We start from the raw sequence: 56881 nt of genomic DNA, 5'->3' as shown, positions 1-56881 counted from the left end.
CATTAAAACCCAAAAATACCCGCAGCTGATGGCAAAAGGCCAGTGCGCCAATTTAACCGCCATCCCTGCGGCATCCGCTACGTTTCATGTTCGTAACCAGCAGCTGCTGCTCAGTATTCCACAGCTGGCCCTGAGCCAGGTTCCGCGCGGCTATATTGACCCAAAAGAGTTCGACGAAGGGATCACCGCAGGGCTGCTCAATTACAGCGCCACCGCCAGCCAGAGCCATGCGCGCCAGCAGGGTGAACAGGATAACAGCAGCCAGTACGTCAACCTGCGCCCTGGCTTTAACATCGGCGCCTGGCGCGTGCGTAACTATTCCACATGGAACCGCAGCACGACGGGCACGGAAGAGCAGCAAAAATTATCCTCCGTTTATACCTATGCCCAGCGCGATATCGTGGCGATGAAAAGCGATCTCACCGTCGGGCAAAGCTCTTCGCCTTCCGATGTTTTTGACAGCGTGCCTTTTACCGGCGTGCAGCTTAACTCCGACAGCGACATGCTGCCGGACAGCGAAAAAGGCTTCGCGCCGATTATACGCGGCACCGCCCACAGCAACGCGTTGGTGATGGTCCGCCAGAACGGCTATGTCATATACCAGAACACGGTCGCGCCCGGCGCGTTTGAAATTAACGATCTCTACCCTACCGGCAGCAGCGGCGACCTGCAGGTCACCGTGAAAGAGACCGACGGCAGCGAAAGTCATTTCGTGGTGCCGTATGCTTCCGTACCGGTACTGCAGCGTGAAAAAAACCTGCGCTACAGCGTCACCGCCGGGCGGTACCGCTCTTACGACAAAGACGTCGAGAAGACGCCGTTCGCCCAGGGCAGTGCGATCTATGGCTTACCTTACGGCGTCACCGTTTACGGTGGCGTTCAGCAGAGCAGCCATTATCAGTCTCAGGCGCTCGGTGCCGGGAAAAACATGGGCGATTTAGGCGCGTTCTCCATCGACGTGACCCGCGCGAAAGCCCTGCTGAAGAAGCAGCAGTCCAGCAAAGGCCAGTCCTGGCGCGTGCGCTACAGCAAAGATTTTGCCTGTTCAGGCACCAACTTCTCGCTCGCGGGCTATCGCTACAACAGCAAAGGGTTTTACACCCTGGAAGACACCATGGAGTCCTATACCCGCTCTGACGACTGGTCTGCTCCCCAACAGCGCCGCGCCCGTACCGAAGCCACCATCGACCAGACGCTGCCCGAAGGCTGGGGATCCGTCACCCTGAGCCTGGTGAAAGAAACCTACTGGAGTCAGAGTCAGGACATGACCTCTATGGGCGTCAGCTACAACAACAGCTGGCGCGGCGTGAGCTACAGCCTGAGCTACAGCATGAACAAAAACACCAACGACAGCGATGAAAACGGTGAAGAGGTGACGAACGACAACCAGTTCTCGCTGAGCGTCTCCGTTCCGCTGGACCACTGGATGCATAACACCTGGGCCACCTACAACCTGAACAACACCAAAGACGGCACCACGCAGAATATCGGCCTGAACGGCACGGCGCTGAAGGAAGACAACCTGAACTGGAATATCCAGCAGGGGCTGAGCAGCACCGGCAGTGGTAACTCGACCAGTTTGAATGCCGATTACAAAGCGACCTATGGTGAAGTGAGCGCAGGCGTCAGTCAGGATAAATATCAGCAGACCGTCAACGTGGGTTTGCAGGGCGGCGTCATTGCCCATGCCAACGGTATCACCCTGAGCCAGCCGCTGGGTGAAACCATCGCGCTGGTAAAAGCGCCGGGGACGCACGGGACGCATATCGCTAACCAGACGGGCGTGGAGACCGATTTCCGCGGCTATACCGTCGTGCCGTTTGTGACTGCATATCGCCACAACACCATTGCGCTGGATACCGAAACGCTGCCGGACAACGCCGACGTGACGCACGCGGCGCAGGTGGTAACCCCAACGCGCGGCGCCGTGGTGCGCGCCAGCTTTAATACCCGCGTGGGCAGTCGCGTGCTGATGACGCTCACCCAGAACGGCAAACCGTTGCCCTTCGGCGCAACGGTGACCACGGACGATAAGGACAGCGAATTTATTGTCGGTAACGACGGCCAAACCTATCTCTCTGGTCTGCCGCAGCAAGGGCATCTCAGCGTTTCCTGGGGACAGGATGTGAGCGAGCACTGCGTCGCTGACTATGCGCTAACGGATGAGAAAGAGAAAACCAGCATCATTAACGCTGCCGCGCAGTGTCACTGATCCACCGTTCAGGCGAAACATTATGCAAATGATTAAACAGTGCTTTTTCTTACTGGTTCTGGGAACCGCGGCGTTGTTTATGCCGCACGCAAAGGCGAGTTGTACCACGCCTGATATGCCGAAAATGATTAACGTCGCCTCGATTTCGGTCCCGACAACGCTGGCTGTGGGCGCCACTATCCCCGGCTCGGAACAGACGGTGCATGTTGCAGGGAATTGCGATCATACCTATGAGAGCGGGATGGAAATCATCTCCTGCTACTACGGAAGCGGCTCGGAAATTCCTGGGTTAACCGGCGTTTATGATTCGGGCGTACCCGGCGTAGGCGTGGCGTTAATGAATGACAAAGGTCAGCGCATCACCGGTGGGGGGTTGGCCGCCTGCGATTCACGCAGCACCCCCATCGGTTACGTCTCAAATGATGGAATGCAGTCATTTGATTTTAACGTCACCCTTGAACTGGTGAAAACCAGCGAGGCAGTCCAGTCCGGTACCCTGATGCAGGCGCAAACCGAATTCGGCATTGGCGTGTATGGCAATGACGGCATCGGTAGCCCGAACGTTATCTCCTACGCTGGTAACGTCAATTTCCAGAATGTCACCTGCTCCGTCCTGCCGAAAAACCTGACGGTTAACCTGGGTGATTTCCCGGTCAGCGATTTTGTCAGCGTGGGGATGCTCTCCTCTCCGGCGCAGAATTTCGATGTCACGGTGAACTGCAACAGCACCGTGCAGCCAGAGGTAAAAGTCACCAGTTCAAACGGCTATGAAACGGCGTTCGAAGGCGTGCTGAAGCTGACTAAGCAGACCGGTGCGGCAACGGGCGTCGGGGTACAGATGGTGTTCGACGGCAATATCGCCGCGTTTGATACCTACGTTAGCACCCGCAGCGAGGCCATCGCCAACGAAACGCTGACCATACCGTTCGAAGTTCGCTACGAGCAGGTCAGCGACGTTGTCACCCCGGGTCCTGCCAATACCGTTGCCACTATCACTCTCGCCTATAAGTGACCGCCATGAAAAAAATCATTACTCTTCTGGCGCTTGGGCTTATTGCCCAGGCACATGCCGACGATATTCAGATCCAGATGACGGGGAATATTTACGCCAATACCTGCGTCATCGACAGCGCGAGCCGCAACCTGACGGTGGATTTAGGCCAGGCGGTGTCGGGCAATTTTAAAGACGTGGGGGATACCGGCGAGTGGAAAGACTTTTCCCTGTCGGTGTCGCACTGCCCGGCCACGCTGGCGCTTGCCACCGCCTTTTTCTACGGCCAGGCAGACAGCGTGCACCCGACAAAATTCGCCAACACCGGCAGCGCGAAAGGGCTGGCGCTGGAGCTGGCTGACCGTCAGGACAAGATACTTATCGCCCCTCAGGCTGCCTTTAACGTCGCCATCAACCCGAGTGACCACACGGCGACGTTTCCGCTCTCCGCGCGCTATTACGCCACCTCTATGCCCGTCAGCGCCGGGACGTTCAGCAGCGTGATTCAGGTGACCTTCACATACCAGTAGGACCGCGCCCCTTAGCACGGATGCTTTTCCGACGCCCGGCGGTCAGTTTTGCCGGGCGTTTTTTTACCTCCGGCACCTCCGGCTGTTCGATCGGGAAGATCGGCAGCGCGTTGAGCAGCCGCTGGCCGTAATTTTTGGTGAGCAGACGTTTGTCATAAATCACCACCTCCCCCCAGCAGCCGTGGCTACGAATCAGACGCCCCACCTGCTGAATCAGGTTAAACGACGCCGCAGGTAAACTCTGCACCTCAAACGGATAGCGGTTGAGGCTTTTCAGCCACTCCCCTTCGGTGATCACCACCGGGCTGTCGATGGGCGGGAAAGCGATTTTATGGATGTGCACCTGCGTCAGGTAGTCCCCTTTCAGATCCAGGCCTTCAGCAAACGACTGCAGCCCCACCAGCACGCTGCGCTCGCCGTTATCGATGCGCTTGCGGTGGGTTTCCACCAGCCGGTAGCGCGGCTGATCGCCCTGCACCAGCAGGAGTAAACGCAGATCGGTGACGTGTTCGAGGAAGCGCTGCATCGCCCGCCCGCTGGCAAACAGCACCAGCATGCCGGGGTATTTTTTGCTCTCAACCTGTTCGCGGAAGTAGGCCGCCATCTCCGCGATGTGCTGCTCCTCGTTGTCGATAAGCGGCTCGAATTTCATGCGCGGAATGACCAGCTTGCCCTGCTCGCAGTGGTTAAACGGCGAGTCCAGCGCCACGAAGCGGTCGCCCGCTTTCTCTTTTAGCCCGCTCATCTCCTGCAACCGAGAAAAACTGTTCAGGGAGCGCAGCGTGGCAGAGGTGACAACCACGTGCGGCACGCTGCGCCAGATCAGCTTTTCCAGCTGATCGGCCACACGGATGCCCACGCAGTGGAAAAAGAGGTGAGCCTGCCCGTCCCGCTCTTCTCGGGTGGCCCATTTGGTGACCGGCGCGCCGGACGCCTGCACCATCGAGGCCAGCCGCCAGAGCTTGCTCTGTGATTCGAACATCCCCAACGCGCGGTTCATCTGCAGCAGAATGCGGTGCAGTCGCACCACGTCGTGTGAGCCGGTTTTCTCGCTGAGATCGTTCAGGAACATCTCCGCCAGCCCGCGCAGCTTTTCCAGATGCTTCGCCAGCTGCTGGCAGATCTCCATCACCTCTTCCGGTAGCTCACCCATCGCAAAGCGGTGTTCGGCTTCCTGCGTTTGCGGAAGATAAAGATTCAGGATGTTGTTGAGCGAGGCAATCAGGCCGTAGACCTCTTCACAGTGGTCGCTCAGCCGCTCCGGCACCGCCAGCGGCGGCGTGGTTTTCGGGCGGAACTGCTCCATGCAGGTGGCAATCAGCTTGCAGAACAGATCCAGCTGCAGGCGGAACCACGGGGCGGTAATTTCGGCGCTCATCTCCAGCGCGTCCCGCGCCACGTCGGGCAGATGGTGGCCTTCATCAAGCACCAGCAGCAGGTTTTTAGGCTCCGGCAGCACCGCTTCGCTCTCCAGCGCGGCCATCACCAGCGCGTGGTTAGCCACAACCACCTCCGCTTCCTGAATTTCGCGTCGGGCAACGAAGAACGGGCACTCGCGGAAGTAGTGGCAGTTGCGGTTCAGGCAGCTCGCTTTATCGGTGCTGAGCCTGCGCCATAAATCGTCGCTGATGGCCTTATCGGTATGATCGCGCAGGCCGTCCCATTTATAGCCGTCCAGATCGACCTTGAGCGTGGCGCAGAGCTCCTGCTCGGCCTTGTTATTCGGCGTGAGATCGTCGTCGAGGAAGGCCAGCAGATCCTGCTGCGTCGCTTCGCTGCTGGCCAGCCCCGCCAGGTTTCGCGGACACACGTAGCGTCCGCGCCCAAAGGCAGCGGTAAAGCGCAGGTCGGGGATGATTTTGCGCAGCAGCGGTAAATCTTTGCTGAAGATCTGATCCTGCAACGCCACGTTGGCGGTGCTGACCACCAGCGTTTTGTCCTCTTCCCGCGCAATCGCGATGCCGGGAATGAGATACGACAAGGTTTTCCCGACGCCGGTTGGGGCTTCAATCGCCAGATGTCGCCCGTCGTCCCCGGCGAGCGTTTTAGCCACGTCGGCAATCATCTGCCGCTGCGGCGCTCGGGGGATAAAGTCGGGGATCTGCTGTTGTAGCGCCTTATACCATGCGCCAATTTGCGCCTTCAGCGCAGCGGTTAAAGCCATTGGAAAACCTGAAATACTGTATAAACAGCCACTATTGTGGCACTTTCTCTTCGCTGCCGCAAAAAGAAAAGCCCGGCTTTACGACCGGGCTTCCAGATTACTGCGGGTTAGCAGGCTTGCGCGGGCGGCGTCGACGCTGCCCTTCCCCTGCCGGTTTCCCTTCGCCGCTGCGCCACGGGTTTTCACCCGCCGGTTTGCTGTCGTTGTTGCGACGCGGCGGTTTGCCGGAGGATTTCGGTGCGCCACCTTCTGCACGACGCGGCTGCTGACCGCGACCGCCGCCGCCCTGACCGCGTCCACCGCCGCCCTGACGACCGTTCTGAATCGGCTCGGCTTTGATTGACGGGTCCACTTCGTAACCTGGGGTTTCGATGCGCGGGATCTCTTTCTTCAGCAGACGCTCGATGTCGCGCAAGAGCTTGTGCTCGTCCACACAGACCAGAGAAAGCGCTTCACCGGTTGCCGCCGCGCGGCCGGTACGACCGATACGGTGAACGTAATCTTCCGGCACGTTTGGCAGCTCGTAGTTCACCACGTGCGGCAGCTCTTCAATGTCGAGGCCACGAGCGGCAATGTCTGTCGCCACCAGCACGCGGATGTCGCCGGATTTGAAGTCCGCCAGCGCACGGGTACGCGCGCCCTGGCTCTTGTTACCGTGGATCGCCGCGCTGCGAATGCCGTCTTTATTCAGCTGCTCCGCCAGGTGGTTGGCGCCGTGCTTGGTGCGGGTAAAGACCAGCACCTGCTGCCAGTTGCCCTGACCGATCATCTGGGAAAGCAGTTCCCGCTTGCGCTTTTTATCAACAAAGTGAACGTGCTGCGTCACCTGCTCGGAGGCGGTGTTGCGACGCGCCACTTCCACTTCCAGCGGGTTATGCAGCAGCTTTTCCGCCAGCGCTTTGATCTCGTCGGAGAAAGTCGCGGAGAAGAGCAGGTTCTGACGACGCGCAGGCAGCTTGGCCAGCACGCGACGAATATCGTGGATGAAGCCCATGTCGAGCATGCGGTCGGCTTCGTCCAGTACCAGAATTTCAACGCTATCGAGCTTCACCGCGTTCTGGTGTTCCAGATCCAGCAGACGGCCCGGCGTTGCCACCAGCACGTCCACGCCGCCGCGCAGCTTCATCATCTGCGGGTTGATGCTGACGCCACCGAAAACCACCAGCGAGCGAATGTTGAGATAGCGGCTGTAATCACGCACGTTCTCACCAATCTGCGCCGCCAGCTCGCGGGTAGGAGTCAGGATCAGGGCACGAACCGGACGACGGCTTTTGGCGTGCGGCTGGTTTTTTACCAGCAGCTCTAACAGCGGCAGCGTAAAGCCCGCGGTTTTACCGGTGCCGGTCTGGGCGCTCGCCATCAGGTCACGGCCCTGCAGGACGGCAGGAATAGCCTGCTGCTGGATTGGGGTTGGCTCAACGTAGCCCTGCTCTGCGATCGCGCGCAGAATTTCCGGGTTCAGGCCAAGGGAATCAAAAGACATAAAAACTCCGAACCGCCCCGACCATCACAGGTGTAGTTTTCAGGGAGATATAACGAATAGGGGAGGACAAAAACCACAATGTCGCGAAGGGGCGGAGTGTAGCAGCTTTTGTGACGTGGCGCATAAAATATCCCTCAGCATTCCCTCGACGTAAGCGAGAATCAGGCATAATCTTAATCAATCGATTGATTAATTCTTAATGCCGCCATGAATACGACACCCACAACAACCAAAGGTGAACAGGCCAAAAATCAGCTTATCGCCGCCGCGCTGGCGCAGTTTGGCGAGTACGGGCTGCATGCGACCACGCGCGATATTGCCGCGCTGGCCGGGCAGAACATTGCGGCGATTACCTACTATTTTGGCTCAAAAGAGGATTTATACCTCGCCTGCGCCGAGTGGATCGCCGATTTTATCGGCACGCAGTTTCACCCGCACGTTGAGGAAGCCACCGCGCTGCTCGGCCAGCCGTCGCCCGATCGCGCCGCCGTTCGCCAGCTTATTCTCAACGCCTGCCATAATATGATCCGCCTGCTGACGCACGACGATACGTTGAACCTCAGCAAGTTTATCTCCCGGGAGCAGCTCTCTCCGACCGTCGCCTACCAGCGGGTACACGATCGGGTAATTGCCCCGATGCATACCCATCTGACCCGGCTTATCGCGGCCTACACCGGGCGGGATGCCAACGATACCGAGACAATTTTGCATACCCACGCCCTGCTGGGTGAAATCCTTGCCTTCCGTCTGGGCAGGGAAACTATCCTGTTACGCACCGGCTGGACACAATTTGATGAGGATAAAGCCGCGCAGATTAGCCAGGTCATCGCCTGTCATCTCGATCTGATCCTGCAAGGCTTAACGCAAAGGAGCCTGAAGTCATGAAAAAACCTGTCGCCATCATTCTGGTGGTTGTTGTGTTGCTTGCTGCCGGAGTCGGTGGCTGGCTGTGGTATCAGAGCCAGCAGGATAAAGGCCTGACGCTGTACGGTAACGTGGATATTCGCACGGTGAACATGAGCTTCCGCGTCGGCGGGCGTCTCGCCTCGCTGAGCGTTGACGAAGGCGATGCCATTAAAAGCGGACAGACGCTGGGGATGCTGGATAAAGCCCCCTACGAGAACGCGTTGATGCAGGCCAAAGCGGGGGTTTCCGTGGCTCAGGCGCAGTATGACCTGATGCTGGCAGGCTATCGCGACGAGGAGATCGCTCAGGCCGCCGCCGCCGTTAAGCAGGCGCAGGCAGCCTATGACTACGCGCAGAACTTTTACGCGCGCCAGCAGGGGCTGTGGAAAAGCCGCACCATTTCCGCTAACGATCTGGAAAATGCGCGCTCGTCCCGCGACCAGGCGCAGGCGACGCTAAAATCCGCGCAGGATAAATTAAGCCAGTACCGCACCGGTAACCGCGCGCAGGACATTGCCCAGGCGAAAGCCAGCCTTGAACAGGCGCAGGCGCAGCTGGCCCAGGCGGAGCTGGATCTGCGCGACACCACCTTAATCGCCCCGTCCGACGGCACGCTGATGACCCGCGCCGTGGAGCCGGGCAGCATGCTCAGCGCGGGCAGCACCGTCTTAACGCTCTCCCTGACCCGCCCGGTGTGGGTGCGCGCCTACATTGACGAGCCAAACCTCGGGCAGATGCAGCCGGGCCGCGAGCTGCTGCTCTATACCGACGGCCGCCCCGACAAGCCGTATCATGGCAAAGTGGGCTTTGTCTCCCCTACCGCCGAATTCACACCGAAAACCGTTGAAACACCGGACCTGCGTACCGACCTCGTGTATCGCCTGCGCATCATCGTCACCGATGCGGACGACGCGCTGCGTCAGGGCATGCCTGTCACCGTAAAAGTAGACAACGGGGAACGACATGAATGACGCGGTTATTCAGCTCAACAATCTGGTTAAACAATTTAAGGGTATGGACAAGCCTGCGGTCGCGCCGCTGAACTGCACCATACATAAAGGCTATGTGACCGGGCTGGTCGGCCCGGACGGCGCGGGGAAAACCACGCTGATGCGGATGCTGGCGGGGCTGCTGAAGCCGGATGAAGGCTCGGCCCGCGTGCTCGGTCTTGACCCGATAAATGACGACGGCGCACTCCACGCCATGCTCGGCTATATGCCGCAGAAGTTTGGCCTGTACGAAGACCTGACGGTGATGGAAAACCTGAACCTGTACGCCGATCTGCGCAGCGTCACCGGCGAAACGCGGCAGAAAACCTTCGCCCGCCTGCTGGAGTTTACCTCCCTCGGCCCGTTCACCGACCGGCTGGCGGGCAAGCTCTCCGGCGGGATGAAGCAGAAGCTGGGGCTGGCCTGCACGCTGGTCGGCGAGCCGAAAGTGCTGCTGCTGGATGAGCCCGGCGTTGGCGTAGACCCGATTTCGCGCCGTGAACTGTGGCAGATGGTGCACGAGCTGGCGGGCGACGGGATGCTGATCCTCTGGAGCACCTCCTACCTCGATGAAGCGGAACAGTGTCGGGACGTGCTGCTGATGAACGAAGGCGAACTGCTTTATCAGGGCGAGCCGACGACGCTGACGCAGAGCATGGCCGGACGCAGCTTCCTGCTGCACAGCCCGCAGGAGTCCAACCGCAGGCTGCTGCAGCGGGTGCTCAGGCTGCCGCAGGTCAGCGACGGGATGATCCAGGGCCGCTCGGTGCGCATTATTCTCAAAAAAGAGGCCTCCGCCGACGACGTTCGCCAGGCGCAGGGGATGCCTGAGATCGAGATAGAAGAGACTGCACCGCGCTTTGAGGACGCGTTTATCGACCTGCTGGGCGGCGCGGGTACGTCAGAGTCGCCGCTTGCCGCCATTCTGCATACGGTGGAAGGCACGCCGGGCGAAACGGTCATTGAAGCGAAATCGCTCACCAAGAAATTCGGGGATTTCGCCGCCACCGATAACGTCAATTTTGCGGTGAAACGCGGCGAGATTTTTGGCCTGCTCGGGCCGAACGGCGCGGGAAAATCAACCACCTTTAAGATGATGTGCGGCCTGCTGGTGCCGACGTCCGGCAAGGCGCTGGTGCTGGACATGGATCTGAAGGTCAGCTCCGGCAAGGCGCGCCAGCATCTGGGGTATATGGCGCAGAAGTTTTCCCTGTATGGCAACCTGACGGTCGAGCAGAATCTGCGCTTTTTCTCCGGCGTGTACGGCCTGCGCGGGCGCGCGCAGAACGAGAAGATCCGCCGCATGAGCGACGCCTTCGCCTTAACCAACATTGCCTCCCACGCCACCGACGAGCTGCCGCTCGGCTTTAAGCAGCGGCTGGCGCTGGCCTGCTCGCTGATGCACGAGCCGGATATTCTGTTTCTGGATGAGCCCACTTCGGGGGTTGATCCCATTACCCGCCGCGAGTTCTGGCTGCATATCAACAGCATGGTGGAAAAAGGGGTGACCGTGATGGTGACTACCCACTTCATGGACGAGGCGGAGTACTGCGACCGCATCGGGCTGGTCTATCGCGGCAAGCTGATTGCCCACGGCACGCCGGACGACCTGAAAAACCAGGCCGCCGACGATGAGGTCCCGGACCCGACCATGGAGCAGGCGTTTATCACCCTCATCCACGACTGGGATAAGGAGAATGCCCATGCGCAGTAATGCCCTTTCCTGGCGTCGGGTGCGCGCGCTATGCGTTAAAGAGACGCGGCAGATCGTGCGTGACCCCAGCAGCTGGCTGATTGCGGTGGTGATCCCCCTGCTGCTGCTGTTTATCTTTGGCTACGGCATTAACCTGGACTCCAGCAAGCTGCGGGTCGGGATTTTGCTGGAGCAACAGAGCGAAGAGGCGCTGGACTTCACTCACGCCATGACCGGATCGTCCTACATTGACGCCACCATCAGCGACAACCGACAGGAGTTGATCCAGAAAATGCAGGCCGGGAAAATTCGCGGTCTGATCGTCATTCCGGTGGATTTCGCCGCCAATATGGCGCGGGCAAATACCGATGCGCCGATCCAGGTGATTACCGACGGCAGCGAGCCGAACACCGCCAACTTCGTGCAGGGCTACGCGGAGGGGATCTGGCAGCTCTGGCAGATGCAGCGCGCCGAAGACCGGGGCGAGACGTTCGAACCGCTGATCGACGTGCAGACGCGCTACTGGTTTAACCCCGCCGCCATCAGCCAGCACTTTATTATTCCGGGCGCGGTGACGATTATCATGACGGTAATCGGCGCGATACTGACCTCGCTGGTCATCGCCCGCGAATGGGAGCGCGGCACCATGGAGGCGCTGCTCTCCACCGAAGTGACGCGCGTCGAGCTGCTGCTGTGCAAGCTCATCCCCTACTACTTCCTCGGCATGCTGGCGATGCTGCTCTGCATGCTGGTGTCAGTCTTTATCCTCGGCGTGCCCTATCGCGGCTCGCTGGTGGTGCTGTTCTTTATCACCAGCCTGTTTTTACTCAGCACGCTGGGTATGGGGCTACTCATCTCCACCATCACCCGCAACCAGTTTAACGCCGCGCAGGTGGCGCTCAATGCCGCTTTTCTGCCGTCGATAATGCTCTCCGGGTTTATTTTCCAGATAGACAGCATGCCTGCGGTGATCCGCGCCGTGACCTACATCATCCCGGCGCGCTACTTCGTGAGCACGCTGCAAAGCCTGTTCCTGGCGGGGAATATTCCGGTGGTGCTGATTATCAACACCCTGTTCTTGATGGCGTCGGCGGTGATGTTTATCGGGTTGACGTGGATGAAAACCAAACGGCGGTTAGATTAAGGAGCGCGCATGTTTCACCGTTTATGGACACTGATCCGCAAAGAGCTGCAATCCCTGCTGCGCGAGCCGCAAACCCGCGCCATTCTGGTCTTGCCGGTGCTGATCCAGGTACTGCTGTTCCCGTTTGCCGCCACCCTTGAGGTGACCAACGCCACCATCGCCATTTACAACGAAGACAACGGCAAACATTCCGTCGAGCTAACGCAGCGCTTTGCCCGCGCGAAAGCCTTTACCCACATCCTGCTGCTGAAAAGCCCGCAGGAGATCCAGCCCACCATCGACACGCAAAAAGCGCTGCTGCTGGTGCGGTTCCCGGCGGATTTCTCCCGCAATCTGGATACCTTCCAGACCGCGCCGATGCAGCTGATCCTCGACGGGCGTAACTCCAACAGCGCCCAGATAGCGGCCAACTATCTGCAGCAGGTGGTGAAGGATTATCAGCAGGAGCTGATGGAGGGCAAACCGAAGCCCAACAACAGCGAGCTGGTGGTGCGTAACTGGTACAACCCGAATCTGGACTATAAGTGGTTCGTGGTACCGTCGCTGATCGCCATGATCACCACTATTGGGGTGATGATCGTGACTTCTCTTTCCGTCGCCCGCGAGCGCGAACAGGGCACGCTGGATCAGCTGCTGGTCTCCCCGCTCGCCACCTGGCAAATTTTCGTCGGCAAAGCGGTGCCGGCGCTGATTGTTGCGACCTTCCAGGCCACCATCGTGCTGGGGGTGGGGATTTGGGCCTACGAGATCCCATTCGCCGGTTCGCTGGCGCTGTTTTACTTCACGATGGTGATTTACGGGCTGTCGCTGGTGGGGTTTGGACTGCTGATCTCGGCGCTCTGCTCGACACAGCAGCAAGCGTTTATCGGGGTATTCGTCTTTATGATGCCCGCGATTTTGCTTTCGGGCTATGTTTCGCCCGTCGAGAATATGCCGGTGTGGCTACAGGATCTGACGTGGGTAAACCCGATTCGACACTTTACGGATATCACCAAGCAAATCTATCTGAAGGATGCGAGTCTGGATATTGTCTGGGGAAGTTTGTGGCCGCTACTGGTGATTGCGGCCACGACGGGCTCAGTGGCGTACGCGATGTTTAGACGCAACATTGCGTAGCTTTTTCTCTTTGGTGAGCAACGAGACAACCGCAGGCCCTGCGAGGATGGCCAGACCCGCCAGGGCCAGCAGCAGGTTGTTTTGCAGCACGCGCGACAGCAGCCAAAGCACAATCATCGCGGCACCAAAATACCAGGTGGTGGTGAGTTCTTCGAGCACATCACCCACTTCGCGCCAACGCGCGTCATGGTGACGCTGTAAAAACAGCATCGACAGCACGGTGACGCCGTAAAGCATGCATAGCCCCAGGCCTACATGCACCAGGGTGCCGCTCATCCAGCCCATTACCAGTACGGCCACGACCAGTAAATGCAACATTATCTGCCAGCAACTTAAACCCGTTGCGACACGAACACGTTGTTGCCACTTCATGGCTTCTCTCCTGAAGGATTTTTCTCTGCTAGTTCAGACTACCGCACTTTACGGAAAATTCCGTAACGCCGCATCTTTTTGTGACGCCGACTACACTTTATTTTCATCGGGATAGTCACCCAGGAAGGTGTTTATGACCATTAAAACGCAGCATTTCTCGCTTAAGGTGCTGACGATAAACATTCATAAGGGCTTCACAGCATTTAACCGCCGCTTCATTTTACCGGAGCTGCGCGACGCCGTTCGCACCGTCAGCGCGGACATTGTTTGCCTGCAGGAGGTGATGGGCGCGCACGAAGTGCATCCAATGCATGTCGAAAACTGGCCGGATACTCCCCACTACGAGTTTCTGGCCGATACCATGTGGAGCGACTACGCCTACGGGCGCAACGCGGTTTACCCCGAAGGGCATCACGGTAATGCGGTGCTGTCGCGTTATCCGATTGAACACTATGAGAACCGCGACGTGTCGGTGGGCGAAAGTGAAAAGCGCGGCCTGCTTTACTGTCGTATCACGCCACCCGATCTGGAATTTCCCGTTCACGTTGGCTGTGTTCATCTTGGCCTGCGTGAAGCCCACCGTCAGGCACAGCTGCAGATGCTCGCCGAATGGAGCAATGCGCTGCCGGAAGGCGAGCCCGTGGTCATCGCCGGTGATTTCAACGACTGGCGGCAGCGCGCCAACCATCCGCTTAAGGTGAACGCCGGGCTGGAGGAGATTTTCACCCGCGCCAACGGACGCCCCGCGCGCACGTTCCCGGTGCGCTTCCCCCTGCTGCGCCTTGACCGCATCTACGTGAAAAACGCCCACGCCAGTAGCCCAACCGCGCTGGCGTTACTCAACTGGCGACATCTCTCCGACCATGCCCCACTCAGCGCGGAGATCCATTTATGAAATGTACATGGCAGGAAGGAAACCGCATTACGCTGCTGGAGAATGGCGATCAATATTATCCGGCCGTGTTTAAAGCGATTGATAACGCACAGCAGAAAGTGATCCTCGAAACCTTTATCTGGTTCGAAGATGAGGTTGGCAAGCAGTTGCACAGCGTGCTGCTGCGCGCCGCCCGGCGCGGGGTCAAAATTGAAGCGCTGCTCGACGGCTATGGCTCGCCGGATCTGAGCGATGAGTTCGTCAACGAACTGACCGCCGCCGGCGTGGTCTTCCGCTACTACGATCCCGGTCCCCGCTTATTTGGCATGCGCACGAACCTCTTTCGTCGGATGCACCGCAAAATTGTGGTGGTCGATGAGACGGTGGCGTTCGTCGGCGGCATTAACTACTCCGCCGAACATATGTCTGACTACGGCCCCGAAGCCAAGCAGGATTACGCGATCCGCATTGAAGGCCCGGTGGTTCAGGACATTTTACTGTTTGAGCTGGAGAACCTGCCCGGTAAAGAGGCCGTTCGCCACTGGTGGCGACGCCGCCATCGTCCGGAGGAAAACCGACAGCCAGGCGAAGCGCAGGCGCTGTTTATCTGGCGGGATAACGGCGAGCACCGGGACGACATTGAACGTCATTACCTGAAGATGCTGGCGAACGCGAAGCGCGAGGTGATTATCGCCAACGCTTACTTCTTCCCCGGCTACCGTATTCTGCATGCCATGCGCAATGCCGCCCGACGCGGCGTGCGGGTGAAGCTGATTGTGCAGGGCGAGCCGGATATGCCGATTGTCAAAGTGGGCGCACGCCTGCTGTATAACTATCTGGTGAAGGGCGGCGTGCAGATCTACGAATATCGCCGCCGGCCGCTGCACGGCAAAGTGGCGCTGATGGACGATCACTGGGCCACCGTCGGCTCCAGCAATCTCGATCCGCTGAGTCTGTCGCTGAATCTGGAAGCGAATCTGATCATTCACGATCGGCAGTTTAATCAAACCCTGCGGGATAACCTTCAGGGGCTGATCGTCAATGACTGCGTGCGCGTGGATGAGTCCATGGTGCCGAAACGCACCTGGTGGAACCTTGGCATCGGCGTGGTGGTGTTCCACTTCCTGCGCCATTTCCCGGCGATGGTCGGCTGGCTGCCCGCGCATACGCCAAAGCTTGCGCAGGTGGACCCGCCGGTTCAACCCGAAATGGAAACTCAGGACCGCATTGAGGCGGAAGACGGAGGGAAAACCTGATGTCGAAATCGCATCCTCGCTGGAAGCTGGCAAAGAAAATCCTCACCTGGCTGTTCTTTATCGCCGTCGCGGTACTGTTGGTGGTGTACGCGCAAAAGGTCGACTGGGAAGAGGTGTGGAAGGTCATCCGCAACTATAACCGGATGGTGCTGCTGGGCGCTGTGGGGCTGGTTATCGTGAGCTACCTGATGTACGGCTGCTATGACCTGCTGGGCCGCGCTTACTGCGGCCACAAGCTGGCAAAGCGCCAGGTAATGCTGGTGTCGTTTATCTGCTACGCCTTTAACCTGACGCTAAGCACCTGGGTCGGCGGCATTGGCATGCGCTATCGCCTTTATTCGCGGCTCGGCCTGCCGGGCGGGACCATCACGCGCATTTTCTCGTTAAGCATCACCACGAACTGGCTGGGCTATATTCTGCTCGGCGGCGTGATCTTCACCATCGGCGTGGTGCAGCTGCCCGCGCACTGGTATATCGACGAGGCCACGCTGCGCATTCTGGGCATCGTGCTGCTGCTGATCATCGCCGTGTATCTGTGGGCCTGCGCCTTTGCTAAACGCCGCCACATGACCATCAAGGGGCAAAAGCTGGTGTTGCCCTCATGGAAGTTCGCGGTACTTCAGATGGTGGTCTCCAGCGCCAACTGGATGGCGATGGGGGCGATTATTTGGCTGTTGATTGGTGAAGACGTGAATTACTTCTTCGTGCTGGGCGTGCTGCTGGTGAGCAGTATTGCAGGCGTGATTGTGCATATTCCGGCGGGGATCGGCGTGCTGGAGGCAGTGTTTATCGCCCTGCTCGCCGGAGAACATGTCTCTCAGGGAGCGATTATCGCCGCCCTGCTGGCGTACCGCATGATCTATTACTTCCTGCCGCTGGCGCTGGCAACGGTCTGCTATCTGGTGCTGGAGAGTCGGGCGAAGAAGCTGAGAGCGAAGAATGAGAAGGTAATGGCGAAATAAAAGCAAAACGGCAACCTTATTGCCGTTTTTAGTGTTTGTTCCCTCTCCCCGTGGGAGAGGGTCAGGGTGAGGGCACCAGACCGCACCCCCACCCGGCAAAACAACCTTAACGACGGTTGCCGAAAATACGCAGCAGCATCAGGAACAGGTTGATGAAGTCCAGATACAGCGTCAGCGCGCCCAGAATCGCGTATTTGCGCAGGTTAGAACTGTCGCGCACGTCGATCTGCTCGCCGATGTTTTTCAGCTTCTGGGTGTCATACGCCGTCAACCCAACGAAAACCACCACCCCAATGTAGGTCACGGCCCACATCAGCGCGTCGCTCTTCAGCCACAGGTTCACCAGCGACGCCAGCACAATCCCAATCAGCCCCATAAACAGCATGTTGCCCAGGCCGCTCAGATCGCGTTTCGTCGTGTAACCATACAGACTCATCACGCCGAACATTCCGCCTGTCACCACAAAGGTGCTGGCGATGGAGGAGTAAGTGTAGACGATGAAAATACTGGAAAGCGTCAGCCCGGTCAGCGCCGAATAGAGCATAAACAGCGTGGTCGCCATTCCGGCACTGAGTTTCTGCACCAGACCCGAAAGCACAAACACCAGCGCCAGCTGCGCGATAATCAGCCCAAAGAAGGTGATTTTGCTAGAGAAGATAAACATCATCAGTTCAGGCGTGTTTGCTGCATACCACGCGATAAACGCGGTAAGCAGCAGGCCGACCGTCATCCAGCCGTACACCTGAGCCATATACGTCTGCAGGCCGCTACGGGTCTGCTGTACTATTGAATCGGAACGCGGAAATCGGTCCATGATTCACTCCTGATTAAGATTAAGTAGACACACACGTTAAGAGTAACACATCCACGTAAACCGACTACCAGCGGCTGGCGGCGTGTTTATCGCTGTCGCGCGATTCCACCCAGCGGTCGCCTTCCGGCGTGGCTTCGCGCTTCCAGAACGGGGCTTTGGTTTTGAGATAATCCATAATGAACTCGCCTGCCGCAAAGGCGCTCCCGCGGTGCGCGCTGGTGACGCCGACGAAGACGATCTCTTCGCCAGGCCACATCTCGCCGATGCGGTGAATCACCGTGACGCGGCCAAGCGGCCAGCGGCTCCGAGCCTCGTCGACAATCTCCGCCAACGATTTCTCGGTCATCCCCGGATAGTGCTCCAGCGTCAGCGCCTTCACGCTGTCACCGAGGTTGTGGTTGCGCACTTTGCCTGTGAAGGTGACGACCGCGCCGTCTTCATCGCGTTCCGCCAGCCAGTCATATTCAGTGCCAACATTAAAACGCTCGTGACCGACCAGAATTCGGGTTTCAGCCATCTTAGCCCCCCGTTACCGGCGGGAAGAAGGCAACTTCATCGCCTTCCTTCAGCGGATGAGTGAACTCCACCAGCGTCTGGTTAACGGCGGCCAGCAGCTTGCCTTCGTCCAGCGCCAGCGCCCAGCGGTCGCTTTGTGCCGCCAGATGCGCGCGCAGGGCAGCGACGTTGTCGAAGGAGGCATCCAGCGTCAGGCTGTCGGTATTCACCAGCTCACGCACCTGGGCAAAAAAGAGCACCTTAATCATGGCTGTCCACCTTAAAATCACCGGATTTGCCGCCGCTTTTTGCCAGCAGGCGCACCGGGCCAATCACCATATCTTTCTGCACCGCTTTGCACATGTCGTAGATGGTCAGCGCGGCGACGGAGGCCGCGGTCAGCGCTTCCATCTCCACGCCGGTTTTGCCGGTTAAGCGGCAGAGTGACTCAATGCGCACGCGATTATGCTCCGGCTGCGCCTGCAGGTTCACTTCCACCTTGCTTAGCATCAGCGGATGGCACAGCGGAATGAGATCCCAGGTGCGCTTGGCGGCCTGAATCCCCGCGATGCGCGCGGTGGCAAAGACGTCGCCCTTATGGTGGCTGCCGTCGATAATCATCGCCAGGGTCTCCGGCAGCATAGTGACGAACGCTTCCGCGCGCGCCTCGCGCACCGTTTCGGCTTTGGCGGAAACATCCACCATATGCGCTTCACCGGCGGCGTTAATGTGGGTCAGTTGTGACATAGCTTATTTCTTTAAATGGGGATGGAAATTACACGGACGGGTACGGGCATCCAGCTGCGGGGCGATGATGTTTTCCCACGCGGTGCGGCAGGCTTTGGTCGAACCCGGCATGGCGAAAATCAGGGTTTTGTTCGCCACGCCCGCCACGGCGCGCGACTGGAGCGTGGAGGTACCAATCTCTTCAAAGGAGAGCATGCGGAACACCTCGCCGAAGCCTTCCACCTCGCGGTCAAACAGCGGGATAAGCGCTTCGGGGGCCTGATCGCCTGCGGTAAAGCCGGTGCCGCCGGTAATCAGCACCACCTGCACCTCATCGCTGGCAATCCACTGCGAAACCTGAGCGCGAATGGCGTAGCGGTTCTCCTTCACGATCGCTTTATCGACGATGTGATGACCCGCGTCATGGGCCGCATCGCGCAACCAGTGGCCGGAGGTATCATCCTCTTCGCCACGGCGGTCGGAAACGGTAAGGATAGCAATGCGTGTCGGGATAAATTCTGCGCTTACCTGACTCATCTTCTGATTCCTTCTTAAGCCTGATTACCCGCCAATGTAGGACAGGTTCTGAGTAATACCGGTATTGCCCTGATGCAGGAAGTGGGTCTGTTTTTTATGCGTCAGCGCTTCAGAAATGCGTGCTTCAAGCGCGTCCTGCTGCGCATCGTCTTCCAGCAGATCGCGAAGGTCTACGCCGCCGTCGCCAAACAGGCAAAGGTGGAGCTTGCCAACGGAGGAGACGCGCAGGCGGTTGCAGCTGGCGCAGAAGTCTTTCTCATAGGGCATGATAAGCCCAATCTCACCTTCATAATCCGGGTGGCAGAAGACCTGCGCCGGGCCGTCGCTGCGCTGGCGGATCTGGTGGATCCAGCCGCGTCTCAGCAGCGCGTCGCGCAACACCATGCCGGAGATGTGATGGCGACGGAACAGCTCGCTGCCCTCGCCGGTTTCCATCAGCTCAATAAAACGCAGTTGAATGCGGCGTGGTTTGATCCATGCCAGGAAGGTGTCCAACTGATGATGGTTTACATCACGCATCAGCACTGTGTTGACTTTGACTTTGTCGAAGCCCGCAGCGAATGCGGCGTCGATGCCGTCCATGACCTGCTGGAATTTATCCTGGCCGGTAATGGCGTGGAACTGACGGGCATCGAGGCTATCGACGCTGACGTTGATCGCCGTCAGCCCCGCATCGCGCCAGTTCGCCACGTCGCGCGCCATGCGGTAACCGTTGGTGGTCACGGCAATCTGGCGGATACGTTCGTTTTCACGCACGGCGGCGATGATGTCGGGAAAATCACGGCGCAGAGAGGGTTCGCCGCCGGTCAGACGCACTTTTTCGGTGCCGAGCTCAGAGAAGGCGCGCGTGACGCGGCGCACTTCATCCACGGAGAGAAAGCCGTTATTGGTGACGCTGCCCGGTTTGTAGCCATCGGGCAGGCAGTAGGTGCAACGGAAGTTGCACACATCGGTAATCGACAGACGCAAGTAGAAAAACTTACGCGCGAAAGCATCAGTAAGTTGTGAAGCCATGTACACCTTTCCAGATCGGGAGGCACAGTCATTTCTTTCTGTACCCTGGTGGCAAATTCGCCACGGCCAGGGCGCCATATCGTTCGACACAGGCGCCAGGGCTAGAGTGTATGTTTTCAAAAATGAAAACGTGGTTAGGGCGATAGTAGCGCGGAAATTCTGACGGCGCCATTATCGCTTTACGCTATATAATCATCTATATAGCGAATCAATCCTGCATTTTCGCTACAGAATACCTAAAAACCGCATTTTCACATTGATATACGTCATTTTGCATCGGGTGAGGCATCGTCTTTTAGGGGTAGTTAGGTTACTGTTACGCGATCGAACGTGATAAGGAATACCTATGCGCAATCGCACTTTTGCGGATCTTGACCGAGTGGTCGCTCTTGGCGGAGGCCACGGCCTGGGCCGCGTCATGTCCTCATTGTCGTCACTTGGCTCAAGGCTGACAGGGATAGTGACCACCACCGATAACGGTGGCTCAACGGGGCGGATCCGACGTGCCGAAGGCGGGATTGCCTGGGGAGATATGCGCAACTGTCTGAACCAGTTAATCACCGAACCGAGCGTCGCGTCGGCGATGTTTGAGTACCGTTTTGGCGGTAATGGCGAACTTTCCGGGCATAACCTCGGAAATCTGATGTTAAAGGCTTTAGATCACCTGAGCGTGCGGCCTCTCGAAGCCATCAACCTGATCCGTAATCTGCTAAAAGTGGATGCATTCCTGATCCCCATGTCTGAACAACCGGTCGATTTGATGGCTATCGACGCTGAAGGGCATGAAGTTTACGGCGAGGTGAATATTGACCAACTCCTCCTGCCGCCAACGGAGCTAATGACCTATCCGAGCGTACCCGCCACGCGCGAAGCGGTGGAAGCCATCGGGGAAGCGGATCTTATCCTGATCGGTCCAGGCAGTTTTTACACCAGCCTGATGCCCATTCTACTGGTAAAAGAGCTGGCGCAGGCGCTGCGCCGCACCCCTGCCCCGATGGTTTACATCGGTAACCTGGGCCGTGAACTGAGTCCGGCGGCGGCGAGCCTGTCGCTGGCAGACAAGCTTGAATTAATGGAGCATTACGTCGGCAAGAAAATCATTGACGGCGTAGTCGTGGGCCCAAAAGTGGATGTAACAGGGATTGGCGATCGTCTGGTGGTGCAGGAGCCGCTGGAAGCGAGTGATATTAAGTATCGTCATGACCGTCACCTGCTGCGCGAGGCGCTGGAGAAGGCGATTCAGGCGCTGGGTTAGGTTCGTTTTGTGCGGCCTGATGCCCTCACCCCGGCCCTCTCCCACGGGGAGAGGGAGAAAACAACGCTTTACTCACGATGCCGCGATGAAAAGATCCCGCAGTTGATGAAGCTGGTCGCGGATCTGCGCCGCCTCTTCGAACTCCAGGTTCTGCGCGTGCTGCATCATCTGCCCTTCCAGCTCGTGGATTTTCTGCTGCAGCGCTTTCGGCGTCAGCACGACGGTATCTTCTTCCACCACTGAACGCGCCTTGCCGCGGCCTTTCGCTTTGGTTTTGGCAATGTTCTGACCCAGCGCCAGAATATCCACCACCTTCTTGTTCAGCCCCTGTGGCGTAATGCCGTGCTCTTCGTTGTAGCGCTGCTGTTTCTCGCGGCGGCGCTCCGTTTCGCCAATCGCTTTCGCCATCGACGGGGTGATTTTGTCACCGTACAGAATCGCTTTCCCGTTAACGTTACGCGCGGCGCGACCGATGGTCTGGATCAGCGAACGCTCGGAACGCAGGAAGCCCTCTTTGTCCGCATCCAGAATCGCCACCAGCGAGACTTCCGGCATATCCAGGCCTTCTCGCAGCAGGTTGATCCCCACCAGCACGTCAAACTCGCCCAGACGCAGATCGCGAATAATCTCCATGCGCTCGACGGTGTCGATATCCGAGTGCAGATAACGCACCTTCTCGCCGTGCTCTTCCAAATACTCGGTCAGGTCTTCCGCCATGCGTTTGGTGAGCGTGGTCACCAGCACGCGCTCGTTGATCGCCGAACGGGCGCGAATTTCCGAGAGCAGATCGTCCACCTGAGTGGCCACCGGACGAACTTCAATAATCGGGTCAAGCAGGCCCGTTGGGCGCACAACCTGATCGACAACGTCTTCACCGGATTTCTCCAGCTCGTAGTTGCCCGGCGTGGCCGAGACGTAAATGGTTTGCGGCGCGAGCGCCTCAAACTCTTCAAACTTCATCGGGCGGTTATCCAGCGCTGACGGCAGGCGGAAGCCGTACTCCACCAGCGTCTCTTTACGCGCCCGGTCACCGCGGTACATCCCGCCGATCTGCGGGATCGTGACGTGGGATTCGTCGATCACCAGCAAACCGTCTGCCGGAAGGTAGTCAAACAGCGTCGGCGGCGGCTCGCCCGGCCCGCGCCCGGAGAGGAAGCGCGAGTAGTTTTCAATGCCGGAGCAGTAGCCCAGCTCGTTCATCATCTCAAGGTCGAACTGGGTGCGCTGGCTCAGGCGCTGCTCTTCGAGCAGCTTATTGTTCGCCAACAGCACCTTGCGGCGGTCGGCCAGCTCTACTTTGATCTCTTCCATCGCCTGCACGATACGCTCACGCGGCGTCACGTAGTGCGTTTTCGGATAGATGGTAAAACGCTGGATCACCGATTCAATGTGTCCGGTCAGCGGATCGAACAGCGACAGGCGTTCAACCTCTTCGTCAAACAGCTCGACGCGAAGCGCCATATCGTCTGATTCCGCCGGGAAGATGTCGATCACCTCACCGCGTACGCGGAACGTCCCGCGCTGGAACGCCTGATCGTTACGGGCATACTGCAGCTCCGCCAGACGGCGAACGATGGCGCGCTGGTCGATGATCATCCCCTGCGTCAGGTGCAGCATCATCTTGAGATAGAGATCCGGATCGCCCAGACCGTAGATCGCGGAAACCGATGCGACGACGACCACGTCGCGACGCTCCAGAAGCGCCTTAGTGGCCGACAGTCGCATCTGCTCGATGTGTTCGTTCACCGAGGCGTCCTTCTCAATGAAGGTGTCAGAGCTCGGCACATAGGCTTCTGGCTGGTAGTAATCGTAGTAGGAGACGAAATACTCCACCGCGTTTTCGGGGAAGAACTCTTTCATCTCACCGTAGAGCTGCGCCGCCAAAGTTTTATTGGGTGCCAACACCATCGTGGGGCGCTGGAGATCCGCAATCACGTTGGCGATGGTGAAGGTTTTACCCGAGCCGGTTACCCCCAATAGCGTCTGATGCGCCAGCCCATCTTCCAGCCCCTCTTCCAGACGGCGGATGGCCTCGGGCTGATCCCCCGAAGGACGGAAAGCAGAATTCAATTTGAACGGTTTACTCATGGGCGACAACCTGATGACGTTATAAGCGGCAGGTGAGTAATTTTACTCGTTGTTGCCAGGAATGCCAGTAAAAAACACTGGATGAAAAACCAGTAGCATGTCAGGATATTTAGCATAGCGCCTGAATGATTGGTGCGATAACGACCAAAATTTGGACTGTGACAATATAAAACACCAGTCAAGTCAGGTTATCCCCAGAACTTTTCCTTTTTTAACATTTGTCAAGCCAGGTAATGATAGTTTTGTGGCAACGGGTGACAGTTTCATGACGGCAATTGATTTTATCTAACCAGTTAATTACAAAGCGATATTTTCTAAAGCCGTGTTTCGCATCAATTCGGGCGTAACCCGCGTGTTCTCTCGCTTATCGCGTGTTTTCTAACTCTAATGCACATGGTTATCCACAGGAATAGTGGATAACTGCGTCCAGCCCGTACAGACCGCCACTCGGCAAATTCCCGGTTTTTCCCACGAGGCGGCAACAAAAAATTTTTATAGCTATTTTTTGATGCTAAACAGTTGAGTCATTCATAACCCACTCGTGCGATCTCGCTCACAAATCCACCATTTCACGCCCTGCACCACAATTCACCGCTTCCGGCACCGTAGATGTGCAATTTGAGGAACCGCGAGACGATCCACAGAGACTTATTCCTAAAAAAGTCCCTTTTTTAATCACTTTATCGTTTCTGGCAGGCGTTTTGCAGAGTCGACAACGAGCGTCATCAATAACCCTTTTTAAGGAGAGAAAGATGTTGAGTCTGCGTGCTGTGAATCAGTTTTACGGAAGCCAACATACGCTATGGAACCTGGATTTAGATTTTCCGCAAGGCATATGTACAGGCGTCGTTGGCCTGCCGGGAATGGGCAAAACGACCCTGATGAACTGCATTACCGGAAAAGTGCCCGTCGAAAGCGGCACCATTATCTGGCATGAAGCCGGCGCGCCGCCGCGCGATTTGCTCCGCCAGGCATCAGAGCACCTTTCCATGCCGGGCATAGGCTATGTGCCGCAGGACAGGCGGATCTTTTCCCAGCTGACGATTGATGAGAATTTGCATATTGCGATGCAGGCCGTGGGGAAACCCGATCCTGAGGCGAAAAGAGACGTTTACGACCTGTTTCCGGCACTCTATTCGCTGCGGCAGGCCCGCGCCAACACGCTCTCGCCAGACGACCAGTACCAGTTGGCCCTGGCCAACGCGCTGGTGAACCGCCCGCGCCTGCTGATCCTTGATGAGCCCCTGCACGGCGCAGGACACAGCTTCGCCCAGAAGCTGGGGCAGCTACTGGTGCGCTTAAACCGGGAGTTAGGTATGACGGTGCTGTTAGCGGAGCAACAGCTGTCGTTTATCCGCCGGGTTGCGGAGCGTTTCTGTATGCTCTATCGCGGACGTAACGTGGCGCAGGGCCACGTTAACGAACTGGATGACGAGCTTATCGCCCACTGGATGTCGCGGGAAGCAAGACGCTGAGGTCGAGATAACGCCCGGTTTCGGCATTTTCCGCGCCGTCAGCAAGCCAGGGAATTTCCCCAAGGCACGGGGCGGGAAGTACGCGCCTGAGCGTCGCCAGATACTCCTGGTGTCGTTTCCCCGGTGCAACCACGTCGTTGGCTATCCAGCCCGCCAGACGCAGCCCGGCCTGCTGGACGGCCTGCGCGGTCAACATGGCGTGATTGATACAGCCCAGCTTGACGCCGACGACCAGAATGACCGGAAGCTTCTCGGCCTGCACCCAGTCAGCAAACGTCTGCGCGTCCGAAAGCGGCGTAAACCAGCCCCCTGCACCTTCCACCAGCACCCAGTCGGCCTGGCCTTCCAGCGTCCGTAACCCGGCAGACAGCACGGCGAAATCAATCGGACGACCTTCGTCAGCGCTGATAATGTGGGGCGAGGTCGGCTCGGCAAAGGTGTACGGATTGACCGCTGAATAGGCAAGTTCAAGCGTGCTGTTGCGCTGGAGCGCCAGCGCGTCGGTGTTGCGTAACCCTTCCGCCGTCATCTCGCTGCCGGAAGCAACCGGCTTATACCCGGCGGTGTTTTTCCCAAGCTTTCGTGCCGCCTGCAGCAGCGCCGCGCTGGCCACCGTTTTGCCCACTTCCGTATCCGTGCCGGTGACAAAATAACGTTCAGTCACGTTCGATAACCCCATGAAAAAGTTGATAAGAGAGCGGGAAATGCCCCCGCTGCTGCGGCCAGGCCAGCTCCAGACGCTGCAGCTGGCCCCGGGTGAGCGGTTTTCTCTCCCGCCCGGCGTGCAGGTGCGTGGCCCCGATGCCCTTCAGCGAGCGCATGGCGCTGAGCGCATCGCTAAAATTGAGGGTGATGGTCTGCACCGTGCTGCGATAACGCCAGCCTGCCAGCGCCTGCGTCACATGGTCATGCGATAAAAAGCGGTTAGCGTGCGGCTGCTCATCCACCGCTTTCCACGCCTCATTCAGCTCCGGTAGCGAGCTTTCCAGCAGGGTGGTAAAGGCCACCTTCCCGCCCGGTCGCGCCACGCGATAAAGCTCGCGCAGGGCCTGCGGCAGGCTGCTGCACCACTGGACCGCCAGATGACTCCAGACCAGATCGAACTGCGCATCCGCCAGCGGGATCGCCTCGATATCCGCCAGCAGATAGCGATCCGCTGCCTGCCGCTGACGCGCCTCGTCGAGCATCTGCTCTGAGAGGTCGATAGCCGTGACCTGGCTTCCCACCCCGCGCCAGTAGCGGCTGTTGCTGCCGGGACCACAGCCGGCATCCAGCACCTGCGGAAAGCGGTTCTCGCCAAGCGCGGCCAGAAGCCCCTGCGCGCTCTGACGCTGCAGCTCATCGTGCTGCGAATAGCTCTGCGCGGCCCGACCAAATGCCGCCGCAACGGCCTGTTTATTCACCGGCAACATGGAGCGCCTCCAGCAACGTCTGGATATCCTGCGCCTCATGCGCCGCCGTCAGGGTTAAGCGCAGCCGCGCGGTACCCGGAGGGACCGTTGGCGGGCGGATGGCGGTCACCCACATGCCGCGCTCGCGCAGCGCCTGTGCCAGCGCCAGCGCGAGGCCGTTTTCGCCGACAATCACCGGCTGGATGGCGCTCTGCGAATCGGGACTGTGGAAGGGCAGCGCCGCTAGCCCCTGGCGGAAGCGGGAGATATGCTCCGCCAGCCGCTGGCGACGTTCATCCCCGTCTGCGCTGCGGATCACCGCCAGCGACGCTGACAGCGCCACGGCCTGCGCCGGGGGCATGCTGGTGCTGTAAATGAGGTGTCGGGCAAACTGCAGCAGATAGTCGGCGACGGACTCGCTGCACAGCACGGCGGCGCCGCTGACGCCAAAGCCCTTGCCGAAGGTGACAATCAGCAGTTCCGGTTTCACGTTTTGCTGGTATGCGCTGCCGCGACCTTCGTCGCCCATTACGCCAATGCCGTGGGCATCGTCCACCAGCAGCCAGGCGTTTTGCCGCTTTGCTGCCTCGTGCAGCGCGGCAAGCGGCGCGCTGTCGCCGTCCATGCTGAACACCCCTTCCGTGACCGCCAACTGCTGTCCGTCGCAAGGTTTATCCAGCAGCGCAGCAAGCTGCCCCGCATCGTTATGGGCAAAGCGGCGCAGCTGCGCCGGGCTTAAATTTGCCGCCTCCAGCAGCGAGGCGTGGCTCAGGCGGTCAGCGACAATACGGTCCTCTTTTTCCATCAGGGCGGTAATGACCGCCTGATTGGCGGCAAAGCCGGAGATAAAGAGCAACGCCCGCGGGTAGCCGAGCCAGTCGGCAAGCGCCTCTTCCAGCGCCTGATGCGCCGTGGTGTAGCCGCTGACGTGCCCCGAGCCGCCGCTGCCCACGCCAAACCGCTCTGCGCCCTGATGCCAGGCGCGAATGATGGCCGGATGCTGGCTCAGCCCGAGATAGTCATTGCTGGAGAAATTACAAAACTGCCGCCCCTCGCGGGTAAGAAAACGGCCCGCGCCGTTTTCCACCACCCTGCGAACGCGAAACGCCTCTGCCGCCCGGCGTTCGTCCAGCGCGGTTTTTATGCGTGCCTGCCAGGTCATACGGCTGCCGCGTTGTAGAACTGGTCGGTGTCGGCGTTGAAAATCTGCTGCTCCAGCTGCTGCTGTTGCTCGTTATCGCCCGTCAGCACCTCGGTCTGATGCGGGTTAAGCCCCAGCTTGCGGAACAGCTGAACGTCTTTGTCCTCTTCGGGATTCGGCGTGGTCAACAGCTTGCAGCCGTAGAAGATGGAGTTGGCTCCGGCCATAAAGCACATCGCCTGGGTCTGCTCATTCATCTGCTCGCGACCGGCAGAAAGGCGCACGAAAGAGGTCGGCATCATGATGCGCGCTACCGCGATGGTGCGGATAAAATCAAACGCATCCACGTCGTCGTTGTCCGCCATCGGCGTACCCTTGACCTTCACCAACATGTTGATCGGCACGCTTTCCGGCGGGGTCGGCAGGTTCGCCAGCTGCAGTAGCAGGCCCGCGCGGTCTTTCACCGTTTCGCCTAAGCCGACAATACCGCCGGAGCAGACCTTGATCCCCGCGTCGCGCACTTTATCCAGGGTATCCAGACGCTCCTGATAGGTACGGGTGGTGATGACGTTACCGTAAAACTCCGGCGAGGTGTCGAGGTTGTGGTTGTAGTAGTCCAGCCCCGCCGCCGAGAGGCGCTGCGCCTGCTCGTCGTTCAGCGTGCCGAGCGTCATACAGGCTTCGAGGCCCATCTCCTTCACGCCCTTCACCATCTGCTCCAGATACGGCATGTCGCGATCGTGCGGGTTCTTCCACGCCGCGCCCATGCAGAAGCGGGTCGAGCCGGCGTTTTTCGCCTTGCGCGCCGAGTCGAGCACCTGCTCCACTTCCATCAGCCGTTCAGACTCCAGGCCGGTTTTGTAGCGCGCGCTCTGCGGGCAATATTTGCAGTCTTCAGGACAGGCACCGGTTTTGATCGACAGCAGCGTGCTGACCTGAACATGGCGGGGATCGAAGTGCTGACGATGCACCTGTTGGGCTTCGAACATCAGCTCAAGGAAAGGTTTGTTGAATAATTCAGTGACTTGCGACATCGTCCAGCGTGCGTGGTGAGCCATTGGGCTTCTCCAAAGGGTTTTGTTAATTTTCGGTTCGGTTTATACTCGTAAACCTAAAACTTTTCAAAATGGTTTACAAGTCGATTATGACCCAGGACGATCTCGCCTTCGACAAGCAGCATATCTGGCACCCTTACACCTCCACCACCCGCCCCCTTCCCGTCTATCCGGTGGCCTCGGCTCACGGCTGCGAGCTGCACCTCGCCAGCGGCGAGCGGCTCGTTGACGGGATGTCCTCCTGGTGGGCGGCCATTCACGGGTACAACCACCCGCGCCTGAATGCGGCGATGAAGGCGCAGATTGACCAGATGTCGCACGTGATGTTTGGCGGGATCACCCATCAACCTGCGGTGGATTTATGCCGTCGCCTGGTGGCGATGACGCCTGCATCGCTGGAGTGCGTGTTCCTGGCCGATTCCGGCTCCGTGGCGGTGGAAGTGGCGATGAAAATGGCGCTGCAGTACTGGCATGCGAAAGGCGAAACGCGCCAGCGGTTCCTCACCTTCCGCAACGGCTATCACGGGGATACCTTCGGGGCGATGTCGGTGTGCGATCCGGACAACTCCATGCACAGCCTGTGGAAGGGATATCTGCCGGAAAACCTGTTTGCCCCGGCCCCCCAGAGCCGCTTCGACGGCGAGTGGAACGAGATGGACATGGTCGGCTTCGCGCGGCAGATGGCGGCGCATCGCCATGAAATCGCCGCCGTGATCCTTGAGCCGATTGTGCAGGGCGCAGGCGGAATGCGGATGTACCATCCGGAATGGCTGAGGCGTATTCGCAAGATGTGCGACCGCGAGGGCATTCTGCTGATTGCCGATGAGATCGCCACCGGCTTTGGCCGCACCGGCAAGCTGTTTGCCTGCGAGCATGCGGGTATCGCCCCGGATATTCTGTGTCTGGGTAAAGCGCTGACCGGCGGCACCATGACGCTCTCCGCCACGCTCACGACCCGTCAGGTTGCCGACACCATCAGCGACGGCGAGGCGGGATGCTTTATGCACGGCCCGACGTTTATGGGTAATCCTCTCGCCTGCGCCGTCGCTAGCGAAAGCCTCGCCATTCTGGAAAGCGGTGAATGGCAGACGCAGGTCACGGCGATTGAGGCGCAACTGAAAGAGGCCCTGAGCGCCGCCTCGGGTGCGAATTTCGTGGCGGACGTGCGCGTGCTGGGCGCCATCGGCGTGATCGAAACCACCTATCCGGTGAACATGGCGGCGCTGCAGCGCTTCTTCGTTGACCAGGGCGTCTGGGTGCGGCCTTTCGGCAAGCTTATCTACCTGATGCCGCCGTACAGCATCACGCAGGAGCAGTTGCGTAAATTAACTGACGCGGTCGTTACAGCCGTTAACATTCCCGCGCATTTCACGATTTAACCCCATGCGTTACACTTCCTGAACGAGTGATTAACGAGGGTAAACCGTATGAAAATCATCAGTAAAGATCTGCGCGACGGCGAAAAGCTCCCGGAACGCCACGTATTCAACGGCATGGGGTATCAGGGAGACAATATCTCCCCGCACCTGGCGTGGGACGAGGTTCCGGCCGGAACCAAAAGCTTTGTCGTGACCTGCTACGACCCGGATGCGCCGACCGGCTCCGGCTGGTGGCACTGGATTGTGGCGAACCTGCCTGCCGACACGCGCGTCCTGCCGCAGGGTTCCGGCTCTGACCTGGTTGCCCTGCCTGAAGGCGCGATTCAGACGCGCACCGATTTTGGTAAAGCGGGCTACGGCGGCGCAGCGCCGCCAAAAGGGGAAACCCACCGCTATATCTTCACGGTGCACGCGCTGGATGTGGAGAAGATTGAGGTCGATGAAGGGGCGAGCGGCGCGATGGTCGGGTTTAACGTGCATTTCCATTCGCTGGGGAGCGCGTCGATTACGGCGATGTATTCATAAAAAAAGCCGGGTGGCGGCTACGCCTTACCCGGCCTACATTTCGCACGCGTAGGCCCGGTAAGCGCAGCGCCACCGGGCAAAAATCACAGCACCGGCGGCAACAGCCCCACCAGCCGCCCCTCTTCCAGAAGCTGCATCGCCTTATCAATATCCGGCGCAAAGAAGCGGTCATCATCGTAGTGCGAGACATGCTCGCGCAGCGCATGACGCGCCTGCTCCAGCAGCGGGCTGGATTTTAGCCCTTCACGCAGATCGATCCCCTGACTTGCCGCCAGCCATTCTACCGCCAGCACGCCGCGGGTGTTCGAGGCCATTTCCCACAGACGACGCCCGGCAGCCGGTGCCATCGAAACGTGATCTTCCTGGTTCGCTGACGTTGGCAGGCTGTCCACGCTGTGCGGGTGCGACAGGGCTTTGTTCTCGCTCGCCAGCGCTGCGGCTGTTACCTGAGCAATCATAAAGCCCGAGTTGACCCCGCCGTTACGCACCAGGAATGGTGGCAGCTGGGACATATGTTTATCCATCATCAGTGCAATACGGCGCTCGGACAACGCGCCGACTTCGGCAATCGCCAGGGCGATATTATCCGCCGCCATCGCCACCGGCTCGGCGTGGAAGTTACCTCCGGAAACCACCTCGTTTTCCTGGGCGAACACCAGCGGGTTATCGGACACCGCGTTGGCCTCCACCAGCAGGACCTCTGCCGCCTGGCGCAGCTGCGTCAGGCACGCGCCCATCACCTGCGGCTGACAGCGCAGGGAATACGGATCCTGCACCTTTTCGCAGTTATGGTGTGAATCGGCAATTTCGCTGGTGTCGGTAAGCACGTGACGGTACATCGCGGCGGCATCAATCTGCCCGCGCTGACCGCGCACCTCGTGGATGCGGGCATCGAACGGGCGACGCGAGCCCAGCACGGCTTCGGTGGTCAGCGCACCGCACACCACCGCCGAGGCAAACAGATCTTCCGCTTCAAACAGGCCGCGTAGCGCGAAAGCGGTCGATGCCTGGGTGCCGTTCAGCAGCGCCAGCCCCTCTTTCGCCGCCAGCGTGATCGGGTTTAACCCGGCTTTTTTCAGCGCCTCTTTCGCAGGAAGCCACTCGCCCCGCCAGCGTGCTTTGCCTTCGCCCAGCAGCAGCAGCGACATGTGGGCCAGCGGCGCGAGATCGCCGGATGCCCCAACAGAGCCTTTCGCCGGGATCCACGGATAGACTTCCGCATTGACAAGCGCCATCAGCGCCTGAATCACGCTCAGGCGAATGCCGGAGAAACCGCGCGCCAGGCTGTTGATTTTGAGGACCATCATCAGACGGACAATTTCATCGTCCAGTGGCTGACCGACGCCCGCCGCATGCGACAGCACCAGCGAACGCTGTAAGTTTTCCAGATCGTGCGTCGCGATGCGGGTCTGCGCCAGCAGCCCAAAGCCGGTGTTAATCCCGTAGGCGGTGCGCCCTTCGGCAACAATCGCCTCCACGCAGGCCACGCTCTCGTTAATGGCGGCGTGCGCGCTGTCATCCAGCGAAAGCGTAACCGATTGACGCCAGACGTGACGCAGCTGCTTGAGCGTCAGCGAGCCGGGAGTGAGTGTTAATGCGTTCATTAATGCTTTCCTTGTGTGGCAGGGATCATCGGCAGGTTAAGGCCCTGCTCTTTGGCACAGTCAATGGCAATCTCATAACCCGCATCCGCGTGACGCATCACGCCGGTTGCCGGGTCGTTGTGCAGCACGCGAGCGATACGCGCGGCGGCTTCATCGGTTCCGTCGCAGACGATGACCATCCCGGAATGCTGGGAGAAGCCCATCCCCACGCCGCCGCCGTGGTGCAGCGATACCCAGGTCGCGCCGCTGGCGGTATTCAGCAGAGCATTCAGCAATGGCCAGTCGGAGACTGCATCCGAACCGTCGCGCATGGCTTCGGTTTCGCGGTTCGGGCTGGCGACGGAGCCGGAGTCCAGGTGGTCGCGGCCAATGACGATCGGCGCGGAGACTTCACCACTGCGCACCATTTCGTTGAAGGCCAGGCCGAGTTTTTGACGCCACTCCAGCCCTACCCAGCAGATACGCGCCGGCAGGCCCTGGAAGTTAATACGCTCGCGGGCCATGTCCAGCCAGCGGTGCAGGTGTTCGTCATCGGCGACGATCTCCTTCACTTTGGCGTCGGTTTTGTAGATGTCCTCCGGGTCGCCGGACAGGGCAACCCAGCGGAACGGACCGATGCCGCGGCAGAACAGCGGGCGGATATAGGCAGGAACGAAGCCCGGGAAGTCGAACGCGTTATTTACGCCCATCTCTTTCGCCATCTGGCGGATGTTGTTGCCGTAGTCAAAGGTCGGAATGCCCATCTGGCTAAAGGCCAGCATGGCGGAGACGTGTTCGGCCATGGCGCGTTTCGCGGCGAGTACCGTGCCTTCCGGGTCGGTCTCTGCTTTTTGCTGATATTCTTCCCACGTCCAGCCTTTTGGCAGGTAACCGTGCAGCGGGTCATGGGCGCTGGTCTGGTCGGTGACCAGATCCGGTCGCACGCCGCGGGCGACGAGTTCAGGAACGATATCGGCCGCGTTGCCGCACAGGGCAATCGACACCGCTTTGCCTTCGGAGGTGTATTTTTTAATGCGCGCCAGCGCATCGTCCAGATCGGTTGCCTGCTCATCGACGTAGCGGGTGCGCAGACGGAAATCAATGCGGCTCTGCTGGCACTCAATGTTGAGCGAGCAGGCACCGGCAAGCGTAGCGGCCAGCGGCTGCGCGCCGCCCATGCCGCCGAGACCGGCGGTCAATACCCAACGGCCTTTCAGCGAGCCGTTATAGTGCTGGCGACCAGCTTCAACGAAGGTTTCGTAGGTGCCCTGCACAATCCCCTGGCTGCCAATGTAGATCCAGCTACCCGCGGTCATCTGGCCATACATCGCCAGCCCTTTCGCGTCCAGTTCGTTGAAGTGTTCCCAGGTTGCCCAGTGCGGCACGAGGTTAGAGTTGGCAATCAGCACGCGCGGCGCGTTCTTATGGGTTTTGAATACGCCCACTGGCTTGCCGGACTGCACCAGCAGGGTTTCGTCGTGTTCGAGTTCGGTCAGGGATTTTACAATTGCGTCATAGCATTCCCAGTTGCGCGCGGCGCGGCCTATGCCGCCGTAGACCACCAGCTCGTGGGGGTTCTCCGCTACCTCAGGATCAAGGTTGTTCATCAACATGCGCAGCGGTGCTTCGGTGAGCCAGCTTTTGGCGGTAAGCGTGGTGCCGCGCGGCGCGCGAACATCCTGCTGGCGGTATTTACCTGACGACATTGTGTGCTCCTCATAGGGGACAGATGATGCATTTAGATATACTTGTATAGACAAGCACACACAAGGTCAGATTTAACAAAAAAGATACAATTTTGTTATATTGCGTTAGCGATCACGCTTATAAAACTTATGACATAAAGTGGCCCTGCAGCCGGTAGCGGTTACCCGGGAAAAGCAGTCGCGCATGCGACACAATCTGCGAGGATGACCAGGTGCGGCGGCGAATAAGCAGGCAAGGGTCGTGCTCTTTGATGCGCAACAACTCACACTCCTGCGGGGTGGCGCGAACCGCTTCCACGATGTGCTCCCCTTCCGTGAGCGGTGCGACGAGCGAGAGATAGGCGTGCGGCGTAGTGTGGGTGTAATCCTGATTCAGATAGTCCGGGATCCGTTCAGCGTTCACGCAGCGATCTTCAATCTGTACCGGAATGTCGTTTTCAAAATGCACCATCACGGAATGGAAGATACGGCTGCCTTCTTTCACATTCAACTCTACGGCCTGCTCGGCGCTGGCCTGGGTCTCTTCAAGCACCAGCACCTCACAGCGATGCTGATGATTTCGCGAGGTTATCTCATCGGCAATACTGCGGATCTCAAACAACGCTGACTGCCCTTTCGGCTCCGCCACAAATGTTCCCACGCCCTGCAAACGTACCAGAAGCCCTTCGTCGGTCAGCTCGCGCAGCGCCCGGTTGACGGTCATCCGGCTAAAACCAAACTGCGCCACCAGCTCGGCCTCCGAGGGAATGCGATCGTGCGGCCGCCAGACGCCGGTGGCAATTTTTTCGCTGATCGCCTGCTTCACCTTTTCGTAGAAAGGCGCGGGAGGGCTCGACTGCGGCAGAGGTGAGCGTGAAAACATCGTGACTCCTTGAATAGTGTTATGCCCACCAGTGAGCAATTTGCCAGGCGAGACGGGCGGCAAGCTTTGCGCCCTGTCCGTCCCGATCGTACTGCGGGTTAAACTCTACCAGATCGGCGGCCTGGAGCTTACCGCTACGGCAGATTTGTTCGATAACCGGCAGAAGATCCAGCGCCGGTATGCCTAATGCCGCAGGGGCCGAGACGGCGGGCATTTCTCCCGCAGGGAGAACGTCCAGGTCAATAGTGAGATAAACGCGATCGGCCTGCGCCAGCACCCTTTCCAGCGAAGAGAGCGCGTCACGCCTGAAATGCAGATCCTCCACCAGCGTGACGTTCAGACGTTCCGCCTCATCCCACAGAGCCAGCGTGTTCGCCGCCCGGCTCACGCCCAGGCAGGCGTACTGAAATTCCCGCCCGCGCTCATCGCAGTAATGCGCCAGCTGGCGAAACGGGGTGCCGGACGTGGCCTGGTCGGCTTTGCGCAGATCGAGATGGGCATCAAGGTTGATAATGGCAACCCGCTCGTACGGGAAAGCGTCCAGCACGCCGCGTCCGTGCGCCCACGCGGTTTCATGCCCGCCGCCGAGCACCAGCGTGCGCATCCCGGCCTGCTGACATTCCACTACTGCATCGCTTAATGCCCGCTGCGCGGCTTCAAGATCTGTGCCCTCGACGTAAACTGAGCCCATATCCACAAGCCGCTCATGTCCCTGATGGCTTGCCATGTTCGCGAGCGCCTGGCGAAGTATATCGGGTGCCTGCACCGCGCCGGGTCTGCCGCGGTTGCGCTTCACCCCTTCATCACATTCAAATCCAATCAGGGCAATGCCTGAAGACGCAGGTGAAAACGCTTCACGTTGCTGAAGAGTCTGGAAAATGCGTTTTGCATGAGTGGATTCGGCGCTGTCGTCGCGCCCCTGCCAGACCTGCGGTGATGTAGCCCGCCACAATTTCATAGCGTTTCCCCCCGAAATACGCGTTGATACAAAGGATTACGTCCCGGTTCATAAACCATTTCCACCGGATGCTTTGCATCCCAGACGATAAAATCCGCCACGTATCCGGCCTTTAATTGCCCGTGCGTAGCGCCGCGCCCCAGCGCCTGCGCCGCGTGTCGCGTGACGCCTGCCCAGGCCTCTTCCGGCGTGAGGCCGAACTGGACGCAGGCCATGTTCATCGCCAGGTGCAGGCTGGCAAACGGGCTGGTGCCGGGGTTGTAGTCGGTGGCAACGGCCATCGGGATACCCTGTTTTCTGAGCTGTTCAACCGGCGGACGCTGGCGCTCCTGAAGAAAATAGAACGCCCCCGGCAACAGGACGGCAACCGTGCCGCTTTGCGCCATCGCCTGAACGCCTGCGTCATCGAGATATTCGATATGATCGGCCGACAGCCCCATATACCGGCTGACCAGCGCCGCGCCGCCCTGATTCGACAACTGCTCGACGTGCCCTTTCACCGGGATACCGAGCGCGGTTGCAGTCTGGAAGAGGCGCTCGGTTTGCGACGGGGTAAAGCCGACGTTTTCGCAAAACACATCGACTGCTTCATATAACTCTTTTTGCCACAGCGTGGGGAGGATCTGCTCGCAGACCAGCGTGAGGTACGCATCCGGATCCTGCCGGTATTCCGCCGGAACCGCATGGGCCGCCAGCAGCGTTGGGCTGATATCAATCGGATTATTGAGGCTCAGCTGGCGCGCGACCTGCAGCATCTTCTCTTCGGCTTCGGCGTTTAGCCCGTATCCCGATTTGATTTCAACCGTCGTCACACCTTCATTCATCAGACGCTGGAGCCGCTGCTGCGCCAGTTGTAGCAGGGTCTCGGGCGAGCTGCCGCGCGTCGCCGTAACGGTGGCGTTTATCCCGCCCCCCTGGGCGCTGATGGTTTGATAAGAGACGCCGTTCAGACGCTGCTCCCACTCCGCCGCGCGGTCGCCGCCAAACACCAGATGGGTATGGCAATCAATCAGGCCTGGCGTGACCAGACGTCCCTTAAGATCGACGCTGTGACGGTGTCCGGAAGGCAGTTCAGACTCGGAAACAACGGCCAGAAGGGTTTGGCCCCTGACCACCAGAGCGTGTTGTTCTTTCAGGCCATAAGGTTCCGGCTCGCCAGCAACCATTGTTGCCAGCCGCGCATTTCGCCATATCACATCGTCAGGATGAAGCTGCTGCATGGGGATTCCACTTGTCATGGGTTGTATAGACATTTATTTTCATCTGCTGTCTGGTGTCAACCGCATTCATGGAAAATGTTATTTATTTGTGATGACTTCCCCGCCCCCTGAGGGTAAAAACGCAACTTTTACCCTTTTTATCTTCCCGTTTCGCTCAACTTAGTATAAAAAAGCAGGCTATTTCGTCTATCCCGTTAAGACTTGCATACCCAGGAGCTTCACCTTGAACATTTCCAGGATTTCCCGTCTGGCGTTAGCACTTGCCTTTGGCGTGACTTTATCCGCTTGCAGCTCAACCCCGCCGGATCAGCGACCTTCTGAGCAGGTTGCGCCGGGTACCTCATCTCGCCCGATCCTGTCCGCTGATGAAGCGAAAAACTTCACCCAGGCGCGTTACTTCACGGCGATGGATCCTAATGCGGCACCGTGGACCCCGTCTTCTATTACCCTGCCAAAACAGCCAAACTTCGTTGTGGGCCCGGCTGGGGCGCAGGGCGTGACCCATACCTCTATCCAGGCAGCTGTTGACGCGGCTATCACTAAACACAGCGCATCGCGTCAGTACATCGCGATCCTGCCAGGTGAATACGAAGGTACCGTTTACGTGCCAGCGGCGCCGGGAAGCATTACGATTTACGGTCTGGGCGAAAAAGCGCTCGACGTGAAAATTGGTCTGGCGATTGATTCAGAGATCGACAGCACCACCTGGCGTCGCCTGGTTAACCCGGCCGGTAAATACATGCCGGGGAAACCTGCGTGGTATATGTTTGATAACTGCCAGAGCAAGCGCGCCGCCACCATTGGCGTGATGTGCTCAGCGGTCGTCTGGTCGCAGAATAACGGTCTGCAATTGCAGAACCTGACCATTCAAAATACCCTGGGTGACAGCGTTGACGCGGGTAATCATCAGGCCGTGGCTCTGCGCAGCGATGGCGACAAGGTACAGATTAACAACGTGAACATTCTGGGTCGCCAGAACACCTTCTTCGTTACCAATAGCGGTGTGCAGAACACCCTGCAAAATAACCGCCTGACCCGTACCCTGGTGACCAACAGCTACGTTGAAGGCGACGTGGATCTGGTCTCTGGTCGTGGCGCAGTGGTGTTTGATAACACTGACTTCCGCGTGGTGAACTCGCGTACGCAGCAGGAAGGTTATGTGTTTGCGCCAGCGACACAGTCCAATCTCTTCTACGGCTTCCTGGCGGTGAACAGCCGTTTCACTGCAGCAGGTGACAACGTTGCGCAGCTGGGTCGCTCTCTGGACGTGGACTCTGCCACTAACGGCCAGGTTGTTATCCGTGACAGCGTGATCAACGAAGGCTTCAACATCGCCAAACCGTGGGCGGACGCGGCCATCTCCAAACGTCCGTTCTCCGGCACCACCGGGACGGTGGACGATAAAGGCATCGTGCAGCGCAACCTGAACGACGCTAACTTCAACCGCATGTGGGAATACAACAACCGCGGTGTGGGTAGCAAAGTGGTTGCCGAGCAGAAGCAGTAAGATGAGAGTAAAAGGGGGAGTTTTAATCCCCCTTTTTACTGCGACTGGATACGTCAGGCACCAAACTTAAGATACGCATCCAATAGTTGCATAATCGCAACCATGAGTTGCAGGAACAGAATTGCCCATTCCACACCGCTCATACGCCACTCCTTTGGTATAGAGCACTTCTCCTCTGATTTACCTTTCCGCTGCCTGTCACCAGAGGTGTGTTGGTTATGTTTTGATGTGCTCCGCAGTTTAGGCACCGTCGGCACCACCCGACAGCCAGGACTTAAAAAGGATCCTGAATTGCGGAACTGCAGCACATCAAACCAACGGACAGAATGATATCAAATGACCACTGTACATAAAAACAGATAAAATCAGTTTAGGAATTTATAAAGCAAAATCACCTAAGCAAATGATTATCCTATAAATAATGATTTCTGATCATTCCGTGTTCTCTTTTCTTTGTTGACGATGAATTTACATCGCCTTAAGCCAATATTATGATGATCAGGTTGGTTACGTTTTGATGTGCTCACCCGGGTACCACCGGGCATAAAAAAACCTCGCATTCGCGAGGTTTTTTGTTTTTAGCCGCTTAGTGAGCGTTTACCACTACCCACATTGGCCCCTGGCCGACGGCATACCGCCCTTTCTCTTCCAGCAGCCCCTGCTCGCCTTTGATTTCATACAGCGCGATATGGTGGGATTTCTGCCCCGCCGCAATCAGGTATTTGCCGCTGTGATCGATATTAAAGCCGCGCGGCTGGGTTTCCGTTGGCTGGAAGCCCTCAATCGCCAGCACGCTGCCATCCTCAGAGACGCTAAAGACGGTAATCAGACTGGAGGTACGATCGCACGCATACAGATGACGACCATCCGGCGTAATGTGGATATCGGCCGCCCAGCGGGTGTCGGAGAAGTCAGACGGCATCATATCCAGCGTTTGCACGCACTCAATCTGACCGTTTGGATCTTTCAGTTCCCACACGTCTACCGAGCTGTTCAGTTCGTTTACCACATACGCATATTGCTGGTTCGGGTGGAAGACCATATGGCGCGGCCCCGCACCTTCTACGGTCGTCACTTCAGCTGGGTTTTGTGCCACCAGATGCCCGTCATCGCTCAGGGTAAACAGGCAGATGCGATCCTGCTTCAGGGCAGGCACCCACAGCGTACGGTTGTCCGGGGAGATATTCGCCGAGTGGCAGCCTTCCAGCCCTTCCACCACCTCAACGGTGTCCAGCGGAATACCGTCCTCAAGACGGGTCACGCTGACGCAACCCGCATTATAGGAACCGCTGAAGATGAAGCGTCCTTTGCGATCGGTAGAGATATGGGTAGGACTACCCGGCAGCGGTGCTTCGGCGGTGTAGGTCAGTGCGCCATCATCGGGGGAGATACGGTACGCCAGCACGCGGAACTCGGGACGCACGCCAACGTAGAGAAAACGTTTATCCGGGCTGACGACCATTGGCTGTACTTGCCCCGGAACATCAACAACCTGAACCAGCGTGAGCGAACCTTCTGCATTCAAACGCCAGACGTGGATCTGCTGACTTTCAGGACTGGCGGTATAAACGGTTTGTTTCATGAATACTCCTTTCCTCACTGCACGTGAAAGTGATTATTTTTAACGGTGAATGCTGAATTTTAGCCAGGAATTTTGCAGCGATTTACTCTCGGTGTAACATCCCCTGAGACCTAAAATTCAACATTAACCCGGAAGAACAAATGACCTCGCGTGTGATTGCACTGGATTTAGACGGAACATTACTTACCCCTCAGAAAACCCTGCTCCCCTCTTCTCTTGAAGCGCTCAAGCGCGCGCAGGAAGTGGGATATCAACTCCTTATCGTAACGGGTCGACATCACGTTGCCATTCATCCTTTTTATCAGGCACTGGCGTTAGATACACCTGCAATTTGTTGTAACGGCACCTATTTGTATGATTATCAGGCAAAAAAGGTTTTGGCATCCGATCCGCTGCCGGTTCCTCAGGCGCTGCAATTGATTGATCTGCTGGATGAGCACGCCATTCACGGCCTGATGTACGTGGATAACGCGATGGTGTACGAGCGCCCGACAGGCCATGTGGTGCGCACCAGTAACTGGGCGTTGTCCCTGCCAGAAGCGCAGCGCCCCGTCTTCACGCAGGTTTCCTCTCTGCGTCAGGCGGCACAGGACGTTGAGGCTATCTGGAAATTCGCCCTGACGGATGAAGACACCACCAAACTGAATGCGTTTGCGAAGCACGTCGAGGAGACGCTGGGTCTGGAGTGCGAATGGTCCTGGCATGACCAGGTGGACATTGCCCGTAAAGGCAACAGCAAAGGCAAGCGTCTGACGCAGTTTGTGGAATCCCAGGGCTGGTCGATGCAGGATGTGATCGCCTTTGGCGATAACTACAACGACATCAGCATGCTGGAAGCCGCAGGTACGGGCGTGGCGATGGGCAACGCCGACGACGCGGTCAAAGCGCGCGCTAACGTGGTGATCGGCGATAACACCACCGACAGCATCGCGCAGTACATTTATACCCACCTGCTGTAATCAGGCGGTGATCGAGACGCTCTTGATTTGCGCGTAAAGCCACAGGCCGGGCTTGATGCCTAACTCATCCCTGGCCCACGGGCTGATGCGCGCCCAGAGCGTCCTGCTGCCGACCTCAAGCTTCACCTCCACCTGCCCGTTATCATCAAAACACTCGGCCACTTTGGCGCGCAGGATATTTCGGATACTGGTTTGCAGCGGCGGCTGCAGCACCAGCGAGACGTCCGACGCCTGGATGCGGATCCGTAGCGCGGACTGTAACGGTTTGTCGATCTTATTGACCCAAAGATGCTGGTCGCCCAGCGCCAGGGCGGTCATCGCGTAGTGGGGATGGTGTTCCAGAACGCTGACTTTCAGGATGCTGCTCTGCTGCTCTTTCGGTAGCCACGGGTGCATCACGCTGCTGCCCCACACCTCTTCCAGGCTGCCGAAGGCCTTCACGCTGCCCTCTTCCAGCACCAGCACCTTGTCTGCCAGATGCAAAATCTCATCCAGGGAATGGCTCACGTAAAGCATCGGAATATTGATTTCCCGCGCCAGGCGCTGCAGATACGGCAGCAGCTCGCGCTTGCGCGGGATATCCAGCGAGGCCAGCGGTTCGTCGAGCAGCAGCAGCTCCGGCGCGGTCAGTATGGCGCGACCAATCGCCACGCGCTGCTTCTCGCCGCCCGAAAGCGAGGAAGGCAGCCTGTCCAGCAGCGGTTCAATGCCTAACAGAGCCACCAGCTTATCAAACTGCGCAGCCATGCTTTTCGCCATGCCGTAGCGCAGGTTGCCGCGCACGCTGTAGTGCGGGAAGAGCCGCGCGTCCTGGAAAACGTAACCAATGCGGCGTTTGTCCGGGGAGAGGTAAATCTTATTTTCAACGTCATTTAAGATGCGATTATTCAGGGCAATACGCCCGGACTGCGGGCGCGTCAGGCCGCTAATGGCATTAATCAGCGACGTTTTCCCCGCACCGGAAACGCCAAAGATGGCGGTGATGCCGCTCGCAGGCAGCGTCTCGTTAAGCGTCAGGGTATGGTTTCCCAGCGTCTGGGTGAAATTGAGTACAAGCATGCTTATTTCCCCATTCGCTCGCGGCTAAGCCGAGCCAGCCATTCAGATACCAGCAGAGAGGCCAGCGCCAGAACTATCGAGATGATGCACAAACGCGCCGCCGCCCCCTCACCGCCCGGGGTTTGAATCAGGGTATACATGGCGGACGGGATGGTTCGCGTCTCGCCGGGAATGTTCGAGACAAAGGTGATGGTCGCGCCGAACTCGCCGAGCGAGCGGGCAAACGCGAGCACCGTTCCGACAATAATTCCCGGCAGCGTAAGCGGCAGCGTGATGGTGAAAAAGACGCGTAAACGTCCGGCTCCCAGCGTGCGTGCCGCCTGTTCGAGCTTCATGTCCACGCCTTCCAGCGCGAGGCGGATCGCCCTCACCATCAGCGGGAATGACATCACCGCCGCCGCCAGCACCGCGCCGCGCCAGCTAAAAGCAAACGTCAGCCCAAACCAGTCGTAGAGCTTCTCGCCGATAAAACCGCGTCGCCCCATTGAGACGAGCAGAAGATAACCGACCACCACAGGCGGTAACACAAGGGGAAGATGAAGAACGCTATCAAGCAGGGCTTTGCCCGGAAACTGGGTACGAACCAGTAACCAGGCAAAGAAGATCCCAAAGGGCAAACTCAGCGCAACCGCCAGGGAAGAGACTTTAAGGCTCAGCAGCACGGCCTGCCATTCAGGATCGGTCAATATCATCAGTGAGTCGTAAATCCATAACGTTTAAAGATCGCAGACGCTTCTGGCCCCTTCAGATAGTCATAGAAGGCCGTCACGGTCGCATTTTTATGTCCATCAACAATCGCAACAGGATATTCCACTTTCTTATGCGAGTCTTCCGGGAACGTACCAACCACTTTCACCCCTTTACTGGCAACGGCATCAGAGCCATAAACAATTCCCAGCGGGGCCTCGTTACGCTCTACCAGCGCCAGCGCGCCGCGTACATCTTCCGCCGGGGCCAGCTTCGGTGACAATGTCTCCCACGCGCCCAGCTTTTGCAGCGCTTCTTTGGCGTAAATCCCGGCAGGGACGTGTTCCGGATCGCCCACCGCCAGACGACCACCGCTCAGCAGGCTCGTCCAGTTGGTCTCTTTAGTGATGGTGATGCCCGCCTGCGCGCTGGCTTTTGGCGCCACGACCACCAGGCTATTCCCCAGCAGCGTTTCGCGGGTTGCTGTATCAATCGATTTTTTCTCAGCCGCGTAGTCCATCCATTTCTGGTCGGCAGAGATGAACAGATCGGCAGGAGCACCCGCTTCAATCTGGCGCGCCAGCGTAGAAGAGGAAGCAAACGACGAGACCACGTCAACGTTCTTCTCTTTTTTATACTCAGCGGCGATATCCTGCATCGCATTGGTCAGCGAGGCGGCAGCAAACACCGTAATTTTCCCCTCTTCAGCCAGCGCGTGTCCGGTAAGAGAAAGCGTTAGCGTTGCCCCTGCAAAAAGGCGTACCCATGTACGTGCCATCTGTAGCTCCTGTCATCATCGTTATATACATATTAATATAACGGTATCGTCAGGGAGATCCCAGCGTTTAATGGTACCGATTAATGAGTAAACGGCCTGTCGCTAAAAAAGATATCGGCGATGAAAAGAAATACTTGAGAGCAAAACGCCCGGTTAACCGGGCGTTTTGGAGGGAATCAATGCTGCTTTTTAGCCTGGTCTCGGTGACCAATGTTCGAAAAGACGTTGAACACTTCACCCAGGCCGTAGATGGCACCGAGGATGATGGCCATCACTACTGGTACCATGATTACCGCGAATACCAGACTTTTCAACAACTCTAACATGGTTTTCTCCAGATACTGTGAACGGCTTATTCTACCCTGAAAAGTAAGAAAAACATCCCCTTTTGTGCGGTGCACTTTGCGCCCTGCGCCATTTGGGTCACAATACTCTTTTTGCCAGGACACTGTTATGCAGGCCGAGATTCTCCTCACCTTACGACTACAGCAGAAGCTTTTTGCCGACCCGCGACGTATCGCCCTGCTTAAACAAATAGAACAAACAGGCTCAATTAGCCAGGGTGCCAAAAATGCGGGCATCAGCTATAAAAGCGCCTGGGATGCCATCAACGAAATGAACACCCTGAGCGAGCAAACGCTGGTCGACCGTGCAACAGGCGGCAAAGGTGGCGGTGGTGCCGTCCTGACGCGTTACGGTCAGCGTCTGATCCAGCTTTACGATCTGCTGGCGCAGATCCAGCAAAAAGCCTTTGATGTGCTGAGCGATGATGACAACGTCCCGCTGGACAGCCTGCTGGCCGCCATTTCACGTTTTTCATTGCAGACTAGCGCCCGTAATCAGTGGTTTGGGAAGGTCACGGCTCGCGATGACGCCCAGGTGCAGCAGCATATCGACATCCTGCTTGCAGATGGGACTACTCGTCTGAAAGCCGCGATCACCGCGCAGAGTGGGCAGCGCCTTGGTCTGGACGAAGGTAAAGAGGTGCTGGTGCTGCTCAAAGCGCCGTGGGTTAGCATTACGCACAACCCGGAGCTGGCCAGCGGGGCAGATAATCAGCTGCAGGGCACCATCAGCCATATCGAACGCGGCGAAGAGCAGTGCGAAGTGCTGATGACGCTGCCGGATGGGCAACTTCTCTGCGCGACCCTCCCCGCTGCGGAGGCGACCGGTTTAGAAGAAGGTGCTGTCGTTACCGCATATTTCAACGCTGACCGGGTGATTATCGCCACATTGTGCTGAGTGCATTGACAATCTCGCCGACAGCCAGTATCCCTGACGTCTATCGCTGCAAAAAATGGGATACATCATGTCATCATTGCATATTTCGCAAGGCACGTTTCGTCTTAGCGATACCCGAACGCTGACCCTTCCTGATTTAACGCTGCGCGCAGGCGAAAGCTGGGCGTTTGTGGGAACCAACGGCAGCGGCAAATCAGCGCTGGCGCGAGCCCTGGCCGGAGAGCTGACCCAGCTTAAAGGCGAACGCCAGAACACCTTCACCCGTCTGACGCGCCTGTCGTTTGAACAACTGCAAAAGCTGGTGAGCGACGAGTGGCAGCGCAACAACACCGACCTGCTCAGCCCGGGTGAAGAGGATACCGGTCGCACCACAGCAGAAATTATTCAGGACGAGGTCAAAAACCCAGCCCGCTGCCAGCAGCTGGCGGAGCAGTTTGGCATCACCGCCCTGCTGAACCGGCGCTTCAAATACCTTTCCACCGGCGAGACGCGCAAAACGTTGCTGTGTCAGGCATTGATGAGCCAGCCGGAACTGCTGATTCTGGATGAGCCGTTCGACGGGCTGGATGTGCACTCCCGTGCCCAGCTGGCCGCCCTGTTAAGCACGCTTAATCAGGACGGTTACACCATCGTACTGGTGCTTAACCGCTTCGATGAAATTCCGGATTTCGTGCAGAACGCGGGCGTACTGGCAGACTGTAATCTGACCGAAACCGGGGAAAAAACCGCATTGCTCAGGCAGGCCCTGATTGCTCAGCTCGCGCATAGCGAAAAACTGGACGGCATCGCGCTTCCGGAGCCCGACGCCCCGGCGGCACGCCACGGTCTCGATCCCCATCAGCCACTTATCGTTCTGCGCGACGGCGTGGTCTCCTATGACGACAGACCGATCCTGAACAACCTTAGCTGGACGGTTAATCCAGGCGAACACTGGCAGATTGTCGGCCCTAACGGCGCGGGGAAATCGACGCTGCTGAGCCTGATCACCGGCGATCACCCGCAGGGCTACAGCAACGATCTGACGCTGTTTGGCCGACGTCGCGGCAGCGGTGAAACCATCTGGGACATCAAAAAGCATATTGGCTACGTCAGTAGCAGCCTGCATCTGGATTACCGCGTCAGTACCACGGTGCGCAACGCGATCCTCTCCGGGTATTTTGACTCCATCGGCATTTATCAGGCGGTGTCGGACAGACAACACAAGCTGGTTCAGCGGTGGCTGGATATTCTGGGCATGGACAGCCGGATTGCTGACGCGCCGTTCCACAGCCTGTCGTGGGGACAGCAGCGTCTGGCACTGATTGTTCGCGCGCTGGTAAAACACCCGACGCTGTTGATTCTCGACGAACCGCTTCAGGGGCTGGATCCGCTAAACCGCCAGCTGGTCCGTCGCTTTGTCGATATCCTCATAAGTGAGGGTGAAACGCAATTGCTGTTCGTTTCACACCATGCCGAAGATGCGCCTTCCTGTATTACGCACCGCCTTGAGTTTGTCCCCGACGGCGAGCGCTATCGCTACCTTCTCAGCAAAATCGATTAACCGTGGAGGGCGCTGCCCTCCGCTTTTTCAGATAACTTGCATCAATACATCGCTATCCCTTTGATCTAGAATGTTATCAGTCAATGAAAAAGCGAGTGTGAAAACGAGTGTAAACGATTCCACTATTTTATCCCATGTCACACTTTTCGCGTCTCTGTTATGCTATGGTTATTACATACCATAAGCCCAATGGAGCGAATTATGCGAGTTCTGGTAACAGGTGGTAGCGGTTACATCGGAAGTCATACCTGTGTGCAACTGCTGCAAAATGGTCACGATGTGATCGTCCTCGACAACCTGTGCAATAGTAAGCGCAGCGTGCTGCCGGTGATTGAACGTCTTGGTGGAAAACAGCCGACCTTCGTGGAAGGCGACATCCGCAACGAAGCACTGATGACCGAGATCCTTCACGACCACGCCATCGAAGCGGTGATCCACTTCGCGGGTCTGAAAGCCGTCGGTGAATCCGTTGCGAAACCGCTCGAGTATTACGACAACAACGTCAACGGTACCCTGCGTCTCATCTCCGCCATGCGTGCGGCGAACGTCAAAAACTTTATCTTTAGCTCCTCCGCTACCGTCTACGGCGATCAGCCCAAAATCCCTTACGTTGAGAGCTTCCCGACCGGCACCCCGCAAAGCCCGTACGGCAAAAGCAAGCTGATGGTTGAGCAGATCCTGACCGATCTGCAAAAAGCACAGCCGGAGTGGAGCATCGCGCTGCTGCGCTACTTCAACCCGGTCGGCGCGCATCCGTCCGGCGATATGGGTGAAGATCCGCAGGGCATCCCGAATAACCTGATGCCGTACATCGCCCAGGTTGCGGTGGGTCGCCGCGACTCGCTGGCGATTTTTGGCAATGACTACCCTACCGAGGACGGCACCGGCGTGCGTGACTATATCCACGTGATGGATCTGGCCGACGGCCACGTGGCGGCGATGCAGCAGCTGGCGGGCAAACCCGGCGTGCATATTTACAACCTCGGCGCCGGGGTCGGCAGCAGCGTGCTGGACGTGGTTAACGCCTTCAGCAAAGCCTGCGGTAAGCCGGTGAGCTACCACTTCGCACCGCGTCGTGATGGCGACCTGCCTGCTTACTGGGCCGATGCAACCAAAGCCGATAAAGAGCTTAACTGGCGTGTAACGCGCACGCTTGATGAAATGGCACAGGATACCTGGCACTGGCAGTCACGCCATCCGCAGGGCTATCCGGACTAAGGATCCGTCATGACGCAATTTAATCCCGTCGATCATCCGCATCGTCGTTTTAACCCGCTAAGCGGGCAATGGATTTTGGTCTCTCCGCATCGCGCCAAGCGCCCCTGGCAGGGGGCGCAGGAGACGCCTGCAAAACAGACGCTGCCACAGCACGACCCGGACTGCTTCCTCTGTCCGGGCAACACGCGCGTCACCGGGGATAAAAACCCGGACTACAAAGGCACCTTCGTGTTCACCAACGATTTCGCCGCCCTGATGACCGACACCCCGGACGCGCCGGAAAGCCACGATCCGCTGATGCGCTGCGAAAGCGCGCGCGGCACCAGCCGCGTGATCTGCTTCTCGCCCGATCACAGTAAAACGCTGCCGGAGCTGAGCGTGGACGCGCTGAAAGAGGTGGTCAGCACATGGCAGGCGCAAACCGCCGAGCTGGGGCAGAGCTATCCGTGGGTGCAGGTGTTCGAAAACAAAGGTGCGGCGATGGGCTGCTCTAACCCGCACCCGCATGGCCAAATCTGGGCGAACAGCTTCCTGCCCAACGAAGCCGAGCGTGAAGACCGACTGCAGAAAGCATATTACGCGGAAAACGATTCCCCGATGCTGGTGGATTACACGCAGCGCGAGCTGGCCGACGGCAGCCGCACCGTGGTGGAAACCGAACACTGGCTGGCCGTTGTCCCTTACTGGGCGGCCTGGCCGTTTGAAACGCTGCTGCTGCCGAAAGCGCACGTGAAGCGAATTACCGATCTCAGCAACGCGCAGCGCGACGACCTTGCCCTGGCGCTGAAAAAGCTGACCAGCCGTTACGATAACCTGTTCCAGTGCTCCTTCCCGTACTCCATGGGCTGGCACGGCGCCCCGTTTAACGGCGAAGAGAATCAACACTGGCAGCTGCACGCCCATTTCTATCCGCCGCTGCTGCGCTCTGCGACGGTGCGTAAATTTATGGTGGGCTATGAAATGCTGGCGGAAACCCAGCGTGACCTGACGGCGGAACAGGCGGCAGAACGTCTGCGTGCCGTTAGCGACGTCCACTATCGCGAATCAGGAGTCTAAAAAATGAGTCTGAAAGATAAAACACAATCCCTGTTTGCTGAGAAATTTGGCTACCCTGCCACCCACGTTATCCAGGCACCTGGCCGCGTTAACCTGATCGGTGAACACACCGACTATAACGACGGTTTCGTGCTGCCGTGCGCCATCGATTACCAGACGGTCATCAGCTGCGCGAAGCGCGACGACCGTAAGGTCCGCGTGATTGCGGCGGATTACGGTAATGAGACGGACGAGTTTTCCCTCGATGCTCCGATTGTGACGCACGACAGCCAGCAGTGGTCTAACTACGTGCGCGGCGTGGTGAAGCATCTGCAGAAGCGTAACAAGAACGTTGGCGGTGCGGATTTAGTGATCAGCGGCAACGTTCCGCAGGGGGCGGGCTTAAGCTCCTCTGCGTCTCTGGAAGTCGCCGTTGGCACCGTGTTCCAGCAGCTTTATCATCTGCCGCTGGACGGGGCGCAAATCGCCCTGAACGGTCAGGAAGCGGAAAACCAGTTCGTGGGCTGTAACTGCGGCATCATGGACCAGCTGATCTCCGCGCTGGGCAAAAAAGAGCACGCGCTGCTGATCGACTGCCGTTCGCTTGGCACCAAAGCCGTTCCCCTGCCAAAAGGCGCGGCCGTGGTGATTATCAACAGCAACTTCAAGCGCACGCTGGTGGGCAGCGAGTACAACACCCGCCGCGAACAGTGCGAAACCGGCGCGCGCTTCTTCCAGCAGCCCGCCCTGCGCGACGTCACGCTCAATGAATTTAACAAAGTGGCGCACGAGCTGGATCCGGTTGTCGCCAAACGCGTTCGTCACGTGCTGACGGAAAATGCCCGTACCGTTGAAGCCGCGTCCGCGCTGGCGAAAGGCGACCTGAAACGCATGGGTGAGCTGATGGCGGAATCTCACGCCTCCATGCGCGATGATTTTGAAATCACCGTGCCGCAGATCGACACCCTGGTGGATATCGTTAAAGCCACCATCGTCGACAAAGGCGGCGTGCGCATGACGGGCGGCGGTTTTGGCGGCTGCATCGTTGCGCTGGTGCCTGAAGAGCTGGTCCCTGCCGTACAGGACGCCGTGGCGAAGCAGTACGAAGCAAAAACGGGTATCAAAGAAACCTTCTATGTTTGTAAAGCATCACAAGGAGCCGGACAGTGCTAAACGAAACACCTACCCTTGCACCGGATGGTCTGCCGTATCGCCTGTTAACCCTGCGCAACAGCGCGGGGATGGTCGTTACGCTGATGGACTGGGGTGCCACCCTTCTTTCTGCCCGCGTACCGATGCCGGACGGCAGCGTACGCGAAACCCTGCTCGGCTGCGCCTCGCCTGAGCAGTATATTAATCAATCTGCCTATCTGGGCGCGTCCGTTGGGCGCTATGCGAACCGCATCGCGAAGAGCCGTTTTGAACTCGACGGCGTGCAGTACACCCTGCTGCCAAGCCAGGGGGAAAACCAGCTGCACGGCGGACCAGACGGGTTTGATAAACGCCGCTGGAAGATTGTTCGTCAAAACGACGGCGAAGTGCTGTTCTCGCTGGATTCGCCTGATGGCGATCAGGGCTTCCCGGGGAACCTTATCGCTACTGCGCGCTTTACGCTGACCGACGATAACCGTATCACCATTGAATACCGGGCGACGGTCGACAAGCCGTGCCCGGTCAACCTGACCAATCACGCGTACTTCAACCTGGACGGTAACCAGTGCGACGTGCGTAACCACAAGCTGCAAATCCTGGCAGATGCCTGGCTGCCGGTTGACGAGATGGGCATTCCGTATCAGGGCCTCAAAGACGTGAGCGGCACCAGCTTTGACTTCCGCAGCGTGAAAACAATCGCCCAGGATTTCCTGAGCGATGACGATCAGCGCAAGGTGAAAGGCTACGACCACGCTTTCCTGCTGCAGGCCCAAGGTGATGTGAAACACCCTGCCGCACAGGTCTGGTCTGCGGATGAGAAGTTGCAGATGACGGTCTACACCACCGCCCCTGCCCTGCAGTTCTATTCAGGCAACTACCTCGGCGGCACGACTGCGCGCGAGCATGAGGAGTACAGTGACTGGCAAGGACTGGCGCTGGAAAGCGAGTTCCTGCCGGACAGCCCGAACCATCCGGAATGGCCGCAGCCGGACTGCGTGCTGCGCCCCGGCGAAGAGTACGTGAGCGTCACAGAGTATCATTTCATTCCGCATTGATTTCCAGCCCTCCCTCGGAGGGCTTTTTTCTGCGCGTCTTGCTGAAAATACCGCCGATCGCAGACAAAATCATAACCCTGGATTCACAAGCATCTTACACTCAGAGACTATTTTCGCTATGGTTAGGGTTAAGCGTTGCTGCTGGCATGTCCACGGCAATATAATGAGAATTGTTATCATTCAATAAAGCTTATGAGGAGTACGATATGGCTGTAACTAAGCTGGTTCTGGTGCGCCACGGCGAAAGCCAGTGGAACAACGAAAACCGCTTCACCGGTTGGTACGACGTTGATCTGTCTGAGAAAGGCGTAAGCGAAGCCAAAGCGGCAGGTAAACTGCTGAAGGATGAAGGCTTCACCTTTGATTTTGCTTACACCTCTGTGCTGAAACGTGCCATCCACACCCTGTGGAACGTGCTGGACGAACTGGATCAGGCCTGGTTGCCGGTTGAGAAGTCCTGGAAACTGAACGAACGTCACTACGGCGCGCTTCAGGGCCTGAACAAAGCGGAAACCGCTGAGAAATATGGCGACGAGCAGGTTAAACAGTGGCGTCGCGGCTTCGCGATCACCCCACCAGAGCTGACCAAAGATGACGAGCGCTACCCGGGCCACGACCCGCGTTACGCGAAGCTGACCGACGCTGAGCTGCCAACCACCGAGAGCCTGGCGCTGACCATCGACCGCGTTGTGCCTTACTGGAATGAAACCATTCTGCCACGCCTGAAAAGCGGCGAGCGCGTGATCATCGCCGCTCACGGTAACTCCCTGCGTGCGCTGGTGAAATACCTGGACAACATGGGTGAAGATGAAATCCTCGAGCTGAACATCCCAACTGGCGTGCCGCTGGTGTATGAGTTCGACGAAAACTTCAAGCCAATCAAACATTACTATCTGGGTAACGCGGACGAGATCGCAGCGAAAGCCGCGGCTGTCGCGAACCAGGGTAAAGCGAAGTAATTTTCGCCAGACATAAAAAAAGCGCGGAGCCTTCTGCGCTTTTTTATTTGTGCCTGAGGACTCAGCCGCGACGCGCTTTTACCGCATTCGCCAGCTGACGCAGGATGGTATCGGTATCGTCCCAGCCAATGCAGGCATCGGTGACACTCTTACCGTAAACCAGCGGTTCACTGCCTTCCAGATTCTGGTTACCTTCAACCAGATGGCTTTCAATCATCACCCCGATCACCGCTTTTTCACCGCTGGCGATCTGCTGGCAAACGTCTGCACCCACTTCCAGCTGCTTTTTAAACTGCTTGCTGGAGTTAGCGTGGCTGAAATCGATCATCACCTGCGGTGCAAGTCCGGCTTTTTCCAGCCCCACTTTCACTTCTGCAACGTGTTTTGCGCTGTAGTTCGGCTCTTTACCGCCGCGCAGAATGATATGGCAGTCGCCGTTCCCGCTGGTGTTCACAATCGCAGAGTGACCCCATTTGGTCACGGACAGGAAGCAGTGCGGCGCGCCCGCTGCGTTGATGGCGTCGATAGCCACCTTAATGGTGCCGTCAGTGCCGTTTTTGAAGCCTACCGGGCAAGAGAGGCCGGATGCCAGCTCGCGATGCACCTGAGATTCCGTGGTGCGGGCACCAATTGCGCCCCAGCTCATCAGGTCTGCCAGGTACTGTGGCGTAATCATGTCCAGGAACTCACCCGCGGCAGGCAGGCCGCTGTCGTTGATCTCCAGCAGCAGCTTGCGGGCAATGCGCAGACCGTCGTTGATCTGGAAGCTGTTGTCCATGTGCGGGTCGTTAATCAGCCCTTTCCAGCCCACGGTGGTGCGTGGTTTTTCAAAATACACACGCATCACGATTTCCAGCTCGCCTTTCAGCTCTTCGCGCAGGGTGAGCAGGCGGGCAGCATACTCTTTCGCCGCAGCAGGGTCGTGAATAGAGCACGGGCCAATCACCACCAGAAGACGATCGTCGCTGCCTTTCAGGATCTTGTGGATCGCTTTGCGGGCATGAGACACCGTATTGGCAGCATTTTCAGTGGCGGGGAATTTTTCAAGGAGCGCTACAGGAGGTAATAACTCATTGATCTCTTTAATGCGTAAATCGTCGTTCTGATAATTCATCTTCTTTCCAGCTCTGCCATATCTTTAGTAGTGAAAGCAATGCTTTCAATCTAACTTGTCGGCCAGGAAGTGTAAACGGGATTTTACACTTCGCGCAGATAATTCCTGGAATTCGCCTAAAAATCGCCACAAAATAGCGAAAAATGAGATCTAACCTAAGCTTTTTAACTGTAACAACCATTTATGTGTGATTAAACACGATTCCATACTGACGTAAGTCCGTATGCTGGAATCTTTCGCCTTTGAACAAGATGCACTGTTGGAGAATGTTATCCAGCGTAACGACAAGAACAGGAGCAGCATGATGAAAATGACGAAACTGGCAACTCTCTTTCTGACCGCCACACTCACACTGGCAAGCGGTAGCGCACTGGCCGCGGACACGGGCACCTCAGACAGCAACGGCGATGCCAATGCAGCCGCCGCCGCTGGTCAGGTCGCCCCTGATGCTAAACAAAACATCGCACCCAATAATGTCGATAACAGCCAGATCAATTCCGGAAATACCCAAACCGGGGGCACCATGCTGCACCCCAACGGTACGGATTCTGGCACCATGAATCACGACGGCATGACCAAAGATGAAGTGCACAAAAATTCTATGTGTAAAGACGGTCGCTGTCCGGATCCAAATGACAAAGTTGGCAGTGATGCGGATACCAAAACTGACGGTACCACGCAGTAACGCTGAGTAATCTGAATAAAGGGGAGCGCGTGCTCTCCTTTTTTATTTAAGCTCTTAAAAACGCTACACTAAAAATAATAACAAATCAGGAAAGATGACATGGCGCACACACACTCCCCTTCCCCCGCCTCCGGCGATGAGAATGCCAAACGGCTGCTGTTGGCGTTTGGCGTCACCGCAACGTTTATGGTTATCGAGGTCATTGGGGGGATAATCTCAGGTTCTCTGGCCCTGCTGGCAGATGCGGGACATATGCTTACCGATGCGGCTGCCCTGCTGTTTGCCCTGCTCGCCGTCCAGTTCTCCCGCCGTCCACCCAATGCCCGCCATACGTTTGGCTGGCTCAGGCTTACTACGCTTGCCGCTTTCGTTAACGCGATTGCGCTGGTGGTGATTACCATCCTTATCGTCTGGGAAGCCGTTCAGCGCTTCAGACACCCGCAGCCCGTCGCAGGAACCACCATGATGGTCATCGCAATAGCGGGCCTGATTGCCAACATTCTGGCGTTCTGGATTTTGCATCGCGGCAGCGGGGAAAAGAACCTCAATGTGCGCGCCGCGGCATTGCATGTTCTGGGGGATCTGCTCGGCTCCGTGGGGGCAATTGTGGCTGCGCTGATTATTCTGGGGACGGGCTGGACACCCATCGACCCGATTCTTTCGGTACTCGTGTCGTGTCTGGTGCTACGCAGCGCCTGGCGGCTGTTGAAAGAGAGCGTCAATGAGTTGCTGGAAGGCGCCCCCTCGTCAATGGACATCGGTGAGCTGAGACGAAATCTGAGCCGCTCGATCCCGGAGGTGCGAAACGTCCACCACGTTCACGTGTGGCTGGTCGGCGAAAAGCCTGTGATGACGCTGCACGTTCAGGTGATCCCACCCCACGATCACGACGCGCTGCTCGAACGTATCCAGCATTTTCTGGAGCATCACTATGAGATTGCCCATTCGACGATCCAGATGGAGTATCAGCCCTGTAGCGGGCCAGACTGCCACCTGAACGAGGCGCAGCCCGGCCATTCACATCATCATCACCATTAGTGGGAAAGCGCGCGAGAGCCTCGCTCACGCGCGCTGTTAATCCACATACGGCTGCCGTTCAGGGCAATGAAGGTCAGCAGCAGATATTCCAGCGACATGGCATAGACGCCCTGCAGCGCGAAAATCACCACGCTGATGACGTTGATGATGACCCACAGCAGCCAGTTCTCAACGTATTTTCGGGTCATCAGGATCATCGCCGCAATCGACAGCACCATCATGCAGGAATCCCAGAACGGGAAGGCATCCGGCTGGAGTTCAGGCATCGTGACATTCAAACCGAGTCCAGACATGACCGAAACGGCAACGCGCGTCAGAAACGCAAACACCGGGTTGATATAAACGGTCATCAAACCAATGGCCGCCACGCAGGCGACAAGCCAGGCGATGGCTTTCGGCAGCGGCAGCCAGCGGATCTGCAACTCGGCTTCCTGCTGGCTGTTTTGACGCGACCACGCGTACCAGCCGTAAATATTGGCGGCAAAGAAAAACAGCTGCAAAAGCAGGCTGGCGTAGAGCTGGATCTGGAAGAAGATAATGGCGAACAGCGTGACGTTAATCAGCCCGAACGCGTAATTACTGATCTTCTCCAGGCTCGCCAGCCAGATACAGAGTAACCCGGCCAGCGTGCCAACGGCTTCAATCCATGACAGGTCATAGCCACCCGCACCAATCGGTATATGAACCAAAATGTTCTGCGTGCTAAAAAAATCCATCTTTTCCCCGGTTCTGAACAAGTTAAGTACGTAGTGTAGCCGCAAAATCCAGCATGCGGTTAAGCGGAATTAACGCACCTTCTCGCAACGCCGCATCAACATGAATTTCATGCGCTGCCCCGCCCGTCTCGAGCCCTTCGGCAATCGCTTTCAGGCCGTTCATCGCCATCCACGGGCAGTGCGCACAGCTGCGGCACGTTGCTCCCTCGCCTGCGGTTGGCGCTTCGAGTAGCTCTTTTTCCGGCACCGCCTGCTGCATTTTGTAGAAGATACCGCGATCGGTTGCGACGATAAGCTGCTTGTTAGGCAATGTCCTGGCCGCGTTGATAAGCTGGCTGGTTGAGCCAACCGCATCGGCCATATCGACAATCGACTGAGGCGACTCTGGATGCACCAGAATGGCCGCTTCCGGGTACAGCGCCTTCATACGCGTCAGCGCCTGAGTCTTAAATTCGTCGTGAACGATACACGCACCCTGCCAGCAGAGAACATCCGCGCCTGTTTGCTTCTGAACGTAATTACCAAGGTGACGGTCAGGCGCCCAGATAATTTTCTCGCCCAGGCTATCCAGATGTTCAATCAGTTCAACGGCGATGCTCGAGGTCACCACCCAGTCTGCACGCGCTTTTACCGCCGCAGACGTATTGGCATAGACCACCACGGTGCGGTCAGGATGGGCGTCGCAGAACGCGGTGAATTCCTCAATTGGACAGCCGAGATCGAGCGAACACTCTGCATTGAGCGTCGGCATCAGAATGGTTTTTTCAGGGCTGAGAATTTTTGCCGTTTCACCCATAAAGCGCACGCCAGCAACCAGCAGCGTGGAAGCGGGATGTCTTGCACCGAATCGTGCCATCTCCAGGGAGTCAGAAATACACCCGCCGGTCTCTTCCGCCAACTGCTGGATTTCCGGGTCGGTGTAGTAATGGGCCACCATTACCGCATCGCGTTCTTTGAGAAGACGCTTGATCTTCTCGCGATAGAATTGCTTTTCATCCAGGCTCAGCGGGACAGGCTTTGGCGGAAACGGATAGATTGCGGCTTCGGGATCAAACATCACACTCATTATGGCTTCTCGTTTTACTGGCTTAACAATATTGCCTTTCTTTTGCATGACATAGCAAAACGCATGGCAATTGTGTTTTGTATGCTAAACAAGATAGCGAATATGAGAGGAAAAGTCACCGGAAATAGGTGCGGGTAGCATTTGTCGGGTGGCGGCTTCGCCTTACTCGACCTACCCAGTCGGCAGATAGCAAAAAGGCGCCTTTAGGGCGCCTTTCTACACTGGTGGGTCGTGCAGGATTCGAACCTGCGACCAATTGATTAAAAGTCAACTGCTCTACCAACTGAGCTAACGACCCCTTGCGGGATGTACTTCAAATTTATTCAGGCTGGTGGGTCGTGCAGGATTCGAACCTGCGACCAATTGATTAAAAGTCAACTGCTCTACCAACTGAGCTAACGACCCATCTGGGTGTTGCCTGAATTATCACTCGGGACCAATAAAATTGGTGGGTCGTGCAGGATTCGAACCTGCGACCAATTGATTAAAAGTCAACTGCTCTACCAACTGAGCTAACGACCCGAGTGGTGGGTGATGACGGGCTCGAACCGCCGACCCCCTCCGTGTAAAGGA

The 56881-nt window shown here is 57.9% G+C and carries 54 protein-coding genes, 3 tRNA genes and 1 riboswitch (1 of these 58 only partly in view); of the genes, 26 read left to right on the top strand and 31 right to left on the bottom strand.

From position 1 onward, the window contains the following. The 3 genes in view from K5E19_RS08190 to K5E19_RS08180 are tightly spaced (at most 22 nt apart) and all read left to right on the top strand, a layout consistent with a single transcriptional unit that may run on beyond the window. Nucleotides 1-2212 carry the 3' portion of a fimbria/pilus outer membrane usher protein gene (locus K5E19_RS08190; RefSeq protein WP_221550755.1) on the top strand. It extends 332 nt beyond the left edge of the window, so the window shows 2212 of its 2544 coding nt (coding positions 333-2544); the start codon falls outside the window, past its left edge; it ends in the stop codon at nucleotides 2210-2212. Between the two features lie 22 nt (nucleotides 2213-2234). Then, complete coding sequence (locus K5E19_RS08185; protein ID WP_221550754.1) at nucleotides 2235-3224, top strand: fimbrial protein; 990 nt, start codon at nucleotides 2235-2237, stop codon at nucleotides 3222-3224. 5 nt (nucleotides 3225-3229) lie between these two features. Continuing rightward, entirely contained in the window at nucleotides 3230-3733 is a 504-nt protein-coding gene (locus K5E19_RS08180) for a fimbrial protein (RefSeq protein ID WP_221550753.1), read from the top strand. Here the strand turns inward: K5E19_RS08180 and dinG are convergent. Continuing rightward, nucleotides 3720-5897, bottom strand: a complete 2178-nt coding sequence (dinG, locus tag K5E19_RS08175) for an ATP-dependent DNA helicase DinG (protein WP_221550752.1) — start codon at nucleotides 5895-5897, stop codon at nucleotides 3720-3722. The genes K5E19_RS08180 and dinG overlap by 14 nt on opposite strands. Before the next feature lie 97 nt (nucleotides 5898-5994). After that, nucleotides 5995-7380 carry an ATP-dependent RNA helicase RhlE gene (rhlE, locus tag K5E19_RS08170; RefSeq protein WP_221550751.1) on the bottom strand — a complete coding sequence of 462 codons (1386 nt, stop codon included), beginning with the start codon at nucleotides 7378-7380 and terminating at the stop codon, nucleotides 5995-5997. A gap of 207 nt (nucleotides 7381-7587) precedes the next feature. Between rhlE and cecR the strand changes: the two genes are divergently transcribed. Genes cecR through K5E19_RS08145 form a run of 5 tightly spaced genes read left to right on the top strand, consistent with a single transcriptional unit; the run spans nucleotide 7588 to nucleotide 13228 of the window. Next, the gene (cecR, locus tag K5E19_RS08165; protein ID WP_221550750.1) at nucleotides 7588-8265 is read left to right on the top strand and encodes a transcriptional regulator CecR; all 678 of its coding nucleotides are present in this window, start codon (nucleotides 7588-7590) and stop codon (nucleotides 8263-8265) included. Beyond that, nucleotides 8262-9257 (top strand): secretion protein HlyD, encoded by a 996-nt coding sequence (gene hlyD, locus K5E19_RS08160; RefSeq protein ID WP_221550748.1) that lies wholly within the window; start codon nucleotides 8262-8264, stop codon nucleotides 9255-9257. The genes cecR and hlyD overlap by 4 nt, the downstream gene beginning before the upstream one ends. Beyond that, nucleotides 9250-10989 carry an ATP-binding cassette domain-containing protein gene (locus K5E19_RS08155; protein ID WP_221550746.1) on the top strand — a complete coding sequence of 580 codons (1740 nt, stop codon included), beginning with the start codon at nucleotides 9250-9252 and terminating at the stop codon, nucleotides 10987-10989. The genes hlyD and K5E19_RS08155 overlap by 8 nt, the downstream gene beginning before the upstream one ends. Continuing rightward, nucleotides 10979-12112, top strand: coding sequence for an ABC transporter permease (locus tag K5E19_RS08150; RefSeq protein ID WP_221550745.1), 1134 nt, complete (start codon nucleotides 10979-10981; stop codon nucleotides 12110-12112). Before K5E19_RS08155 ends, K5E19_RS08150 begins: the two co-directional genes overlap by 11 nt. 9 nt (nucleotides 12113-12121) lie before the next feature. After that, nucleotides 12122-13228: an ABC transporter permease gene (locus K5E19_RS08145; protein ID WP_221550743.1), complete on the top strand. Its 1107-nt coding sequence runs from the start codon at nucleotides 12122-12124 to the stop codon at nucleotides 13226-13228. On the opposite strand, the gene K5E19_RS08140 is transcribed toward K5E19_RS08145, so the two are convergent. Further along, nucleotides 13190-13600 (bottom strand): YbhQ family protein, encoded by a 411-nt coding sequence (locus K5E19_RS08140; protein ID WP_221550741.1) that lies wholly within the window; start codon nucleotides 13598-13600, stop codon nucleotides 13190-13192. The genes K5E19_RS08145 and K5E19_RS08140 overlap by 39 nt on opposite strands. Before the next feature lie 133 nt (nucleotides 13601-13733). Here K5E19_RS08140 and K5E19_RS08135 point away from each other — a divergent pair, with 133 nt between their 5' ends. Genes K5E19_RS08135 through K5E19_RS08125 form a run of 3 tightly spaced genes read left to right on the top strand, consistent with a single transcriptional unit; the run spans nucleotide 13734 to nucleotide 16692 of the window. Beyond that, nucleotides 13734-14495 carry an endonuclease/exonuclease/phosphatase family protein gene (locus tag K5E19_RS08135; protein ID WP_221550739.1) on the top strand — a complete coding sequence of 254 codons (762 nt, stop codon included), beginning with the start codon at nucleotides 13734-13736 and terminating at the stop codon, nucleotides 14493-14495. Beyond that, nucleotides 14492-15730 (top strand): cardiolipin synthase ClsB, encoded by a 1239-nt coding sequence (gene clsB, locus K5E19_RS08130; protein ID WP_221550738.1) that lies wholly within the window; start codon nucleotides 14492-14494, stop codon nucleotides 15728-15730. Before K5E19_RS08135 ends, clsB begins: the two co-directional genes overlap by 4 nt. After that, nucleotides 15730-16692 (top strand): YbhN family protein, encoded by a 963-nt coding sequence (locus K5E19_RS08125; RefSeq protein ID WP_221550737.1) that lies wholly within the window; start codon nucleotides 15730-15732, stop codon nucleotides 16690-16692. Before clsB ends, K5E19_RS08125 begins: the two co-directional genes overlap by 1 nt. 106 nt (nucleotides 16693-16798) lie before the next feature. Here K5E19_RS08125 and K5E19_RS08120 read toward each other — a convergent pair whose 3' ends face one another. From K5E19_RS08120 to moaA, 6 genes are all read right to left on the bottom strand, one after another. Beyond that, the gene (locus K5E19_RS08120) at nucleotides 16799-17506 is read right to left on the bottom strand and encodes a Bax inhibitor-1/YccA family protein (protein ID WP_221550736.1); all 708 of its coding nucleotides are present in this window, start codon (nucleotides 17504-17506) and stop codon (nucleotides 16799-16801) included. Nucleotides 17507-17570: 64 nt separating this feature from the next. Further along, a complete protein-coding gene (gene moaE, locus K5E19_RS08115; protein ID WP_221550735.1) occupies nucleotides 17571-18023 on the bottom strand; it encodes a molybdopterin synthase catalytic subunit MoaE in 453 nt (150 codons plus the stop codon). Between the two features lies 1 nt (nucleotide 18024). Next, nucleotides 18025-18270 (bottom strand): molybdopterin synthase sulfur carrier subunit, encoded by a 246-nt coding sequence (moaD, locus tag K5E19_RS08110; RefSeq protein ID WP_023292961.1) that lies wholly within the window; start codon nucleotides 18268-18270, stop codon nucleotides 18025-18027. Beyond that, entirely contained in the window at nucleotides 18263-18748 is a 486-nt protein-coding gene (gene moaC / locus K5E19_RS08105; RefSeq protein WP_008501142.1) for a cyclic pyranopterin monophosphate synthase MoaC, read from the bottom strand. The genes moaD and moaC overlap by 8 nt, the downstream gene beginning before the upstream one ends. A gap of 3 nt (nucleotides 18749-18751) precedes the next feature. Next, a complete protein-coding gene (gene moaB, locus K5E19_RS08100; RefSeq protein WP_221550734.1) occupies nucleotides 18752-19264 on the bottom strand; it encodes a molybdenum cofactor biosynthesis protein B in 513 nt (170 codons plus the stop codon). A gap of 24 nt (nucleotides 19265-19288) precedes the next feature. Beyond that, nucleotides 19289-20278: a GTP 3',8-cyclase MoaA gene (gene moaA, locus K5E19_RS08095; RefSeq protein ID WP_221550733.1), complete on the bottom strand. Its 990-nt coding sequence runs from the start codon at nucleotides 20276-20278 to the stop codon at nucleotides 19289-19291. Further along, nucleotides 20266-20399, bottom strand: a riboswitch (molybdenum cofactor riboswitch). (Overlaps the previous gene by 13 nt.) A gap of 225 nt (nucleotides 20400-20624) precedes the next feature. Here moaA and yvcK point away from each other — a divergent pair. Then, nucleotides 20625-21533, top strand: a complete 909-nt coding sequence (yvcK, locus tag K5E19_RS08090; RefSeq protein ID WP_221550730.1) for a uridine diphosphate-N-acetylglucosamine-binding protein YvcK — start codon at nucleotides 20625-20627, stop codon at nucleotides 21531-21533. A gap of 72 nt (nucleotides 21534-21605) precedes the next feature. Here yvcK and uvrB read toward each other — a convergent pair whose 3' ends face one another. Continuing rightward, complete coding sequence (uvrB, locus tag K5E19_RS08085) at nucleotides 21606-23621, bottom strand: excinuclease ABC subunit UvrB (protein ID WP_221550729.1); 2016 nt, start codon at nucleotides 23619-23621, stop codon at nucleotides 21606-21608. A 752-nt stretch (nucleotides 23622-24373) separates the two neighbouring features. On the opposite strand from uvrB, the gene K5E19_RS08080 reads away from it, so the two are divergent. Beyond that, the gene (locus K5E19_RS08080; RefSeq protein ID WP_221550728.1) at nucleotides 24374-25096 is read left to right on the top strand and encodes an ABC transporter ATP-binding protein; all 723 of its coding nucleotides are present in this window, start codon (nucleotides 24374-24376) and stop codon (nucleotides 25094-25096) included. Here K5E19_RS08080 and bioD read toward each other — a convergent pair. From bioD to bioB, 4 genes are read right to left on the bottom strand one after another with little or no spacing between them, the layout of a single operon-like run. Further along, nucleotides 25059-25760, bottom strand: a complete 702-nt coding sequence (gene bioD / locus K5E19_RS08075; protein ID WP_221550727.1) for a dethiobiotin synthase — start codon at nucleotides 25758-25760, stop codon at nucleotides 25059-25061. The genes K5E19_RS08080 and bioD overlap by 38 nt on opposite strands. Beyond that, the gene (bioC, locus tag K5E19_RS08070; RefSeq protein ID WP_221550726.1) at nucleotides 25753-26508 is read right to left on the bottom strand and encodes a malonyl-ACP O-methyltransferase BioC; all 756 of its coding nucleotides are present in this window, start codon (nucleotides 26506-26508) and stop codon (nucleotides 25753-25755) included. Before bioC ends, bioD begins: the two co-directional genes overlap by 8 nt. After that, entirely contained in the window at nucleotides 26492-27649 is a 1158-nt protein-coding gene (bioF, locus tag K5E19_RS08065; RefSeq protein WP_221550725.1) for an 8-amino-7-oxononanoate synthase, read from the bottom strand. The genes bioC and bioF overlap by 17 nt, the downstream gene beginning before the upstream one ends. After that, complete coding sequence (bioB, locus tag K5E19_RS08060; RefSeq protein ID WP_121425411.1) at nucleotides 27646-28686, bottom strand: biotin synthase BioB; 1041 nt, start codon at nucleotides 28684-28686, stop codon at nucleotides 27646-27648. Before bioB ends, bioF begins: the two co-directional genes overlap by 4 nt. An 86-nt stretch (nucleotides 28687-28772) precedes the next feature. Here bioB and bioA point away from each other — a divergent pair, with 86 nt between their 5' ends. Continuing rightward, nucleotides 28773-30062, top strand: coding sequence for an adenosylmethionine--8-amino-7-oxononanoate transaminase (bioA, locus tag K5E19_RS08055; RefSeq protein WP_409334602.1), 1290 nt, complete (start codon nucleotides 28773-28775; stop codon nucleotides 30060-30062). A 48-nt stretch (nucleotides 30063-30110) separates the two neighbouring features. Beyond that, nucleotides 30111-30587: a kinase inhibitor gene (locus K5E19_RS08050; protein WP_008501131.1), complete on the top strand. Its 477-nt coding sequence runs from the start codon at nucleotides 30111-30113 to the stop codon at nucleotides 30585-30587. Between the two features lie 83 nt (nucleotides 30588-30670). On the opposite strand, the gene hutH is transcribed toward K5E19_RS08050, so the two are convergent. The 5 genes from hutH to hutI form a co-directional block, all read right to left on the bottom strand. Next, complete coding sequence (gene hutH, locus K5E19_RS08045) at nucleotides 30671-32191, bottom strand: histidine ammonia-lyase (protein ID WP_221550723.1); 1521 nt, start codon at nucleotides 32189-32191, stop codon at nucleotides 30671-30673. Further along, the gene (hutU, locus tag K5E19_RS08040; protein WP_221550722.1) at nucleotides 32191-33876 is read right to left on the bottom strand and encodes a urocanate hydratase; all 1686 of its coding nucleotides are present in this window, start codon (nucleotides 33874-33876) and stop codon (nucleotides 32191-32193) included. Before hutU ends, hutH begins: the two co-directional genes overlap by 1 nt. 127 nt (nucleotides 33877-34003) lie before the next feature. Continuing rightward, the gene (locus tag K5E19_RS08035; RefSeq protein WP_221550721.1) at nucleotides 34004-34738 is read right to left on the bottom strand and encodes a histidine utilization repressor; all 735 of its coding nucleotides are present in this window, start codon (nucleotides 34736-34738) and stop codon (nucleotides 34004-34006) included. A 19-nt stretch (nucleotides 34739-34757) separates the two neighbouring features. Continuing rightward, entirely contained in the window at nucleotides 34758-35696 is a 939-nt protein-coding gene (hutG, locus tag K5E19_RS08030) for a formimidoylglutamase (RefSeq protein WP_221550720.1), read from the bottom strand. Then, on the bottom strand, nucleotides 35693-36916 hold the full coding sequence (gene hutI / locus K5E19_RS08025) for an imidazolonepropionase (RefSeq protein ID WP_221550719.1): 1224 nt from the start codon (nucleotides 36914-36916) through the stop codon (nucleotides 35693-35695). Before hutI ends, hutG begins: the two co-directional genes overlap by 4 nt. A 223-nt stretch (nucleotides 36917-37139) precedes the next feature. Here hutI and K5E19_RS08020 point away from each other — a divergent pair, with 223 nt between their 5' ends. Next, entirely contained in the window at nucleotides 37140-38423 is a 1284-nt protein-coding gene (locus tag K5E19_RS08020; RefSeq protein WP_221550718.1) for a putative acyl-CoA thioester hydrolase, read from the top strand. 53 nt (nucleotides 38424-38476) lie between these two features. Here the strand turns inward: K5E19_RS08020 and tisB are convergent, their stop codons facing one another. Continuing rightward, nucleotides 38477-38566, bottom strand: coding sequence for a type I toxin-antitoxin system toxin TisB (gene tisB / locus K5E19_RS08015; RefSeq protein ID WP_023332440.1), 90 nt, complete (start codon nucleotides 38564-38566; stop codon nucleotides 38477-38479). Between the two features lie 443 nt (nucleotides 38567-39009). Continuing rightward, nucleotides 39010-40005: a 6-phosphogluconolactonase gene (pgl, locus tag K5E19_RS08010; RefSeq protein ID WP_221550717.1), complete on the bottom strand. Its 996-nt coding sequence runs from the start codon at nucleotides 40003-40005 to the stop codon at nucleotides 39010-39012. Nucleotides 40006-40145: 140 nt separating this feature from the next. On the opposite strand from pgl, the gene K5E19_RS08005 reads away from it, so the two are divergent. Then, nucleotides 40146-40964, top strand: a complete 819-nt coding sequence (locus K5E19_RS08005; RefSeq protein ID WP_221550716.1) for a pyridoxal phosphatase — start codon at nucleotides 40146-40148, stop codon at nucleotides 40962-40964. Here K5E19_RS08005 and modC read toward each other — a convergent pair whose 3' ends face one another. From modC to K5E19_RS07985, 4 genes are all read right to left on the bottom strand, one after another. After that, complete coding sequence (gene modC, locus K5E19_RS08000; protein WP_221550715.1) at nucleotides 40965-42023, bottom strand: molybdenum ABC transporter ATP-binding protein ModC; 1059 nt, start codon at nucleotides 42021-42023, stop codon at nucleotides 40965-40967. Nucleotides 42024-42025: 2 nt separating this feature from the next. Continuing rightward, nucleotides 42026-42715, bottom strand: coding sequence for a molybdate ABC transporter permease subunit (gene modB, locus K5E19_RS07995; RefSeq protein ID WP_221550714.1), 690 nt, complete (start codon nucleotides 42713-42715; stop codon nucleotides 42026-42028). Then, complete coding sequence (modA, locus tag K5E19_RS07990) at nucleotides 42715-43488, bottom strand: molybdate ABC transporter substrate-binding protein (protein WP_221550713.1); 774 nt, start codon at nucleotides 43486-43488, stop codon at nucleotides 42715-42717. The genes modB and modA overlap by 1 nt, the downstream gene beginning before the upstream one ends. 176 nt (nucleotides 43489-43664) lie before the next feature. Then, nucleotides 43665-43814 (bottom strand): AcrZ family multidrug efflux pump-associated protein, encoded by a 150-nt coding sequence (locus K5E19_RS07985; protein ID WP_008501118.1) that lies wholly within the window; start codon nucleotides 43812-43814, stop codon nucleotides 43665-43667. A gap of 127 nt (nucleotides 43815-43941) precedes the next feature. On the opposite strand from K5E19_RS07985, the gene modE reads away from it, so the two are divergent. The 7 genes from modE (at nucleotide 43942) to gpmA (ending at nucleotide 51689) form a co-directional block, all read left to right on the top strand. Beyond that, entirely contained in the window at nucleotides 43942-44730 is a 789-nt protein-coding gene (modE, locus tag K5E19_RS07980; protein WP_221550712.1) for a molybdenum-dependent transcriptional regulator, read from the top strand. Nucleotides 44731-44797: 67 nt separating this feature from the next. Further along, nucleotides 44798-46270 carry a molybdate ABC transporter ATP-binding protein ModF gene (gene modF / locus K5E19_RS07975; protein WP_221550711.1) on the top strand — a complete coding sequence of 491 codons (1473 nt, stop codon included), beginning with the start codon at nucleotides 44798-44800 and terminating at the stop codon, nucleotides 46268-46270. 201 nt (nucleotides 46271-46471) lie between these two features. Continuing rightward, the gene (gene galE, locus K5E19_RS07970) at nucleotides 46472-47488 is read left to right on the top strand and encodes a UDP-glucose 4-epimerase GalE (RefSeq protein WP_221550710.1); all 1017 of its coding nucleotides are present in this window, start codon (nucleotides 46472-46474) and stop codon (nucleotides 47486-47488) included. 9 nt (nucleotides 47489-47497) lie between these two features. Then, on the top strand, nucleotides 47498-48544 hold the full coding sequence (gene galT, locus K5E19_RS07965; RefSeq protein ID WP_221550709.1) for a galactose-1-phosphate uridylyltransferase: 1047 nt from the start codon (nucleotides 47498-47500) through the stop codon (nucleotides 48542-48544). 3 nt (nucleotides 48545-48547) lie between these two features. Further along, complete coding sequence (gene galK, locus K5E19_RS07960; protein WP_221550708.1) at nucleotides 48548-49696, top strand: galactokinase; 1149 nt, start codon at nucleotides 48548-48550, stop codon at nucleotides 49694-49696. Next, a complete protein-coding gene (gene galM / locus K5E19_RS07955) occupies nucleotides 49690-50730 on the top strand; it encodes a galactose-1-epimerase (protein WP_221550707.1) in 1041 nt (346 codons plus the stop codon). The genes galK and galM overlap by 7 nt, the downstream gene beginning before the upstream one ends. Nucleotides 50731-50936: 206 nt before the next feature. Beyond that, a complete protein-coding gene (gpmA, locus tag K5E19_RS07950) occupies nucleotides 50937-51689 on the top strand; it encodes a 2,3-diphosphoglycerate-dependent phosphoglycerate mutase (protein WP_221550706.1) in 753 nt (250 codons plus the stop codon). Between the two features lie 61 nt (nucleotides 51690-51750). On the opposite strand, the gene aroG is transcribed toward gpmA, so the two are convergent. After that, nucleotides 51751-52803 carry a 3-deoxy-7-phosphoheptulonate synthase AroG gene (gene aroG, locus K5E19_RS07945; protein WP_221550704.1) on the bottom strand — a complete coding sequence of 351 codons (1053 nt, stop codon included), beginning with the start codon at nucleotides 52801-52803 and terminating at the stop codon, nucleotides 51751-51753. A gap of 304 nt (nucleotides 52804-53107) precedes the next feature. Between aroG and K5E19_RS07940 the strand changes: the two genes are divergently transcribed. Then, entirely contained in the window at nucleotides 53108-53488 is a 381-nt protein-coding gene (locus tag K5E19_RS07940) for a YbgS-like family protein (RefSeq protein WP_221550856.1), read from the top strand. Nucleotides 53489-53587: 99 nt separating this feature from the next. Continuing rightward, nucleotides 53588-54526 carry a CDF family zinc transporter ZitB gene (gene zitB, locus K5E19_RS07935; protein ID WP_221550702.1) on the top strand — a complete coding sequence of 313 codons (939 nt, stop codon included), beginning with the start codon at nucleotides 53588-53590 and terminating at the stop codon, nucleotides 54524-54526. On the opposite strand, the gene pnuC is transcribed toward zitB, so the two are convergent. From pnuC to K5E19_RS07910, 5 genes are all read right to left on the bottom strand, one after another. Beyond that, a complete protein-coding gene (gene pnuC, locus K5E19_RS07930; RefSeq protein WP_221550701.1) occupies nucleotides 54523-55242 on the bottom strand; it encodes a nicotinamide riboside transporter PnuC in 720 nt (239 codons plus the stop codon). The genes zitB and pnuC overlap by 4 nt on opposite strands. Before the next feature lie 22 nt (nucleotides 55243-55264). After that, on the bottom strand, nucleotides 55265-56308 hold the full coding sequence (nadA, locus tag K5E19_RS07925; RefSeq protein WP_221550700.1) for a quinolinate synthase NadA: 1044 nt from the start codon (nucleotides 56306-56308) through the stop codon (nucleotides 55265-55267). A gap of 222 nt (nucleotides 56309-56530) precedes the next feature. Beyond that, nucleotides 56531-56606, bottom strand: a tRNA-Lys gene (locus K5E19_RS07920). 31 nt (nucleotides 56607-56637) lie between these two features. Further along, nucleotides 56638-56713, bottom strand: a tRNA-Lys gene (locus K5E19_RS07915). Nucleotides 56714-56754: 41 nt separating this feature from the next. Next, a tRNA-Lys gene (locus tag K5E19_RS07910) sits at nucleotides 56755-56830 on the bottom strand. Nucleotides 56831-56881 lie beyond the last annotated feature (51 nt).

Origin of the sequence: Enterobacter sp. RIT637 (assembly GCF_019718755.1) — a bacterium.
GTDB lineage: Bacteria > Pseudomonadota > Gammaproteobacteria > Enterobacterales > Enterobacteriaceae > Enterobacter.
Note: the sequence above shows the minus strand (reverse complement) of the source record. Positions and strands in the feature narration are given on the sequence as shown.

Coding starts and splice junctions, on each gene's coding strand:
- K5E19_RS08185 (WP_221550754.1), top strand. CDS start 2,235: ATGCAAATGATTAAACAGTGCTTTTTCTTACTGGTTCTGGGAACCGCG.
- K5E19_RS08180 (WP_221550753.1), top strand. CDS start 3,230: ATGAAAAAAATCATTACTCTTCTGGCGCTTGGGCTTATTGCCCAGGCA.
- dinG (WP_221550752.1), bottom strand. CDS start 5,897: ATGGCTTTAACCGCTGCGCTGAAGGCGCAAATTGGCGCATGGTATAAG.
- rhlE (WP_221550751.1), bottom strand. CDS start 7,380: ATGTCTTTTGATTCCCTTGGCCTGAACCCGGAAATTCTGCGCGCGATC.
- cecR (WP_221550750.1), top strand. CDS start 7,588: ATGAATACGACACCCACAACAACCAAAGGTGAACAGGCCAAAAATCAG.
- hlyD (WP_221550748.1), top strand. CDS start 8,262: ATGAAAAAACCTGTCGCCATCATTCTGGTGGTTGTTGTGTTGCTTGCT.
- K5E19_RS08155 (WP_221550746.1), top strand. CDS start 9,250: ATGAATGACGCGGTTATTCAGCTCAACAATCTGGTTAAACAATTTAAG.
- K5E19_RS08150 (WP_221550745.1), top strand. CDS start 10,979: ATGCGCAGTAATGCCCTTTCCTGGCGTCGGGTGCGCGCGCTATGCGTT.
- K5E19_RS08145 (WP_221550743.1), top strand. CDS start 12,122: ATGTTTCACCGTTTATGGACACTGATCCGCAAAGAGCTGCAATCCCTG.
- K5E19_RS08140 (WP_221550741.1), bottom strand. CDS start 13,600: ATGAAGTGGCAACAACGTGTTCGTGTCGCAACGGGTTTAAGTTGCTGG.
- K5E19_RS08135 (WP_221550739.1), top strand. CDS start 13,734: ATGACCATTAAAACGCAGCATTTCTCGCTTAAGGTGCTGACGATAAAC.
- clsB (WP_221550738.1), top strand. CDS start 14,492: ATGAAATGTACATGGCAGGAAGGAAACCGCATTACGCTGCTGGAGAAT.
- K5E19_RS08125 (WP_221550737.1), top strand. CDS start 15,730: ATGTCGAAATCGCATCCTCGCTGGAAGCTGGCAAAGAAAATCCTCACC.
- K5E19_RS08120 (WP_221550736.1), bottom strand. CDS start 17,506: ATGGACCGATTTCCGCGTTCCGATTCAATAGTACAGCAGACCCGTAGC.
- moaE (WP_221550735.1), bottom strand. CDS start 18,023: ATGGCTGAAACCCGAATTCTGGTCGGTCACGAGCGTTTTAATGTTGGC.
- moaD (WP_023292961.1), bottom strand. CDS start 18,270: ATGATTAAGGTGCTCTTTTTTGCCCAGGTGCGTGAGCTGGTGAATACC.
- moaC (WP_008501142.1), bottom strand. CDS start 18,748: ATGTCACAACTGACCCACATTAACGCCGCCGGTGAAGCGCATATGGTG.
- moaB (WP_221550734.1), bottom strand. CDS start 19,264: ATGAGTCAGGTAAGCGCAGAATTTATCCCGACACGCATTGCTATCCTT.
- moaA (WP_221550733.1), bottom strand. CDS start 20,278: ATGGCTTCACAACTTACTGATGCTTTCGCGCGTAAGTTTTTCTACTTG.
- yvcK (WP_221550730.1), top strand. CDS start 20,625: ATGCGCAATCGCACTTTTGCGGATCTTGACCGAGTGGTCGCTCTTGGC.
- uvrB (WP_221550729.1), bottom strand. CDS start 23,621: ATGAGTAAACCGTTCAAATTGAATTCTGCTTTCCGTCCTTCGGGGGAT.
- K5E19_RS08080 (WP_221550728.1), top strand. CDS start 24,374: ATGTTGAGTCTGCGTGCTGTGAATCAGTTTTACGGAAGCCAACATACG.
- bioC (WP_221550726.1), bottom strand. CDS start 26,508: ATGTTGCCGGTGAATAAACAGGCCGTTGCGGCGGCATTTGGTCGGGCC.
- bioF (WP_221550725.1), bottom strand. CDS start 27,649: ATGACCTGGCAGGCACGCATAAAAACCGCGCTGGACGAACGCCGGGCG.
- bioB (WP_121425411.1), bottom strand. CDS start 28,686: ATGGCTCACCACGCACGCTGGACGATGTCGCAAGTCACTGAATTATTC.
- bioA (WP_409334602.1), top strand. CDS start 28,773: ATGACCCAGGACGATCTCGCCTTCGACAAGCAGCATATCTGGCACCCT.
- K5E19_RS08050 (WP_008501131.1), top strand. CDS start 30,111: ATGAAAATCATCAGTAAAGATCTGCGCGACGGCGAAAAGCTCCCGGAA.
- hutH (WP_221550723.1), bottom strand. CDS start 32,191: ATGAACGCATTAACACTCACTCCCGGCTCGCTGACGCTCAAGCAGCTG.
- hutU (WP_221550722.1), bottom strand. CDS start 33,876: ATGTCGTCAGGTAAATACCGCCAGCAGGATGTTCGCGCGCCGCGCGGC.
- K5E19_RS08035 (WP_221550721.1), bottom strand. CDS start 34,738: ATGTTTTCACGCTCACCTCTGCCGCAGTCGAGCCCTCCCGCGCCTTTC.
- hutG (WP_221550720.1), bottom strand. CDS start 35,696: ATGAAATTGTGGCGGGCTACATCACCGCAGGTCTGGCAGGGGCGCGAC.
- hutI (WP_221550719.1), bottom strand. CDS start 36,916: ATGCAGCAGCTTCATCCTGACGATGTGATATGGCGAAATGCGCGGCTG.
- tisB (WP_023332440.1), bottom strand. CDS start 38,566: ATGAGCGGTGTGGAATGGGCAATTCTGTTCCTGCAACTCATGGTTGCG.
- pgl (WP_221550717.1), bottom strand. CDS start 40,005: ATGAAACAAACCGTTTATACCGCCAGTCCTGAAAGTCAGCAGATCCAC.
- K5E19_RS08005 (WP_221550716.1), top strand. CDS start 40,146: ATGACCTCGCGTGTGATTGCACTGGATTTAGACGGAACATTACTTACC.
- modC (WP_221550715.1), bottom strand. CDS start 42,023: ATGCTTGTACTCAATTTCACCCAGACGCTGGGAAACCATACCCTGACG.
- modB (WP_221550714.1), bottom strand. CDS start 42,715: ATGATATTGACCGATCCTGAATGGCAGGCCGTGCTGCTGAGCCTTAAA.
- modA (WP_221550713.1), bottom strand. CDS start 43,488: ATGGCACGTACATGGGTACGCCTTTTTGCAGGGGCAACGCTAACGCTT.
- K5E19_RS07985 (WP_008501118.1), bottom strand. CDS start 43,814: ATGTTAGAGTTGTTGAAAAGTCTGGTATTCGCGGTAATCATGGTACCA.
- modE (WP_221550712.1), top strand. CDS start 43,942: ATGCAGGCCGAGATTCTCCTCACCTTACGACTACAGCAGAAGCTTTTT.
- modF (WP_221550711.1), top strand. CDS start 44,798: ATGTCATCATTGCATATTTCGCAAGGCACGTTTCGTCTTAGCGATACC.
- galE (WP_221550710.1), top strand. CDS start 46,472: ATGCGAGTTCTGGTAACAGGTGGTAGCGGTTACATCGGAAGTCATACC.
- galT (WP_221550709.1), top strand. CDS start 47,498: ATGACGCAATTTAATCCCGTCGATCATCCGCATCGTCGTTTTAACCCG.
- galK (WP_221550708.1), top strand. CDS start 48,548: ATGAGTCTGAAAGATAAAACACAATCCCTGTTTGCTGAGAAATTTGGC.
- gpmA (WP_221550706.1), top strand. CDS start 50,937: ATGGCTGTAACTAAGCTGGTTCTGGTGCGCCACGGCGAAAGCCAGTGG.
- aroG (WP_221550704.1), bottom strand. CDS start 52,803: ATGAATTATCAGAACGACGATTTACGCATTAAAGAGATCAATGAGTTA.
- K5E19_RS07940 (WP_221550856.1), top strand. CDS start 53,108: ATGAAAATGACGAAACTGGCAACTCTCTTTCTGACCGCCACACTCACA.
- zitB (WP_221550702.1), top strand. CDS start 53,588: ATGGCGCACACACACTCCCCTTCCCCCGCCTCCGGCGATGAGAATGCC.
- pnuC (WP_221550701.1), bottom strand. CDS start 55,242: ATGGATTTTTTTAGCACGCAGAACATTTTGGTTCATATACCGATTGGT.
- nadA (WP_221550700.1), bottom strand. CDS start 56,308: ATGAGTGTGATGTTTGATCCCGAAGCCGCAATCTATCCGTTTCCGCCA.